At 53.0% G+C, this 57,671-nt stretch carries 55 protein-coding genes (2 of these 55 cut by a window edge); 17 read left to right on the top strand and 38 right to left on the bottom strand.

Annotated elements, in window-relative coordinates:
- On the top strand, positions 1-1,961 hold the 3' portion of the coding sequence (locus KDM89_RS10140) for a patatin-like phospholipase family protein (protein WP_212687814.1). 253 nt of this gene lie to the left of the window's left edge; 1,961 of the gene's 2,214 nt are visible here — the last part of the coding sequence; its start codon lies off the left edge, out of view; its stop codon occupies positions 1,959-1,961.
- On the opposite strand, the gene KDM89_RS10135 is transcribed toward KDM89_RS10140, so the two are convergent.
- Complete coding sequence (locus tag KDM89_RS10135; protein WP_212687813.1) at positions 1,934-2,722, bottom strand: helix-turn-helix domain-containing protein; 789 nt, start codon at positions 2,720-2,722, stop codon at positions 1,934-1,936. The genes KDM89_RS10140 and KDM89_RS10135 overlap by 28 nt on opposite strands.
- A 193-nt stretch (positions 2,723-2,915) precedes the next feature.
- Between KDM89_RS10135 and ubiA the strand changes: the two genes are divergently transcribed.
- The 4 genes from ubiA to KDM89_RS10115 all read left to right on the top strand — a co-directional run bounded on the left by ubiA (position 2,916) and on the right by KDM89_RS10115 (position 4,920).
- The gene (gene ubiA, locus KDM89_RS10130) at positions 2,916-3,776 is read left to right on the top strand and encodes a 4-hydroxybenzoate octaprenyltransferase (protein ID WP_212687812.1); all 861 of its coding nucleotides are present in this window, start codon (positions 2,916-2,918) and stop codon (positions 3,774-3,776) included.
- Positions 3,777-3,909: 133 nt separating this feature from the next.
- Complete coding sequence (locus KDM89_RS10125; protein ID WP_189357632.1) at positions 3,910-4,221, top strand: ElaB/YgaM/YqjD family protein; 312 nt, start codon at positions 3,910-3,912, stop codon at positions 4,219-4,221.
- 5 nt (positions 4,222-4,226) lie between these two features.
- Positions 4,227-4,619: a phage holin family protein gene (locus tag KDM89_RS10120; protein WP_212687811.1), complete on the top strand. Its 393-nt coding sequence runs from the start codon at positions 4,227-4,229 to the stop codon at positions 4,617-4,619.
- The gene (locus KDM89_RS10115) at positions 4,609-4,920 is read left to right on the top strand and encodes a YqjK family protein (protein ID WP_212687810.1); all 312 of its coding nucleotides are present in this window, start codon (positions 4,609-4,611) and stop codon (positions 4,918-4,920) included. The genes KDM89_RS10120 and KDM89_RS10115 overlap by 11 nt, the downstream gene beginning before the upstream one ends.
- 7 nt (positions 4,921-4,927) lie before the next feature.
- Here KDM89_RS10115 and KDM89_RS10110 read toward each other — a convergent pair whose 3' ends face one another.
- From KDM89_RS10110 to KDM89_RS10100, 3 genes are all read right to left on the bottom strand, one after another.
- Entirely contained in the window at positions 4,928-6,658 is a 1,731-nt protein-coding gene (locus tag KDM89_RS10110) for an ArnT family glycosyltransferase (protein WP_212687809.1), read from the bottom strand.
- 276 nt (positions 6,659-6,934) lie between these two features.
- A complete protein-coding gene (gene proC, locus KDM89_RS10105; protein ID WP_212687808.1) occupies positions 6,935-7,762 on the bottom strand; it encodes a pyrroline-5-carboxylate reductase in 828 nt (275 codons plus the stop codon).
- On the bottom strand, positions 7,752-8,456 hold the full coding sequence (locus tag KDM89_RS10100) for a YggS family pyridoxal phosphate-dependent enzyme (protein WP_212687807.1): 705 nt from the start codon (positions 8,454-8,456) through the stop codon (positions 7,752-7,754). Before KDM89_RS10100 ends, proC begins: the two co-directional genes overlap by 11 nt.
- 91 nt (positions 8,457-8,547) lie before the next feature.
- Between KDM89_RS10100 and KDM89_RS10095 the strand changes: the two genes are divergently transcribed.
- Genes KDM89_RS10095 through KDM89_RS10085 form a run of 3 tightly spaced genes read left to right on the top strand, consistent with a single transcriptional unit; the run spans position 8,548 to position 11,231 of the window.
- Positions 8,548-9,591 (top strand): type IV pilus twitching motility protein PilT, encoded by a 1,044-nt coding sequence (locus tag KDM89_RS10095; protein WP_212687806.1) that lies wholly within the window; start codon positions 8,548-8,550, stop codon positions 9,589-9,591.
- A gap of 15 nt (positions 9,592-9,606) precedes the next feature.
- Positions 9,607-10,743: a PilT/PilU family type 4a pilus ATPase gene (locus KDM89_RS10090; RefSeq protein WP_212687805.1), complete on the top strand. Its 1,137-nt coding sequence runs from the start codon at positions 9,607-9,609 to the stop codon at positions 10,741-10,743.
- Positions 10,743-11,231, top strand: coding sequence for a glutathione peroxidase (locus tag KDM89_RS10085; RefSeq protein ID WP_212687804.1), 489 nt, complete (start codon positions 10,743-10,745; stop codon positions 11,229-11,231). Before KDM89_RS10090 ends, KDM89_RS10085 begins: the two co-directional genes overlap by 1 nt.
- Positions 11,232-11,342: 111 nt before the next feature.
- Here the strand turns inward: KDM89_RS10085 and KDM89_RS10080 are convergent, their stop codons facing one another.
- From KDM89_RS10080 to rplM, 10 genes are all read right to left on the bottom strand, one after another.
- Positions 11,343-12,377, bottom strand: a complete 1,035-nt coding sequence (locus KDM89_RS10080) for a hypothetical protein (RefSeq protein ID WP_212687803.1) — start codon at positions 12,375-12,377, stop codon at positions 11,343-11,345.
- 253 nt (positions 12,378-12,630) lie between these two features.
- Positions 12,631-13,884, bottom strand: a complete 1,254-nt coding sequence (gene glcF, locus KDM89_RS10075; protein WP_212687802.1) for a glycolate oxidase subunit GlcF — start codon at positions 13,882-13,884, stop codon at positions 12,631-12,633.
- A gap of 3 nt (positions 13,885-13,887) precedes the next feature.
- Complete coding sequence (glcE, locus tag KDM89_RS10070) at positions 13,888-14,961, bottom strand: glycolate oxidase subunit GlcE (RefSeq protein WP_212687801.1); 1,074 nt, start codon at positions 14,959-14,961, stop codon at positions 13,888-13,890.
- 14 nt (positions 14,962-14,975) lie between these two features.
- Positions 14,976-16,463, bottom strand: coding sequence for an FAD-linked oxidase C-terminal domain-containing protein (locus KDM89_RS10065; protein ID WP_438947509.1), 1,488 nt, complete (start codon positions 16,461-16,463; stop codon positions 14,976-14,978).
- Positions 16,464-17,052: 589 nt separating this feature from the next.
- Positions 17,053-17,403, bottom strand: coding sequence for an iron-sulfur cluster insertion protein ErpA (erpA, locus tag KDM89_RS10060; RefSeq protein ID WP_189357621.1), 351 nt, complete (start codon positions 17,401-17,403; stop codon positions 17,053-17,055).
- A gap of 51 nt (positions 17,404-17,454) precedes the next feature.
- Complete coding sequence (locus tag KDM89_RS10055; RefSeq protein WP_212687800.1) at positions 17,455-17,847, bottom strand: bactofilin family protein; 393 nt, start codon at positions 17,845-17,847, stop codon at positions 17,455-17,457.
- A gap of 45 nt (positions 17,848-17,892) precedes the next feature.
- On the bottom strand, positions 17,893-18,570 hold the full coding sequence (locus tag KDM89_RS10050) for a DUF6776 family protein (protein ID WP_212687799.1): 678 nt from the start codon (positions 18,568-18,570) through the stop codon (positions 17,893-17,895).
- A 46-nt stretch (positions 18,571-18,616) separates the two neighbouring features.
- Positions 18,617-19,654 carry an N-acetyl-gamma-glutamyl-phosphate reductase gene (gene argC, locus KDM89_RS10045; protein ID WP_212687798.1) on the bottom strand — a complete coding sequence of 346 codons (1,038 nt, stop codon included), beginning with the start codon at positions 19,652-19,654 and terminating at the stop codon, positions 18,617-18,619.
- Positions 19,655-19,785: 131 nt separating this feature from the next.
- Positions 19,786-20,178, bottom strand: coding sequence for a 30S ribosomal protein S9 (gene rpsI / locus KDM89_RS10040; protein ID WP_189357617.1), 393 nt, complete (start codon positions 20,176-20,178; stop codon positions 19,786-19,788).
- A gap of 9 nt (positions 20,179-20,187) precedes the next feature.
- Complete coding sequence (gene rplM, locus KDM89_RS10035) at positions 20,188-20,616, bottom strand: 50S ribosomal protein L13 (protein WP_189357616.1); 429 nt, start codon at positions 20,614-20,616, stop codon at positions 20,188-20,190.
- A gap of 406 nt (positions 20,617-21,022) precedes the next feature.
- Here rplM and KDM89_RS10030 point away from each other — a divergent pair, with 406 nt between their 5' ends.
- Complete coding sequence (locus tag KDM89_RS10030; protein WP_212687797.1) at positions 21,023-21,478, top strand: OsmC family protein; 456 nt, start codon at positions 21,023-21,025, stop codon at positions 21,476-21,478.
- Positions 21,479-21,480: 2 nt separating this feature from the next.
- Here the strand turns inward: KDM89_RS10030 and KDM89_RS10025 are convergent, their stop codons facing one another.
- The 14 genes from KDM89_RS10025 to KDM89_RS09960 form a co-directional block, all read right to left on the bottom strand.
- Entirely contained in the window at positions 21,481-22,248 is a 768-nt protein-coding gene (locus KDM89_RS10025; protein WP_212687796.1) for a BPSS1780 family membrane protein, read from the bottom strand.
- The gene (locus KDM89_RS10020) at positions 22,245-23,213 is read right to left on the bottom strand and encodes a homoserine kinase (RefSeq protein WP_212687795.1); all 969 of its coding nucleotides are present in this window, start codon (positions 23,211-23,213) and stop codon (positions 22,245-22,247) included. The genes KDM89_RS10025 and KDM89_RS10020 overlap by 4 nt, the downstream gene beginning before the upstream one ends.
- A gap of 12 nt (positions 23,214-23,225) precedes the next feature.
- Positions 23,226-23,669 carry a hypothetical protein gene (locus KDM89_RS10015; RefSeq protein ID WP_212687794.1) on the bottom strand — a complete coding sequence of 148 codons (444 nt, stop codon included), beginning with the start codon at positions 23,667-23,669 and terminating at the stop codon, positions 23,226-23,228.
- A gap of 130 nt (positions 23,670-23,799) precedes the next feature.
- Positions 23,800-24,816, bottom strand: coding sequence for a porin (locus KDM89_RS10010; protein ID WP_212687793.1), 1,017 nt, complete (start codon positions 24,814-24,816; stop codon positions 23,800-23,802).
- Positions 24,817-25,180: 364 nt separating this feature from the next.
- Positions 25,181-26,383, bottom strand: a complete 1,203-nt coding sequence (locus tag KDM89_RS10005) for a multidrug effflux MFS transporter (protein ID WP_212687792.1) — start codon at positions 26,381-26,383, stop codon at positions 25,181-25,183.
- Positions 26,384-26,496: 113 nt separating this feature from the next.
- Positions 26,497-27,966 (bottom strand): NAD-dependent succinate-semialdehyde dehydrogenase, encoded by a 1,470-nt coding sequence (locus KDM89_RS10000; protein WP_212687791.1) that lies wholly within the window; start codon positions 27,964-27,966, stop codon positions 26,497-26,499.
- Between the two features lie 84 nt (positions 27,967-28,050).
- Positions 28,051-29,268 carry a THUMP domain-containing class I SAM-dependent RNA methyltransferase gene (locus KDM89_RS09995; protein WP_212687790.1) on the bottom strand — a complete coding sequence of 406 codons (1,218 nt, stop codon included), beginning with the start codon at positions 29,266-29,268 and terminating at the stop codon, positions 28,051-28,053.
- 111 nt (positions 29,269-29,379) lie between these two features.
- Entirely contained in the window at positions 29,380-29,808 is a 429-nt protein-coding gene (locus tag KDM89_RS09990; RefSeq protein WP_212687789.1) for a CopD family protein, read from the bottom strand.
- A 27-nt stretch (positions 29,809-29,835) separates the two neighbouring features.
- A complete protein-coding gene (locus KDM89_RS09985; protein ID WP_212687788.1) occupies positions 29,836-31,101 on the bottom strand; it encodes a glutamate-5-semialdehyde dehydrogenase in 1,266 nt (421 codons plus the stop codon).
- 84 nt (positions 31,102-31,185) lie between these two features.
- The gene (holA, locus tag KDM89_RS09980) at positions 31,186-32,205 is read right to left on the bottom strand and encodes a DNA polymerase III subunit delta (RefSeq protein WP_212687787.1); all 1,020 of its coding nucleotides are present in this window, start codon (positions 32,203-32,205) and stop codon (positions 31,186-31,188) included.
- Between the two features lies 1 nt (position 32,206).
- The gene (locus KDM89_RS09975) at positions 32,207-32,722 is read right to left on the bottom strand and encodes an LPS-assembly lipoprotein LptE (RefSeq protein WP_212687786.1); all 516 of its coding nucleotides are present in this window, start codon (positions 32,720-32,722) and stop codon (positions 32,207-32,209) included.
- 13 nt (positions 32,723-32,735) lie between these two features.
- Positions 32,736-35,363, bottom strand: a complete 2,628-nt coding sequence (gene leuS / locus KDM89_RS09970; RefSeq protein WP_212687785.1) for a leucine--tRNA ligase — start codon at positions 35,361-35,363, stop codon at positions 32,736-32,738.
- A 425-nt stretch (positions 35,364-35,788) separates the two neighbouring features.
- Positions 35,789-36,601: a 4-hydroxy-tetrahydrodipicolinate reductase gene (gene dapB / locus KDM89_RS09965; protein WP_212687784.1), complete on the bottom strand. Its 813-nt coding sequence runs from the start codon at positions 36,599-36,601 to the stop codon at positions 35,789-35,791.
- A gap of 15 nt (positions 36,602-36,616) precedes the next feature.
- On the bottom strand, positions 36,617-37,174 hold the full coding sequence (locus KDM89_RS09960; protein WP_212687783.1) for an outer membrane protein assembly factor BamE: 558 nt from the start codon (positions 37,172-37,174) through the stop codon (positions 36,617-36,619).
- A 76-nt stretch (positions 37,175-37,250) separates the two neighbouring features.
- On the opposite strand from KDM89_RS09960, the gene fur reads away from it, so the two are divergent.
- A complete protein-coding gene (fur, locus tag KDM89_RS09955) occupies positions 37,251-37,679 on the top strand; it encodes a ferric iron uptake transcriptional regulator (RefSeq protein WP_189357601.1) in 429 nt (142 codons plus the stop codon).
- Positions 37,680-37,826: 147 nt separating this feature from the next.
- Here the strand turns inward: fur and KDM89_RS09950 are convergent, their stop codons facing one another.
- From KDM89_RS09950 to KDM89_RS09940, 3 genes are read right to left on the bottom strand one after another with little or no spacing between them, the layout of a single operon-like run.
- The gene (locus tag KDM89_RS09950) at positions 37,827-38,225 is read right to left on the bottom strand and encodes a response regulator (protein ID WP_212687782.1); all 399 of its coding nucleotides are present in this window, start codon (positions 38,223-38,225) and stop codon (positions 37,827-37,829) included.
- A 7-nt stretch (positions 38,226-38,232) separates the two neighbouring features.
- Positions 38,233-39,252 carry a heat-inducible transcriptional repressor HrcA gene (hrcA, locus tag KDM89_RS09945; RefSeq protein ID WP_212687781.1) on the bottom strand — a complete coding sequence of 340 codons (1,020 nt, stop codon included), beginning with the start codon at positions 39,250-39,252 and terminating at the stop codon, positions 38,233-38,235.
- A gap of 35 nt (positions 39,253-39,287) precedes the next feature.
- On the bottom strand, positions 39,288-39,983 hold the full coding sequence (locus tag KDM89_RS09940; RefSeq protein ID WP_230427785.1) for an HAD family hydrolase: 696 nt from the start codon (positions 39,981-39,983) through the stop codon (positions 39,288-39,290).
- A 102-nt stretch (positions 39,984-40,085) separates the two neighbouring features.
- Here KDM89_RS09940 and KDM89_RS09935 point away from each other — a divergent pair, with 102 nt between their 5' ends.
- The 5 genes from KDM89_RS09935 to KDM89_RS22470 are packed head-to-tail and all read left to right on the top strand — an operon-like array spanning position 40,086 to position 45,279.
- Positions 40,086-40,979: an NAD kinase gene (locus KDM89_RS09935; RefSeq protein WP_189357597.1), complete on the top strand. Its 894-nt coding sequence runs from the start codon at positions 40,086-40,088 to the stop codon at positions 40,977-40,979.
- Between the two features lie 48 nt (positions 40,980-41,027).
- A complete protein-coding gene (gene recN, locus KDM89_RS09930; protein ID WP_212687780.1) occupies positions 41,028-42,674 on the top strand; it encodes a DNA repair protein RecN in 1,647 nt (548 codons plus the stop codon).
- A 41-nt stretch (positions 42,675-42,715) separates the two neighbouring features.
- A complete protein-coding gene (gene hemH / locus KDM89_RS09925) occupies positions 42,716-43,822 on the top strand; it encodes a ferrochelatase (RefSeq protein WP_212687779.1) in 1,107 nt (368 codons plus the stop codon).
- Positions 43,822-44,652: a symmetrical bis(5'-nucleosyl)-tetraphosphatase gene (locus KDM89_RS09920; RefSeq protein ID WP_212687778.1), complete on the top strand. Its 831-nt coding sequence runs from the start codon at positions 43,822-43,824 to the stop codon at positions 44,650-44,652. Before hemH ends, KDM89_RS09920 begins: the two co-directional genes overlap by 1 nt.
- A 24-nt stretch (positions 44,653-44,676) precedes the next feature.
- Complete coding sequence (locus tag KDM89_RS22470) at positions 44,677-45,279, top strand: acyl carrier protein phosphodiesterase (RefSeq protein ID WP_212687777.1); 603 nt, start codon at positions 44,677-44,679, stop codon at positions 45,277-45,279.
- A gap of 170 nt (positions 45,280-45,449) precedes the next feature.
- Here the strand turns inward: KDM89_RS22470 and KDM89_RS09910 are convergent, their stop codons facing one another.
- Entirely contained in the window at positions 45,450-46,196 is a 747-nt protein-coding gene (locus KDM89_RS09910; RefSeq protein WP_212687776.1) for a lysophospholipid acyltransferase family protein, read from the bottom strand.
- A 116-nt stretch (positions 46,197-46,312) separates the two neighbouring features.
- Between KDM89_RS09910 and KDM89_RS09905 the strand changes: the two genes are divergently transcribed.
- Positions 46,313-46,519, top strand: coding sequence for a hypothetical protein (locus tag KDM89_RS09905; RefSeq protein ID WP_212687775.1), 207 nt, complete (start codon positions 46,313-46,315; stop codon positions 46,517-46,519).
- A 48-nt stretch (positions 46,520-46,567) separates the two neighbouring features.
- On the opposite strand, the gene KDM89_RS09900 is transcribed toward KDM89_RS09905, so the two are convergent.
- The 5 genes from KDM89_RS09900 to KDM89_RS09880 are packed head-to-tail and all read right to left on the bottom strand — an operon-like array spanning position 46,568 to position 50,403.
- On the bottom strand, positions 46,568-47,848 hold the full coding sequence (locus KDM89_RS09900) for a dihydroorotase (RefSeq protein WP_212687890.1): 1,281 nt from the start codon (positions 47,846-47,848) through the stop codon (positions 46,568-46,570).
- Positions 47,849-47,857: 9 nt separating this feature from the next.
- Positions 47,858-48,829 carry an aspartate carbamoyltransferase catalytic subunit gene (locus tag KDM89_RS09895; RefSeq protein WP_212687774.1) on the bottom strand — a complete coding sequence of 324 codons (972 nt, stop codon included), beginning with the start codon at positions 48,827-48,829 and terminating at the stop codon, positions 47,858-47,860.
- Positions 48,822-49,331 (bottom strand): bifunctional pyr operon transcriptional regulator/uracil phosphoribosyltransferase PyrR, encoded by a 510-nt coding sequence (pyrR, locus tag KDM89_RS09890; RefSeq protein WP_212687773.1) that lies wholly within the window; start codon positions 49,329-49,331, stop codon positions 48,822-48,824. Before pyrR ends, KDM89_RS09895 begins: the two co-directional genes overlap by 8 nt.
- Positions 49,328-49,723 (bottom strand): Holliday junction resolvase RuvX, encoded by a 396-nt coding sequence (gene ruvX / locus KDM89_RS09885; protein ID WP_212687772.1) that lies wholly within the window; start codon positions 49,721-49,723, stop codon positions 49,328-49,330. The genes pyrR and ruvX overlap by 4 nt, the downstream gene beginning before the upstream one ends.
- A complete protein-coding gene (locus KDM89_RS09880) occupies positions 49,723-50,403 on the bottom strand; it encodes a YqgE/AlgH family protein (RefSeq protein WP_212687771.1) in 681 nt (226 codons plus the stop codon). The genes ruvX and KDM89_RS09880 overlap by 1 nt, the downstream gene beginning before the upstream one ends.
- Positions 50,404-50,495: 92 nt before the next feature.
- Between KDM89_RS09880 and KDM89_RS09875 the strand changes: the two genes are divergently transcribed.
- A complete protein-coding gene (locus KDM89_RS09875; RefSeq protein ID WP_212687770.1) occupies positions 50,496-51,959 on the top strand; it encodes a cryptochrome/photolyase family protein in 1,464 nt (487 codons plus the stop codon).
- Positions 51,960-52,060: 101 nt separating this feature from the next.
- On the opposite strand, the gene KDM89_RS09870 is transcribed toward KDM89_RS09875, so the two are convergent.
- Positions 52,061-57,671, bottom strand: partial view of an Hpt domain-containing protein gene (locus KDM89_RS09870; RefSeq protein ID WP_230427784.1) — the 3' portion only. It continues 1,166 nt past the right edge of the window; only the last 5,611 of its 6,777 coding nucleotides appear in the window; the start codon falls outside the window, past its right edge; its stop codon occupies positions 52,061-52,063.

The following is a 57,671-nucleotide window of genomic DNA, read 5'->3' as shown; positions in this document are numbered from 1 at the left end:
AAGAAATAGTTCGCAGCACCCGCTGGGATGAAGTCCTCGCTGATCGTCCGGCGCGAAATGAGCTGGAGTACCGCCGCAAAATCGAAGACACATTACTGCCGACCCGTATCGAAATGGCAGTCACGAAATCCGGCGTATATTTGCCAAAAGCGGCAGCCGGCAATGCCAGTCTCGAACATGCGCTTACGCGCTTACTCCCGGATGGTATGCGCGATCAGCCGGTAAATCAGTTATCACTTCCATTCACCTCGGTAGCGTCAGACCTGACGACCGGTGACCTGGTAGAACTGAACGATACACCGCTGCTCGCATCAATGAGAGCGTCGCTTGCTGTACCGGGCGTTTTCGCTCCTGTTCGTATTAAGGAGAAACTTGTCGTTGACGGTGGCCTGGTCAGTAATTTGCCTGTCGAACTGGCTCGCAGTATGGGTGCGGATATTGTGATTGCGGTCAATGTCGGAACTCCGCTTTCTCCTGAAAAAGATATTCACAGTGCATTTGATGTTGCCAACCAGATGCTGCAGATTCTGACTGAACAGAATGTTCAGCGCTCGATTAAACAATTACAAAAGCAGGATGTGCTGATCGCACCAAAACTGGATGGCATCAGTTTTCTCGACTTCTCCGCTTTTCCTCGGGCTATTAAAGCAGGAGAACAAGCTGTGGAACTGGCGCGTGAGCAACTGGTAAAACTGGCGATCCCCCGTGAGGCTTATGCAGAGCTGGAAGAATTCCGGGTTCTGAATACAAGACACGCAAAAGATACCGTAAGGGTACTCCCGATCGCCAGCCTGGATGTCAAAGGCACACAGTATGTCAATCCGGATGCTCTGATCGCGCAAACCGGACTACAGGAAGGTCAGAATCTCACTCAGGATGAAATTCGTCAGGCTGCAACACGATTGTACGGGCGAGGAGATCTGGAGGAAGTGAAAACGGTGATTGATGACAGCGGCAATGAACGTAAAGTCACCATCATGACGAGAGAATCGCAATCCAGTCGCAATCGCTTACGCCTGGGCATGGAATTGTCCAGTGACTTTAATGACGACAGTCGCTTCGCACTGAGTCTGATGCATGTTGCATCAAGTCTGAATGGATATGGTGCTGAATTACGTACGCTGGCAAAAGTCGGCAGCCAACAACAATTCAGTACTCAATTCTGGCAGCCTTTAGCACCGGCATCTGCATGGTATGTGGCACCGGGACTGGAATACAACGCCTCCGGTCTGGATTTTTATCAGGGCACAACACGCATCGCCCGTATCAACAGCAGTCAGACTGGAATGAGTTTCGCACTCGGACGTCAGCTCGGAAACTGGGGAAGTGTCGAAGCAGGTATTCAGCGCGGCTTTCAGAAAATCAATGCGATCCTGCCAAGTACGATTGAAAACGATCCGAAAGCACGCTATTTTGCGACGACACGGTTTATCCATTTTCATGCGGATACTCTGGACTCCATCAGCTTCCCGACCAGCGGATCAATGATGGATTTCGTCTGGCAAAGCTCTCCGGGAAACGACGGAAATCAACCCGGACAGGCAAGTGCTGAACTTTCCGGGATGAAAGCTTTGTCTTTCGGCGAATGGGCAGGTCATTTGTACGGCGAATGGACACGTGCGCAAAACACGACCACTCCGTCGCCTCTGGGCGGATTTCTGCGACTGACCGGTCTGCCGCGAAACTCATTGTATGGCGATACAACGCTGTTTGGCCGCCTCGTTGTCGCGCGGCGTATTGGTGCTCTGCCTTCGACAATTGGCGGCGCAGTACGCCTGGGATTCTCTATGGAACTGGGTGGCAGCTACGGCGGCAATGAGCCGTATTCGTTCGGTCGTATGAGACAGGCTGCCAGCGCCAGCTTATCGGTGGATACGCGCTTCGGCCCCGTCTATCTGGGTGCAGGTGCAACCCGTGGGGCCGGTTCAGGTGTTTACCTTTTCCTTGGTCCGATATGGTGAGTAATGGACGCCGGTTCCGGTTTAGTTTGTGGACGACGTAAAGCTGTAAATGCAGAAAATTCCCAGGACCGGAAACCGACGACCAGCGTATAGCCATCTTTCTGTTCCGGTGACAAGCGGCGCTCTTCCTGATGGAAACGCGCCAGCTCTGCAACCAGTTGCTGAATTTTCAGCACGATTTCCTGAGCGCTGCGATCCGACAAACGAGCAGGTACACAAAGTAAAGTTTCACCCTTGCCGTCAAAGCGACCGTCGAAATAATCTGCCACAACATGTTCGCGGAAATACTGCTGCACCGGGCCGTCAGAACGCCAGTGGAATGCCGGTGATACTTTCAGCCGGTATTTATTGTTAGGCCGCAGTTCAATCACATCCAGTTTATCCAGTGCAATCATATTCAGAATGCACTCTGCTTCTGTCATCTGATAAGTCTCAACGATCTGCTCCAGCGTCCAGTGACCCAGACAGGAAATAGCGACCAGCAACAATTTCGGATCCGCCATCAGCGACTTTTCCTGTTCCAGCGTCAGCGTATCGTTAGGCGGGGTCACGTCGGCGGACTGACGCAGAATATCTTCCAGCGCCACACCCGCTGCTTTACAAATTTCGGCCAGACGGGTCAGGCTCATATCCTTCTGACCAAACATCCGTTTAACACTGGACTCACTCATACCGATGCGTTCAGCAAGCATCTTATACGTCACGCCGGCCGCACGCAGCTCAGACCGCAACACTTGCAAAATCAATTCCGGGGAACTCATTTGGTCTCCTTTTCTGAACGAATGAAGTTTCAAAATTTAATACCACAATCAAATATTAACTCATTTCGAATCAAAAACCAGTACCGATTTTCCTGAAATTTTCATAAAAACAAGGTTCAGCAGTTGCTGCCGGATGCCTGTAACAGCGGAAGAGTCATATAATGCTGGCGTTCCCGCATTTCGCACGCTGACTATGCTGAAAGAAAGATTATTTCTGTATTTCCGACTGGTACGACTGGATAAGCCGGTTGGTATTATGTTACTGCTCTGGCCCACGCTGACAGCCCTCTGGCTTGCATCTGACGGGCACCCCGACTGGCGACTGGTTGTTATTTACAGTCTTGGTACGGTGTTGATGCGCTCCGCTGGCTGTGCAGTTAATGATTATGCAGATCAGGATTTTGATAAGCATGTAAAACGAACCGCTGACCGCCCGGTAACCAGCGGAAAAATCTCCGGAAAAGAAGCTTTGGTTGTCGCAGGATTACTCGCCATCATTTCGTTTTGCCTGGTCATTCCGCTCAACACACTGACCAAACAAATGTCTGTCGCCGCGCTGATCATCGCGGGGACCTATCCTTACTTCAAGCGGTTCTTTGCAATTCCGCAGGCCTATCTCGGTATCGCTTTCGGCTTCGGAATTCCGATGGCTTTTGCCAGCGTTCAGAACCAGATCCCGGTGGCGGCATGGGCGCTACTGGTAGCCAATATTTTCTGGGCCGTGGCATACGACACCGAATATGCAATGGTAGACCGCGATGATGATTTAAAAATCGGTATTCAAACGTCTGCCATTACCTTTGGTCGTTTTGATGTGCTGGCTGTGATGCTTTGCTATGCCTTCAGCTTTGCGCTGATCACACTGACCGGACTGCAATACGGGCTGGGTATTTTCTTTTTAACCGGGATGGCAGTGGCTGCTCTGTTTGCGGTCTATCACTACACATTGATACGGCATCGTGAACGTATGGCTTGTTTTGCGGCATTTCGCCACAATAACTGGTTAGGAGCGGTCATATTTGCAGGTATTTTTATCGACTACGCAATTCGCTGAACGTACTTTCCTTGCAAGGGCTATACTGAGTGCAATCGGTTTTGCGATCAGACAACACCCGCCCGGATGACTGTTCTACACTGAACCTGACGTATTGTGACGTTGTATTGCTAACACTGTGAAAGGAAAAACCATGAGCAGCACTGAACAGCAAAAAGACAAACTGATGCAGGACTTACAGCAAGTCATCCGCGATGCCGAAGATTTGTTACGGCATTCAGAGCAACAATCCGGTGAAGGCTTTCAATCTGCGAAAGCTCGCTTTGAGCACACCTTGCGCCATGCAAAAGCGGAAGTTGCCCGCATCGAAGACATGGTGGTAACACGTGCACGCGAAACCGCCAAAGCAACCGACGTCTACGTCCGTGAAAATCCCTGGCAATCTGCCGGTATCGCTGCCGGCGTCGGTTTGCTGGTTGGCTTACTGATCGGCCGCAGCCGCTGATCCCGATGGCACTGCTGGATTCGGTAGGCCGCCTTGCGGCCAGCATGACAGATATCCTGCAAACCCGGCTGGCGCTGGCCTCGCTGGAGATCGAAGAGGAGTTGCAGCGCTTTCTGCAGCTACTGCTTTGGTCGCTGGCTGCTTTTTTCTGCGCCTGCTTTGCCGTTGTGTTGCTGGCTGTAATGCTGATCGCTTTATTCTGGGACCACTACCGTCTGCCGTTAATCGGTGGAATGATTGCCGCGTTCGGCGGTGCCTCGTACTGGATGTTTGCACATATCCGCAATCAGCTGGCCAGCAAACCGCGCCTGCTGCAAGCGACCTTGGACGAACTGGAGAAAGATGCAGCACATTTACGCGGTGCTGCACCAGAGGAAAGGCAGGAAAATGCAAACTGATCCTCAACTGCAGTTACGCAAACAAGCCTTACTGTTAAAGATTCAGGCGCAACGCCAGTTATGGCATCTGCAGACTGAACAATTCCGTTCGGAACACAGATTGGCTGACATGGCACAGCGTGTAATCGGACAAGCGGGCGACACGTTTAAAAAACGTCCGCTGACAATAGGATTAGGAATACTTGCACTAGCGGTGCTGAAGCCCGGTCGTGCCCTGAGGCTGGCACAAGCCGGATTGCAGGCATGGCGTTTATGGCAGGACTTGTCTGCTTCACGTACAGATCCCCCTCCTCCACGCTGACTCCGGCTCAGCGTAAATGCTGCGGCCTGTCACCAACTGCGAGGCGATGACCCAAATGGTGATTACGAAATAACCACAAACGTTCCCGTGCATCTCCCGGGCGAGCGCCATCCCACACCAACTCCCAGTCCCGGTCTGACAACAAAGATTCCGGTGCGCTATCGGTAAGTCCGTTAACGATCAGCAAGTCGCACTCCCGATACGGTTCAGTTTCCTGCCGGTGTGTAATGATTCCTGAGAAATAGCGCAGCATCGCCCGTTCGGACTCACCGAGATTCTGACTTGCCATACAATGAAAATCACCCGGCATCACTGTTTGCATATCAGAAAAAACACTGCGGTAACTCTTTGCATAGTCCAGCCACGGTAACCACAAAGTACACAGCACCAGCCAGCACAAACTCAGCCCGGCTGTCCAGATACGCAATGGATTTCCGCGTTCATGCCGGACTTGCCACAAGCACAGGCCTGCGAGTACAAAGCAAACCGCAACAATGAAAATATGTGCGTAACTGACCGGCATAGAAAAATCTGCAGGCAAGATACGCAGCAGCCACTTCCATGCTGGCGCCTGATTAAACACCATTTGCCACCAGACATATAACAATACGCTGCAAATCGCGCCGAACATGATACCGATGACTACGCTGAAGCTGCGTTCACCAACATACCGGACAGCAGGAGCCGCCAGTACAGCGATGGGAAACAACAAGGGCAACGCATAGTTGTCGCGCGCAGAAGCGGCGGTACCCAGGACTGCCAGCATCACAATGAAAACCAGGCTGCAAACCTGAATCGCGGGATGACTCAGTATTCGTGTACGCCAGTGCCAGAGCGTCAGTAACGCCAGTGGCATCGCTGGAAAGGTGAACCAGGGTAGCGTCGTAATCCAGAAATTCTCCGTATGCGGCGCGCCGAGTCTGGCAACGGAAAAACCAAAAAAACGACCTATATTATTTTCCCAAAACCACTCCATAAATAATGGCTGGGAAGTCTGCCACAAAGCGACGGGCCAGATCAGCAGCCATGGCAAAGCCACCATGAATGCTGTCAGCAGAAATTGAAAGTAACTGCGTCTGCGCCATGCAGGGAACAAGAACGGCAGCAACACTGCGACCACAAAAAATACGCCGGGTCCGAGAATACCCTTCGCCATCATCGAGACGCCGACACCCGTTCCAAGTACAACGGCAGACTTAAGATCAGGTGATTTATTCCACATCGCAAAACCAGTGACAGACAAGGCAAACCCAGTCAGCAACGGGACATCCGTCACCATCAAATGTGCATGAAAAATAAGGCCGAGGCATCCGAATAATGCCAGCAATGCGGATGCTGCGAATTCGCGTCCCCACCAGAGCCTCGCACAAACTGCTGCGCAAACACCGGTGATACTCATCAGAATTCCACTGGTCAGACGAGCCGCATCATGCGCAGGCAAGATTCCATCGAACGTGTGTACAAGAATTGTCGCAATCCAGTAGTACAGCGGCGGTTTTTCCATAAACGGCTCACCTGCCATTGCAGGAACAACCCAGTCACCGGTTTCCGCCATATGGTGAATAATTCCGAACACATAGGTTTCATCCTGCTTCCACGGGTCATGCCCGGTCAGCCCAGGGATCAGATAAAGCAGAGAGAAGAATAATAGCCGGCCATGACGACGCATCGCCTGAATCAGGAAGCTGACGGAAGCAAATTCAGAAAACGCAGGAACAGAAAAACGTGGGCTAAGCATGGATTGAACACAAACAAAAGCGTCTATTCATCCTGCAGCAAGCTGGCGGAAGCGGCTGACTGACTGCGCGGGACATCAAAAGTAACGCATTGTATATGCAAAGCCTCGCAATGTAACACTCTGCAACAGAGAAAATTCTCTATTTTTCAAATATTTTCCCTTGAGAAACAATAAGTTATCAAAATGCGCTCACAAATAAAAAAGCCGACCTGTTACAAGGTCGGCTTTTTTTGTACGATGAGTAGCTGGAAATGCTACCTGATCAAACCGGACTGCTTAGTCCTGACTACCGAGCTCGTCACCCAGTTCACGCGCACGTGCAGCAGCAGCCTTTGCACCAATGATGATGGATGCCGCAACACCGGCCTCCTGCATCGCGGTTAACGCGGCAAACGTCGTACCACCTTTTGAGGTGACTCGTTCACGCAATACTGACACCGATTCGTCAGCATGGACTGCAAGGCTGGCAGCGCCTTCGAATGTCGCAATCGCAAAACGGGTGGCCTGTTCCGGTGTGAATCCCATGTCTCGTGCTGCCTGCTCCAGTGCTTCAATGAAATAGAACACATAGGCCGGGCCGCTGCCGGAAATGGCCGTTACGGCATCCAGCTGCGCTTCCTGCTCAAACCATGCGTACTGACCGACTGCCGATACGACTTGCTCCGCAACTGCACGCTGATCAGCGCTGACATCCGGCAAAGCATACAAACCACTGATCCCTTTTTGTACCAGCGCCGGTGTATTCGGCATGGCGCGCACGATGGCCGGATAATCACCGAGCCAGCGCGACATATCAGCAGCGCGGATACCCGCCGCCACCGAAATCAGTAACTGCTGTTTCAGCCACGGCTGAATACTGGCGATCACATCGCGCATCTGCTGCGGCTTCACCGCCAGCACAATCACGTCCGCTGTTGCCAGCGTTGCATCCGGCTGTAAAGCGGTACTGACACCCAGCTCACTTTCAAGCCGGCTGAGGGTTTGCTGGCTGACATCCACCACATGCACACTGGCTGGCGGATTGGCTGCACCAAGCAAGCCACGGATCAGGGCGACAGCCATATTGCCGCCACCGATAAATGCGATGTTCTGATTACGCTGCATAATGTCTCTTTCCAAAAATTGCGGTTCCGATTCTGACCATGGTACTGCCTTCGCTGATGGCTGCCTGCATATCTGCACTCATTCCCATCGACAAGGTATCCAGCGCGATGCCGTGACTGCGGATTTGCTCTGCCAGTACACGCAGGCTGGCAAATGCGGCATGCTGCGCGGCCGGATCTTCTGTTGCTTCCGGCACGGCCATCAGTCCGCGTAAACGCAGGCGGGGCAACGCCTTCACTGCCTGCGCCAGTGCCAGCGCCTCTTGCGGGCTGGCACCGCTCTTACTGCTTTCCCCGCTGACATTAATTTGTAAGCAAATGTTAAGCGGCGACAAATGATCCGGACGCTGCTCCGATAATCTTTGCGCAATTTTTAAGCGGTCAACGGAATGCACCCAGTCAAAATATTCAGCGACCGGGCGGGTTTTATTGCTCTGCAAAGGGCCGATAAAATGCCAGCACAGCGCCAGCTCAGGATGCTGATTCCGTATCAAAAGCAGCTTATCCTGCGCTTCCTGCAGGTAGTTTTCACCGAAATCACGTTGTCCGGCTCTGGCCGCTTCAATCACGGCATCAGCCGGAAATGTCTTGGAAACCGCGACCAGACAAACACTGCCCGGCGCGCGTCCTGCCTGCTGTTCAGCGCTGTTTATCTGCGCTCTCACTGCTTGCAAGTTGTCAGAAATTGGGGACATAATCAGTTACCTTCTTTGGCATAATCGTGAGTTCTGCGCAGTCTGCGCAAATTGGTTTGCCTGCACTTTACTTATCTTCCCGGAATTATAAATGGACATCTCTGAACTGCTCGCATTCTCGGTCAAGAACAATGCATCCGATCTGCACTTATCGTCCGGGCTGCCGCCGATGATACGTGTGCACGGCGATGTGCGCCGTATTAATCTGCCACCGCTGGAACACAAGGATGTGCACAGTCTGATCTATGACATCATGAATGATGGCCAGCGCAAAACTTACGAAGAAACACTGGAATGCGATTTCTCGTTTGCAATTCCCGGCCTCGCCCGTTTCCGTGTGAATGCATTTAATCAGGAACGTGGCCCGGCAGCGGTTATGCGTACGATTCCATCCAAAATCCTGACGCTGGAACAACTGAACACGCCAAAGATTTTTGCGGATCTGGCGCTGAAACCGCGTGGTCTGGTACTGGTGACCGGCCCTACCGGTTCCGGTAAATCCACCACACTGGCGGCGATGATCAACCACCTCAATGAAAATGAGTACGGTCACATTCTGACTGTGGAAGACCCGATCGAATTTGTGCACGAATCCAAAAAATGTCTGATTAACCAGCGTGAAGTCGGCCCGCACACGATGTCGTTCAACAATGCGCTGCGCTCTGCACTGCGTGAAGATCCTGATGCGATTCTGGTCGGTGAGTTGCGTGACCTGGAAACCATCCGTCTGGCGCTGACCGCTGCTGAAACCGGTCACTTGGTGTTCGGTACCTTGCATACTTCCTCTGCTGCAAAAACCATTGACCGTATCGTCGACGTGTTCCCGGCAGAAGAAAAAGAAATGGTACGCGCGATGTTGTCGGAATCGCTGCAAGCCGTCATTTCGCAAACCCTGATGAAAACCAAAGATGGCAGCGGCCGTGTGGCAGCGCATGAAATCATGATCGGTACACCAGCGATCCGTAACCTGATTCGTGAAGCGAAAATTGCGCAGATGTATTCTGCGATTCAGACCGGCAATAACGTTGGCATGCAGACACTGGATCAGAATCTGACCGATCTGGTACGCCGCAATGTGATCGCTGTCGGCACTGCCCGTGCCGCCGCAAAAATCCCGGAAAACTTCCCGGGTTAAGGACAGGAGTAAAACATGGAACGCGATCAGGCCACCAAATTCATGCACGACCTGCTGCGACTGATGCTGAACAAAAACGGTTCAGACTTATTCATCACAGCAGACTTCCCACCCGCCTTCAAAATCGATGGCAAAGTCACGCCGGTATCGAATCAGCCGCTGACACCGGCGCATACGATTGATCTGGCGCGTGCGATTATGAATGATAAGCAGGCCGCCGAATTTGAAGCATCCAAAGAATGTAACTTCGCGATTAATCCCGCTGGCATGGGACGTTTCCGCGTTTCTGCATTTATGCAGCAAGGCCGCGTCGGTATGGTCTTGCGGACGATTACCACTGCCATTCCGAAATTCGAAGATCTGGGTTTGCCGGAAGGTCTGAAGGACGTGGCCATGACCAAGCGCGGTCTGGTGATCATGGTCGGTGCGACCGGCTCCGGTAAATCCACCACACTGGCAGCGATGGTGGGCTTCCGTAACATGAACAGCTTTGGTCACATCATCACAATTGAAGATCCGATTGAATATGTGCACCCGCACGGCAATTGCATCGTCACTCAGCGTGAAGTCGGCATTGATACTGAAGACTGGGGCACGGCACTGAAAAACTCGCTGCGTCAGGCACCGGACGTGATTCAGATCGGTGAAATTCGCGATCGTGAAACCATGGACTTCGCGATTGCGTTTGCTGAAACCGGTCACTTGTGTCTGGCGACGCTGCATGCGAACAGCTCGAATCAGGCGCTGGACCGTATCATCAACTTCTTCCCGGAAGAACGCCGTGCGCAATTGCTGATGGACTTATCGCTGAACTTAAAAGGTGTGATTTCTCAGCGTCTGATTCCGCTGAAAGGCCGTAAAGGTCGTGTTGCCGCAGTGGAAATCATGCTCAACAGTCCGCTGATTTCCGACCTGATTTTCAAAGGTCAGGTGCATGAAATCAAAGAGATCATGAAGAAGTCGCGTGAGCTTGGCATGCAGACTTTTGACCAGGCGCTGTTCGATTTGCACGAACAGGATAAAATTACCTACGAAGACGCATTACGTAATGCGGATTCTGTTAATGAACTGCGTCTGGCAATCATGCTCAACGGTAAAGAAGCAAAATCGCGTGATCTGAGCGCCGGCACACAACATCTGGGAATTGTCTGATGCAAACGCTGGATTTCACCGTCAACGACCTGCAGGGTCGTCCGGTCGATTTAAAACAATATGCAGGAAAAGTCGTGCTGGTGGTCAATACTGCCAGCCGCTGCGGTTTTACACCGCAATACGAAGGTCTGGAACGCCTGTACCAGACTTACCGCGATCAGGGACTGGTGGTGCTGGGTTTCCCTTGCAATCAGTTCGGCCATCAGGAACCGGGCGAAGCTACAGAAATCGCCCAGTTCTGCGAACTGCGCTTCGGCGTCAGCTTTCCACTGTTTGAAAAAATTGAGGTAAACGGTAAAGCCGCTCATCCGTTTTATCAGCAATTAAAATCGGCTGCGCCGGGCTTGCTGGGAACGGAAGCGATCAAATGGAATTTCACCAAATTCCTGATCGACCGCCACGGCAAAGTCGTACGTCGCTACGCACCGCAAGCCAAACCGGAAGAACTGGAAAGCGCAGTCCGTGAATTACTCGGGCTGGGTATCTGAACCTACGTTGTCTGCGGAAAATGCTCAGTAATTAAGAAAGAGAAAGCGGCGCTCAGCCGCTTTTTTGTTTTCTCGCGCCGGGTCAGAACAGAAATGCACCATCCAAGTGATTCAGGCCGGTGGCCGGAATGCCTGCAGATCCCCGCGCCGGATGGCATCGACGATTTGTCTGGCATACATGACCGCACGCTGAAACCACTGGCCGTCTTTATCGCCGAGATCCTCCAATTCATCTTTAATCAGATCTGCCAGATTCTGATGGCAATGTGCAGCCATAATGCATGCCATTACAACGTATTCGTTGGTTGCAGAACAATCGCCGCCCAGCTCACAGGCTGCCAGGCGCCATGCTCGGAACATGATCTGCCCATCCTCTGAAGCAAAGAGGTAACTTTTTCCGTTGAGAAAAAGAATACTCTTCATATCATTCTCGATAGCGTTCCCGCGAATGCCATAGTCGCCGATCAGAATAGGATCATAGGAAGTAAATATCGCCTGCAAAATCTGATTTTTTGCTCTTAACGCCCCTTCGGGATCGTTTCTTGATGAAATGCCCGATGCGATCGTCATGATTTTGACAACAGGATCGTTTTTTTTCAGACCTTCTTCTCGCAATGACCTTCCAACACCTCTGTCGAAGTCACTTTTTGATAACCCCTGACACAGATTTTGCAGATAAGTAAATGCCTTCTGTCTGGCAGCATATGCCTCTGAAGGGAAAATCTGATCAAAGGGCAGGTTGGGAAGTGCATCGGTAAGCTGTTTGGCGTTATAGCACTTTTGCAAACCCTTCATCGCATAGGCGTAGCCGCCCTTTTCCGGATGCTGTTTTGCGTACTCGACAAAAGCCCGCATATTTCTGGTCTTGGCGAACATTTGTGCCATGCCATCTTCCGCTGGCTGCGCGGGCGAACTGACAGGTTGCGTGGCGGGATGCGCTTCAGGTAACGGCGGCGTACTACCGGTGCTGATCAGCTTTACCGGATGTCGTTCCTGTCCGTCGGTTGGGTACAAGTACGCCAGCATGCCACCAATGGCGGCTACCGCTACAAAGATCGCTATTTGTTTTACGCGCATATCGAGTTTTGGTGATGCTGGTGTTTTGCCGGAGTGCGACACTGGCATTTCTGCAGAAAAATCATCCACGCAACAGCGTCAAATCATTCCGAATGAATAACAATTCCCGATTACAACATTAACAAAATAAAAACTCAAGGATGGAGCAAACAGTAAAGTCAGCTTGCGGCTCTGCAGGACGCTGCCGGAAAGCATGAAAACCCCTGTTTTGCGGAGTTCTGCATAGCGATCCGGCGGTCGTCGGCAGAAAGTCCGGGGCTTGCAAAATGCCGGATGCGGCATTCTGCACAGTCCCCGTGGGCTGATGATGCGGAGACAGCGATCAGCCAGCGCTGGTGGCGGCAGACAGGCGGCGTTCCAGCAGGACGATCCAGTGTTCTACCGGTGTTTCCGTTCCCGATTGCAAATGGGCGATACAACCGATATTGGCGGAAACGATGCGGTCCGGCGTGGTGGCCTGCAAGGCGCTTAGTTTGCGGTCACGCAGGGTTTGCGCCAGCGAGGATTGCAGGATCGAATACGTACCGGCAGATCCGCAGCACAAATGGCTGTCGGCACACAGACTGACCTGAATGCCGTGCTGCGCCAGCAGGCGTTCGACTTTGCCACGGATCTTCTGGCCATGCTGCAGGGTACACGGCGGATGGAACAGGATTTTTTCCTGATCCGCTGCAGCAGGTGCGAGTTTGATCAGATCGTCGGCGAAACCTTCCAGCACTTCGCTGATGTCTTTGCACAGTGCCGATACCTGACGTGCTTTGGCAGCATAAGCCGGATCATCCTGCAGCATATAGCCATAATCACGCACGGTGACACCGCAACCGGACGCGGTCATCACAATCGCTTCGGCACCGGCTTCAATCAGCGGCCACCAAGCATCGATGTTATTACGCATATCCTGCAGCGCGGCTTCGGTTGCATTCAAATGATGATGAATCGCGCCGCAGCAACCGGCCTTCGGCGCGGTCACCAGTTGCACGCCGAGCTTATCCAGCAAACGCACGGCAGCGGCATTGATTTCCGGCGACATCACCGGCTGCACGCAACCATCCAGCAGCAACATGCTGCGCTGATGGGTACGCGCCGCTTGTGCGCTACCCGTTGTCTGCGTGGCGGCAGGTCGCAGTTTATTGCGCAATCCGGCTGGCAGCAGCGGGCGCAGTAACATGCCGGTGCGGTAAGCCGGACGGAACAGCCACTGGCGCGTCAGGCCGGTTTGCAGAGTTTTACGCAGCAATTGCTGCGCCGGTGAACGCCCGACACGCTGCTCGACGATATGACGGCCTATATCCAGCAAGCGGCTGTAATGCACGCCGGACGGGCAAGTGCTTTCGCAGTTGCGGCAAGTCAGGCAACGGTCCAGATGGGTTTGCGTCGCTTCGGTCGGCATTTTGCCTTCCAGCACTTGCTTGATCAGATAAATCCGGCCGCGCGGACCGTCCAGTTCATCGCCGGTAACCTGATAGGTCGGACAGGTGGCGGTACAAAAACCGCAATGCACACATTTACGCAAAATCTCGTCTGCTTCACGCCCTTCGCGGGTGGCCAGTAACGAGGCCAGCAAATTGGTTTGCATGACTCAGAGCTCCTTATACAGACGACCGGGATTCAGAATACGCTGCGGGTCCAGTGCCTGTTTCAGACGCTGGTGTACCTGCATCAGTGCGGGGGACAAAGGACTGAACACTTCATCACCGGCAGCCGCGCCACGGAATGCGGTGGCATGACCACCTGCAACTGCGCAGACTTCGCGTATTTTGCCGGCAGATTCTTCCGAACGCAGCCAGCGTTGCGCCCCGCCCCACTCCCACAGGGTTTTGCCATTCAGCGCCAGCGCCGGTGCGGTGGCTGGCAGCGATAAGCGCCACAGAATATGGTTGCTGTCTTCCTGAAAGTAGGCGTGGCTTTGATCGCGCAGCGAACGCCACCAGCTGCCCGCATCACGCAATTCTTCGCCACCGCTGTGACGCACGGCTTCGCGCACCGCTGCTTCTGCACCGGAGAAACGCACGATCAGGCGTCCCATATGCCAGCTGGCAGCACTGACCGGCAAGGCGCGTCCGCACCACTGACTGACAGTGCGCAGCGCATCGGTTTCGCTCAGCATCAGCACGCGACTTTCTTCGGCAAACGGACGCGGCAACACTTTCAGCGATGCATGAGTGATTACGCCCAGACAACCGAGCGAACCGGCCAGCACGCGCGATACATCGTAGCCAGCGACGTTTTTCATCACCTGCCCGCCGAATTCCAGCATTTGTCCCTGCCCGTCGATGATGCCTGCACCGAGCACGAAATCGCGCACCGATCCGGCATACGGACGACGCGGCCCGGCCAGTCCGGCGGCGATCGTGCCACCAACGGTACTGTGTTCAGAAAAATGCGGTGGCTCAAACGCCAGCATCTGACCATGTTCTGCCAGCAGCGCTTCAATATCGCGCAAAGGCGTACCGGCGCAGGCAGTAATCACCAGTTCAGTCGGATCATAGGCCAGTACGCCTTGCCACGGGCGCATGTCCAGTGTTTCACCATCGACGGCGCGGCCATACCAGGCTTTCGAATTCCCGCCACGAATTGCCAGTGGCTGACGGCGCGCTGCCGCATCGCGTATCTGTTCTGCCAGTGCAGAAAATTGTTGAGTGGTTTGCGTCATGTGCGGAATCATCCTCAGAAACGGGGCAGTTCAGGGAAACGCAACTGACCCTGACGGACATGCAGGCGACCGTATTCGGCGCAGCGGTGCAGGGTTGGAATCGCTTTATCCGGATTCAGCAACATGGCCGGATCAAACGCGCGTTTCACGGCAAAAAAAGTATCCAGTTCGCTGCGTGTGAACTGCACACACATGGATTGAATTTTTTCGATACCGACACCGTGTTCACCGGTAATCGTGCCGCCGACTTCCACACACAATTCCAGAATCGCCGCACCGAATTGTTCGGCGCGTTCAAACTCACCCGGCTGGTTCGCATCAAACATAATCAGCGGATGCAGATTCCCGTCGCCAGCATGGAAGACATTGGCGCAACGCAGGCCGTAGGTTTTTTCCATCGCAGCAATACCGAGCAGCACTTCGCCGAGGCGTTTGCGCGGAATCGTGCCATCCATGCAGTAATAATCCGGTGAAATCCGTCCGGCGGCCGGAAATGCATTTTTACGGCCAGACCAGAAACGCAGTCGCTCATCTTCGGTCGCGGATACCGCAATCCGGCGTGCACCGGCGTTGCGCAGCACAGCGCTCATGCGGGCGATTTCTTCTTCCACTTCCGCCGGTGTGCCATCCGATTCGCACAGCAGAATCGCTGCAGCCGCCGTGTCATAACCAGCCTGCACAAAAGGCTCCACCATTTGCGACGATGTCTGATCCATCATTTCCAGACCGGCAGGAATAATGCCGGCGGCAATCACGTCCGCCACTGCCTGCGCGCCCTGTACCACATCATCAAACGATGCCATGATCACGCGCGCCAGTTGCGGCTTCGGCACCAGTTTCACCGTGACTTCGGTGACGATGCCGAGCATGCCTTCCGAACCGATCACCAGCGGCAGCAAATCAAAACCGGGACTATCCAGCGCTTCACTGCCGACTTCCAGGACTTCGCCTTCCATCGTCAGCAAACGCACGCGCAGCACGTTATGCAGCGTCAGGCCGTATTTCAGGCAGTGCACACCGCCGGAGTTTTCGGCGACATTGCCACCGATGGTGCAGGCAATCTGGGATGAGGGATCGGGCGCGTAATACAAACCGTGTGGTGCCACCGCATCGGAAATCGCCAGATTACGCACGCCGGGCTGCACTTGTGCAGTTCTGGCATTCGCATCAATCGTCAGAATCCGGTTCAGTTTAGCGGTGGATAAGACGATGCCCTGCGCCATCGGCATCGCGCCGCCGGACAAACCCGTCCCTGCACCGCGCGGCACTACCGGTACGTTAAAGCGCCGGCAAATCTGCAATATCGCCAGAATCTGCGCTTCGTTTTCCGGCAAACAGACCAGCAGCGGCAATTGCCGGTAAGCGGTCAGCCCATCACATTCATAAGGCCGGATTTCTTCTTCGCTGTGCAACAGCGCATGGGCTGGCAAGACTTGCGCCAGCGCCCGGACCAGGGTTTTCCGGTCGGCTGTCGCGACCGGATTCATATTGTGCTCTGCCATCGTCTCCTCACACCATCGCAGAAAATCAACAGCATCACGCATCCCCGCCGGGCGCTGTCTGTGCTGTCTGGAATGAAAACAGTGTATCGGGGAATCAACAGCCTGAGATGAATTGTTTATCCGGATCGAATTGAATAGTTTTCAAGCGCAATAAACAACAACTGCGCCTGCGTCATCATGCGTACCAGCGCGGGCTGAGTGCGGTCAATGCGCTGTCCATACGTTATCAAAGCGCTCAGGCACTGTGAAAGCCCTGAAAATGCCTTTTACAGCCCTAAATGCGGTGTTCAGCACAACGATCCGGCGGTCGCCGGCAGAAAGTCCGGTTCTCCGGAAATACCAGATGCGGATACCTGCACAATAGCAGGTGCAGATCCGTTGCCGGAAGCGGACTGCGGGAAAGCTGGTTTTGCCTTTGCCTGAGCGTTGTATGGCCTGCCTCTCGTCTGCGCAATCTGGTTGCGGCCACCGACAATGCTTTGCGATTTTGCGATAAACGCCTCTTGATTGCGGCAGCAGACTTTCATTACCGCCAAAAAGCAAACAGCCCGGCGAACCGGGCTGTTGTGTGCAGCGGAAGCTGTCTGAATTACACAGAGAACGAAGAACCGCAACCGCAAGTGGTGGTTGCATTCGGGTTCTTGATCACGAACTGTGCGCCTTCCAGATCATCTTTGTAATCGATTTCTGCGCCGACCAGATACTGATAGCTCATGGAATCGATCAGCAATTGCACGCCGTTTTTGGTCATGGTGGTGTCGTCTTCATTGGTGATTTCATCGAATGTGAAACCATACTGGAAGCCGGAACAACCGCCACCCTGCACGAAAACGCGCAGTTTCAGATCAGGATTGCCTTCTTCTTCAATCAGTTGCGCTACCTTGGCTGCCGCACTTTCAGTGAAGTTAATCGGTGCCGGCATTTCTGCTACTTCGCTCATTTCAAACTCCTGTTTTCGGTGAATAACGCCATTATAGACCTGCTCACCGGACTATGCATTCGAGGCCGCCAGTTTCAGCACCGGCTCTTCTTCCTCGTCATGGGTTAAGGTACCGGAGACCAGCGCACCACTGAGCATTTCCAATGCTTTGTAATGCACATCACCGGCAATCCGCGCTTTTGGCTGCAATTCCAGCAATTCGGTGGAAATCACCGGGCCCTGAATCACGCCGTTCACAATCAGATGCGCGGCACGGACTTCACCTTCCACCACGGCCTGCTCGGAAATAATCAGCATACTAGGCTGGGAAGGATCTGCAATCACATTACCGCAGACGCGGCCATCAATACGCAGGCCACCCTGAAAATGCAGATCGCCTTCGATACGGATACCGGTGCCGATCAGGCTGTCTATCGTGTTACGTTTAGATTTGCGACTGAACATTGCTTCTCCAAAATATTGGTTAATCGGCCTGCCGGCGCATCACTGTCAGAAACTGACGGTTTGCTGCGCGCGTTGCTGGCCGCGTTCCAGAATCCGGATCTGCGCTGATTTCAGCACGCTGCCTTCGGGCAGCGGGATGCTGCCCTCAACCCGCTGGTAATGACGGAAAGTCAGTTTCAGCGGTGGCGTTTCCGGGTTTTTAGAATCGGGGAAAGTGATCGTAACAGGTTTTCCGCCCTGCACCAAATTCAGCGAAAACTGGATTTCCCCCGAGAAATCATTGTTCGCTTTTGCCCCCTGCACCACCAGCGCCCGATAGCGCAATTGCCCCGGCACCGGCGTTTCCAGCTTCACATTCGGCAGCGAAATACCATCTGCACGGGTGCCGGCTTGCGCCAGTCCTTCAAAGAACGACAAATCGTCTTTCAGCTTCTGGTTTTCAGCGGTCAGTGTGCGGATCTGCTCAGTTAGCTCTTTCTGCACCGATTTTTCGATGGTGGATTTGCTGTCGACCGTACTGGCAGCACGCTGCAGCTTATCGCGTTCCGCCAGTAACTGATCACGCTGTTCGCGCAACTCACCGACTTCCTCCAGCGCAGCGCCACCGGCTGCGTAACGCTGCCCCAGATGGTAAGTCCAGCCAGCCAGTGCCGCTGCCGCTGCAACTGCAGCAGCAACCACCGCCCATTTGACCGCCCAGTGACGCTCGTGGGTAATCGTCATTTTCGGCGCCAGATAACGCCGTTGGAGGAAGCGGCTGCGGCGCATGTTATGGCAGTACCGGTACGTGCTGCAGACCGGTTTGCTCAGGCAAACCAAACATCAGGTTCATACATTGCACTGCCTGACCTGACGCACCTTTGACCAGATTATCCTGTACCACCAGCACAATCACATTCTTGCCATTGCCAGGACGATGCAGCGCCAGACGCAGCATATTGGATGCACGGACTGAACGGGTTTCAGGATGGCTGCCGAATGGCATCACATCGATAAACTCCTCGTCTTTATACGCATCTTCAAACAATTGCTGCAGCGCTTCGTTACTGATATCCGTTTTCAGACGTGCATACAGCGTGGAATGCATGCCGCGTATCATCGGAATCAGATGCGGCGTGAATTGCAGGCTGACAGGTTCCGTCGTCAGTTTCTGCAGTTGCTCCACGGTTTCCGGTGTATGGCGGTGCGCAGACACGCCATAAGCTTTCATGGTGTCACTGGCTTCAGAGAACAGAATACCGATTTCCGCTTTTCGACCGGCACCGGACACACCGGATTTGCAGTCGGCGATCAGGCTGTCGGCTTCGATCAGACCGGCGCGCAGCAGCGGCGCATAGCCAATCTGCATGGTGGTCGGATAGCAACCCGGATTACCGATCACACGCGCATTGCGGATCGCAGCGCGGTTCAGTTCCGGCAAACCATACACGGCTTCTTCCAGTACATCGTGACAGGTATGCGGAATGCCGTACCATTTTTCAAACTGCGCAACATCTTTGAGGCGGAAATCAGCCGCCAGATCAATCACTTTCACCCCGGCGGCGAGCAATTCCTGCGCCTGCGCCATGGCCACACCATGCGGCGTCGCAAAGAATACGACATCGCATTCCGTCAGATTTGCCTTGTCCGGCGCAGAAAACGCCAGATCCACTTTGCCGCGCAGCGACGGATACATATCAGCGACTTTCACGCCGTCTTCTTTACGCGACGTAATGGCCGTCAGTTGTACTTCAGGATGCAGCGCCAGAATACGCAGCAATTCAACGCCGGTGTAACCGGTTCCACCAACAATACCAACTTTAATCATGGGTTTTCCTTGCAAGAAACAATGTGCTTTATTCTAACAGCAGTCTGTGACAGACAATCCAGCGCCGGAAAAAAGCCGATAAAAAAAGCCGCCTGAAAAGGCGGCTTTTTTGTACCACAAGCGGAAATAAATTAACGCTTGGAGAATTGTTTTGCGCGACGTGCTTTGCGCAGACCAACTTTTTTACGCTCAACTTCACGTGCATCGCGGGTGACGAAACCTGCTTTGGACAGTTCTGGTTTCAGCGCTGCATCGTAGTCGATCAGGGCACGTGTGATACCGTGACGAACGGCACCAGCTTGACCGGATTCACCACCACCGTGAACGTTAACCATGATATCGAATTTTTCGATATTGCCGGTCAGTTCCAGAGGTTGACGAATAACCATCAGACCTGTTACACGAGAAAAGTATTCATTGGCTGGTTTGCCGTTAACAACGATCTTGCCACTGCCAGCTTTCAGGAATACACGCGCTACCGCGCTCTTACGACGGCCAGTACCGTAGTTGTAGTTACCGATCATGGCTTATCCTTAGATTTCGAGAACTTTAGGTTGCTGTGCAGCATGCGGATGAGTTGCATCAGCATACACTTTCAGCTTCTTGATCATTGCGTAGCCGAGTGGGCCTTTTGGCAACATGCCTTTAACTGCTTTTTCCAGAGCACGGCCTGGGAAGCGTTGTTGCATTTTCTGGAAGCTGGTTTCATAGATACCGCCTGGGTAACCAGTGTGACGGTAGTATGTTTTGTTCTGTGCTTTAGTGCCAGTCACGCGCAGTTTAGCTGCGTTAACAACAACGATGAAATCACCGGTGTCGACGTGTGGAGTAAATTCTGGCTTGTGTTTACCACGCAGACGGAGTGCTACTTCGCTGGCAACACGTCCGAGTACTTTGTCTGTCGCGTCAATCACGAACCAGTCACGCTGAACCTCATGGCCCTTAGCGGAAAAGGTTTTCATGTTGAATCCTAATCAAATAAATAAGCCCTATTGTGGTGGTTCTGCATCACTTCCTGCAGACTCTCCCTTATATTTCCCGTTCGGGCGGATCGGGAATCGGAAATTATAGGGTTTTCAAAGACTTAGTGCAAGAACTGTTTAATTTTTAGGCAGAATATTTTGACGGGCAAATGCCGCAGGCAAAAAAAAGCCTGAAGTCTGTGCTTCAGGCCTGAATCCACCAAAGGAGTAGGTGGAGGAGACAACTGCAAAGTCAGTCACATCAGTAACTAACTCACGAGTCAATAATAGACAATCCTATTGTGCAGCGCAAGATAAAATGCGCCGCGAGAAAGGAGGACTTCCTCTAAATCCTGCGGATTAGGATATGATTGCCTGCAAACGAAATTTTATTAATGAGGTCAACATGGAAACTACAGTACGCTGGACCGGTAACGGCGGCATGTCTTTTATTGCAGAAACCGGCTCAGGCCATGCAGTTATTATGGATGGCGCTCCGGAAGGCGGCGGCAAAAATCTGGGCCCGCGCCCGATGGAAATGGTATTACTGGGAACCGGCGGCTGTACCGCCTATGACGTGGTGCTGATATTGCAGCGCGGCAAACAGGATGTGCGCGGCTGCGATGTGAAGCTGACTGCGCAACGTGCAGAAACAGAGCCGAAAGTCTTCACCAAGATTCATTTCCACTTCACGGTGCGTGGGCGCAATCTGAAAGAGGCTACGGTAGAACGTGCCGTTAAACTGTCACACGAAAAATACTGCTCTGCTTCGATCATGCTGGCAAAAACTGCCAGCATGACACACAGCTTTGAAATTATTGATGATCTGACTCTGCCATCCGCTCACGAACAACAGGGCTGATTTCAGTTTTCTGCACCGGGCTGCCCGAACAAATCGGTGTAGCTCGGGTAATAGGTCAGGTAACGGATGCAGGTGATTAAAGCAAGCAACGGTAAAATAAGGAAAGCAATCACTGCGGACTTTCCGAATATCAGCATCAGCACTTCAATCAGCATCACCGGCAACAATCCGGCAAACATCGCAAGACAGACTCCGTACACCAGAAAAGCCCGCCAGTTTCGCGAAGTCGCGTAAAAACTGAAATACATCGCCTTAATCAGAGGCAGATTTTTCCACATCACCAGTGGCGCGGCATACCAGGTCAGCATCAGCACAGGTAACATCGCCACCATTCCCCACAGCGTACCAGTCAGTAACTCCTGCTTATCCAGCAATGCCGGATCAACTTTATCCTGCGCTGTCAGGACCATTTCCCAGCCGTTTTCACCCGGCAAGGTAGCAATCCATAACGCGAACATCAGCGAAATGCCGTACATCGCGCCGAGCGTTGTCAGGCGACGCAGCGCCGGTGAATAGAATCCGGTGATCAGCGTGTGCGGCGTGACTTTTTGTCCTTTCGCTGTCTGATGTGCTGCTTCCATAAAGCCCATATTAAAGACCGGTGTCAGCAGCAAAGGTAATACCGGCCCGATATAAGGCGGAATACTCAGTACGACCATCGCCAGAATGTACAGGAAGAACAGTGAAATCAATTGCGATGGCTGCTGGCGGAAAAGCTTGATTGCTTCAGAAAACCAGTGCCAGCCTGCGCTTGCGGATAGTACTTTCATGCAGAAAAATAAGGTAAAGGTGGAACCGGTCCGGTTTCACGCAAACGCAGAATACGTTCAAAGTGACCGGGATCATGCGGCGTCAGGATTTCAGCTTCGCGCGGCATATAGAAATCATATAAACGGGATAGCCAGAACCGGAGCGCTCCCGCCCTCAGCATAGCCTGCCAGACCAGCGATTCCGGCTCGGTGAACGGACGGACAGAGTGATACGCATTCAGCAAAGCGAGTGTACGTGCCTCATCCAGCGCACCACTCTCCAGATCAATACACCAGTCGTTGACGGTCACGGCAACATCAAAAATCCAGGTATCACAACCGGCAAAATAAAAATCAAAAAAACCAGTCAGCCGTTCACCGTCAAACATGACGTTATTACGAAACAAATCGGCATGAACAGGCCCGTTCGGCAAACTTCGGTACAGCGGAGAGGCTTCCAGTGCATCCTGAAAATGCACTTCCGCTTTCAGCAAACGTTGCCTGTCTGCATCCAGAAACGGCAATACTTCAGGAACGGTCGCGTGACGCCATTCCGCTGCACGAAGATTTTTCTGACGGATAGAAAAGTCGGATGCAGCCAGATGCATTTTGGCCAACATCGCCCCCACTTCTGCGCAATGCACAGGCAGTGGTGACATCTGGGAGCTGCCTTCCAGCTTACTGACAATTGCCGCCGGTTTTCCGTGCAGCGCGGTCACCAGATCACCATGCTGATTACTCACAGGATCAGGTACCAGTACACCGCGACTGGCAAGGTGCTTCATCAGTTTCAGATAAAACGGCAGTTGCTCGAAACCCAGATTTTCGAAAATGGTCAGAACAAACTCGCCACTGTCAGTGGTAATAAAGAAATTACTGTTTTCAATTCCGGATGAAATTCCGCGAACTGCACTGACCTGCCCCACGGGAAACTGTTTGATCCATTCCTGTAAATCATCCAGCGAGACGGATGTAAATACTGCCATTCTTACCTCTGATTATTTTGTTTGCGTCTGGCTGGCAGTTGCCGGCTTGGCAGCAGGTGCAGGTGGCGCTACTTCCTTCACATCAGCAGGACGCGCAGGCTTGCCACCGAATTCGAGTATTTTCCACTGAGCAGGACGATTTCCCTGTCCCTGCACAGTTCCGGCGGGCGCATTTCCCACTTCAGGATCGGCTTTCAGTGTGTAGCTCGTGCTACCCGTTTTGACCTCAACTTCAGTGACCTTGCCAGCGTTGTTACGCTTCTCGGTTATCTTCTTATTTTCTTGCTTGCCAAAGGAAGGATTTTTCTCCGGCTTGACCGAAGGACCTTCCTCCAGTTTCTCTATACGTGGTGGTGGCGGCGCATCGGCTTTTACCGCAGATGCAGAAGTTTGTGCAATGACCTGAGTACTCAGACACAGAGTTGCAATAAAACCGGCCAGATAAACAGCTTTCATGATTTTTTCTACGTTATCAACTCAATGGTTTGATTGTAACAAACCTGCGTCAGAACATATATTTCTGACTGAAAATAAAAAAAGAGCAGCGAAACGCTGCTCTTTTTCAATCAACAGATCGGGCAACCGATTAGAAACGGTGCTGGATACCTGCTGTCAATTCGTGCACTTTCGCACCTGCTACGCCGCCAAACAGGGAGCTAACGATAGTTGCTTTGTCGTCTTGTTTGGAGTACGCGTATGCTGCGTACAGATCTGTACGTTTGGACAGACCATGTACGTAACCGATATTGAATTGTTTAACATCGCTTGCAGCAGCAGAGTCAGACAGTTTTGTGAAACCTGCCAGTACTTTACCAGTTGCAGTTACTGGAGCAGCAACTGCCAGAGTGTAGATCTTACGATCCAGACCTTTGTCATCTTTTTGTTTTTGGAAGATGAATACTGGTTTTGCAACGCCGAAGTCATAAGAAGCAGCAACGGTGTTCGCGGAAATTGCGTTACCAACAACATTGTCTTTTGCGTAGTTGTAACCAACTTCCAGTGCATCAACTTTGTAACCAGCTGTCAGACCAACAGAGCGGTTAGCAGAGTTGTCAGCAGTCACTTCACCTGCGCCGTAAGAAACGTTTGCAGTGAAGCCACTCAGATCCGGAGTGTTGTAGAAAATCGCATTGCTTACACGGCCAGTTGTATCTTGTGCTGTTTTACCAGCAACGAAGTACAGAGCACGTGTGCCGGAACCATTGTTAACCAGTGCGGATGCAAACGGGTCGTGCTTGTCGAAGAATTTCAGAGTTGTTGTTTTGTCACGACCCAGATTTACGGAACCGAAATCGCCAGACAGGCCAACCAGAGTTGTACGACCGAAAGTGCGACCACCTTGATCGGATGCACCTGTATCAATCAGAACACCTTGCTCCAGAACGAAGTTAGCTTTCAGACCGCCACCCAGATCTTCAGTACCTTTGAAACCCAGACGGGAACCGGCTTCCTGACCACTTGTGACTTTAGCAGTTTTGCCCAGGCCAGCGCTGGTGCCTTGAACGCCGATATCAGCGATACCGTAGATAGTTACGGAAGATTGAGCAAAAGCTGCGCCGGAGAATGCACCCAGCAGAGAGAGCGCGAGGATCGATTTTTTCATTTGTCTAATATCCTAAGATAAAGTTAATTTTTGTGCACAGAGGAGATCTGATTTCACAAAAAAGAAAGTTGCAGGTTCTTTTTACAGCTGTGAACCAAATTGATTCAACGTCAAACGCCACATTACCTGCTGAAAATGACTGTTTGATGAATTCAAACCGCTACTTCAACGAAGTAACCTGAATGCGTTGCAATAAGCAAACACCTTTCAGGCTTCAGTCAGCTGCAAATACAGCCCTGATCGCAACCTAAGGTGACATTATAGGCATTTTTCGCCTATGCTGCACAGCATCATGATTTGGGGACAGTCCCACTCAATTTCAAGACCCCGGCCTGATCACTGCACAAAATTCCTTTTTGCGAAATCAGTTCTTTTGCTTCGGGATATATCTTATCGCAGACCAGAGGCAAGCGCTTACGCAGCAGCAAACTAATTGGCCGAGCGCAAGATACAGTACCGAATGGCTCAATAAAGGAGACATCAGGCCCGCAATCAGTGCACTGATCAGTGTGGATGATGCAGATTGACACGATGCAACAACACCGCGAATTTCAGGAAACATGTCCAGCGCCAGCAAAGTTGCACCCGGTGCCACCAGAGACATACCAAAAGAATAGAACAGTAAAGGACTGACAGACCATGGTAACGCCGGAGGAAGAAACGCGTGGTAAAGCACATTCATCCCTGCCGCCGCGATCATAAACACAAAACCAGTTCTGACTTGTTTCCAGATATTCCATTTACCAGCAAGTCGGTTAGCTGCGAGTGCCCCTAAAAATATCCCTCCAACAGTAGGCACAAACTGCCAGGCAAACTGAGACGAGGTCAGATGAAGATGCTGAATCAAAAATACCGGCGCAGAAGAAATGTATAAAAACAGACCGCCAAAATTCAGTGCCACAGTACCTGACTTCAGATAAAAACGCCCTGACGAAAAAACTGTCCGGTAACTTTTCCACAAAAATGCGGCACTGAATTCCTGCCGTTTATGCTGGGGCAAGGTTTCCGGAAGCCAGCGATAGCAGGCCATCCACAGCAATACGGCAAATAAGCACAAAAACAAAAATATCGCGCGCCAGCTCCATATCTCAACAATCCAGCCACCCAAAACCGGAGCAATTGCGGGCGCAATCGAAAAAATCATGGTCACAAGCGAGAGCAGACGCTCTGCTTCCGGGCCATGATAAAGGTCGCGGATAATTGCTCTGCCCACTACCATCCCGGCACCCGCAGAAATGCCCTGTAAAATCCGGAACCCCCATAAGTAGTGAATGCTGACAGCTCCGGCACAACCAAAACTTGCTGCAGCAAACACGAGTAGTGCGATCAGAATAACCTTGCGACGCCCGAACGAATCGGACAAAGCGCCGTGCCATAAAGTCATGACAGCAAAAGCCAGCATATACGCACTGAGCGTTTGCTGCACTTCAAGCTCGTGGGCGAGTAAGCTTGCCTGAATAGCAGGAAAAGCCGGCAGGTACGTGTCGATGGCAAAAGGTCCAAGCATCGACAAAGCAGCCAGCAAGGTTGCCAGTGCGGGATAAGGAAGAGAAAGGTGATGACGCATAAATTTACTTAATCAAAATTTCCGGCATAACGGTTTTGCCGACTCAGCACCTGATCAGGACATAAAAAACAAAAGGCGGAAATTCCGCCTTTCATATGTCAGCATTCCGGGTTTCAGCGTATGCCACCGATGCAAAGGTATTTCATCTCGAGATACTCATCCATACCATAGGATGAACCTTCTCGACCGAGCCCTGATTGCTTGACACCGCCAAATGGGGCAACTTCATTCGACATCAGGCCGGTATTGATGCCGACCATGCCGTACTCCAGTTGTTCTCCCACTCGCCAGATCCGCGCCATATCGCGGGTAAAAAAGTAGGCTGCCAATCCGGAATCCGTATCGTTCGCGGCCACCACGGCTTGCTGTTCATCGGTAAAACGGGCGATTGCCGCCACCGGACCGAATGTTTCCTCCGACATAATCAGTGCATGTTCTGGGACATCGGCGATCACGGTTGGTTCGAAGAACAAAGTATCAGCTTGTATCCGGCGTCCACCCGCGAGCAACCGTCCCCCCTTCGCAATTGCGTCACTAACATGAGACTCAATTTTTTGCATCGCCTGCTCATCAATGACAGGTCCTTGCTGTGTTTCGGGAGCGATACCATCGCCGACACGGATACGTTTGACGGCTTCCGCAAAGCGCTCCGTAAATGCATCGTAAATACCATCCTGAACGTAAAACCGGTTCGTACAAACACAAGTCTGTCCGGCATTCCGGTATTTGGATTGCACAGCTCCCTCTACCGCTGCATCCAGATCAGCATCATCGAACACAATAAACGGCGCGTGACCACCAAGTTCCAGTGCCAGTTTTTTTACCGTAGATGCGGACTGACGCATCAGAATCTTGCCGACCGGAGTAGAACCGGTAAACGACAAATGGCGTACGACCGGACTGTCGCAAAGTACTTTGCCGATTGCAACTGAGCGCTGGCTATCTGCAGGTAACACGTTCAGGACCCCGGCAGGCAAACCTGCACGTTGTGCCAGCTCTGCAATTGCCAGAGCTGAAAGCGGTGTCTGCTCGGCGGGTTTCACTACGATCGTACAACCTGCTGCAATGGCAGGAGCCACTTTACGGGTAATCATCGCAACCGGAAAATTCCACGGTGTGATTGCAGCGCATACGCCAATCGGCTGCTTGAGTACCAGTGTACGCTTATCGCGCCATGTAGATGACATCACATCACCGCTGACGCGCTTAGCCTCTTCTGCAAACCATTCCAGAAAACTAGCCCCGTACACCACTTCAGCCCGCGCCTCTGCCAGTGGTTTACCTTGTTCGGTTGTCATGATCAGCGCCAGATCGTCCGCATTTGCAATCACAAGATCAAACCAGCGACGCAGAACAGAGGCACGCTCCTTACCTGTCATTGCAGACCACGCTGGAAATGCCTTGCTGGCCGTTGAAATGGCATGCTCCACATCCGCCTCTTGAGACTGGCTGACATGTGCGATTACATCGCCGCTGGCGGGATTTATAACCGGCGTGACTTCTGTTTTGTCATGCCACTCACCGGCAATCATCAAACCTGTTTTCAGCAAAGAAGGATCATGTAGCTTTTTCAGTAAATCCATTTCGTTATCCCCGGCACAATCACCGTATTCGTTGAGTGTTATCAGATACAACAACGGCCGGAAACATGCCGGCCGTTACGCGAATTACTCTGCCCGATCGCCGGCCGACTGTGGCTTCGCCTGTTCACGGCGATTAAAGCCCGCCACCATATCAAAGCGGAACAAACGGCACTCAAGCGCACCATTAAAAAACGGCGTTTTGCGTGATTCTTTTAAGCGCAGTAATTTAGGAACGCCAAGATCTGCGGTAAATAAAAATACCGTCCAGCCAGCGAAACGTTGTTTCAGTGTACGGCTGAATGCAGTGAAAAATGCATTGGCCATTTCATCGGAATCCAGCTGGCTGTTACCACGCACACCGATACGTTCGCCGTACGGAGGATTCGTCAGCACAACGCCCGGACCTTCAACCAGTGGTTTCACTTCCTGCGCCTCGATCTGTTTCAGCGGAACCTCAAACGGAATTCCTGCATTGCGCAGATTGTTTCTCGCCATGACCAGCATGTCGCCGGAAATATCACTGCCGAACAGTTTTGCATCTGTCACAGTATTCAGTTTCACCGCCGATTTAATTGCCTGCCATGCATTCTTATTAAACTGATTCAGTTTTTCAAATGCAAAACTACGGTTGTAACCCGGTGGAATACCGGCAATCATTTGTGCGGCTTCTACCAGTATCGTTCCGGAACCGCACATCGGATCCAGCAAAGGCACGCCCGGTTTCCAGCCCGAAGTACGGATCAGACCTGCTGCCAGATTTTCACGCAAAGGTGCATCACCTGTTTCCATACGCCAGCCACGTTTAAATAGTGGCTCACCGGACAAATCCAGATACAAGGTAAAGCTGCGCGCATCCAGAAAACCTGCAATACGAATATCCGGATTACGGGTATTCACAGACGGACGCTGGTTGTACATATCGCGGAAGCGGTCACAAACACCGTCTTTAATTTTCAGCGTAACGAATTCCAGGCTTTTCAGCGGAGACTTCACAGCAGTCACGTCGACACGAATCGTGCGATCAATACCAAACCAGTCTTCCCACTTCGTGCCAAGAACCAGATCATAAATATCATTTTCGTTGGCGTAACTTGTATTTGCCATACGCAACAGAACGCGCGAAGCAATACGTGAATATAAATTAATACGCCAGCCGTCCTCCATCGCGCCGGAACAGTGCACACCACCCGGCACCTGATTGTGGACGCTCATGGTACGACTCATTGCAGCGATTTCCTGCAGCTCTTCTGCCAGTGCAGCTTCCAGACCGCGCGGGCATGGACAAAAATAAGAATATTGCATCTCAGGGGCTCCCTTTTTCCTCAGTAAAAAACATTCCGGTCAGACACCTTGCACGACATTCGTATCAAAATGTCAGCCGGATTTCAAAATAGTCCAGCTTCAACAACACCGTTAAAACGGCTTCACCACCACCATGATTAATACAATCAGCATCATGATGACAGGTACTTCATTAAACCAGCGGAACCAGACATGGGAACGCTGATTCTGACCGGCTTCAAATTTTTTCAGCAAACTGCCGCAGGCATGGTGATAGCCGATCAGCAAAATCACACAAGTCAGTTTGGCATGCATCCAGCCGTTGCCCGGCCCGCGCCCTACACCGAAACCCAGCCACAAGGTCAGACCGAGTATCAAAGCGGGCACGGCCAGTATCGTCATAAAGCGGTACAACTTACGTGCCATCAGCAATAAGCGCTGCACCACCGCAGGTTCATGCTCCATCGCCAGATTCACAAAAATCCGCGGCAGATAAAACAGCCCTGCAAACCAGGAAATGACGAATAACAGATGAAATGTCTTAACCCATAAATACAACATGCATGCACTCCTGATGAGTATTCAAACTTACTGACGAATCTGACCGGAGCCGAACACCACGTATTTCTGTGAAGTCAGACCTTCCAGACCGACCGGGCCACGCGCATGCAATTTATCGTTCGAAATACCGATTTCCGCACCCAGCCCGTATTCAAAACCATCGGCAAAGCGCGTCGATGCATTCACCATCACCGATGAAGAATCCACTTCGCGCAGGAATTGCATGGCACGGGTGTAATCTTCCGTGATGATCGATTCCGTATGTTTGGACGAGTAGCGGTTGATATGGGCAATCGCTTCGTCCACGTCTGCGACGATTTTAACAGCCAGCACCGGTGCCAGATATTCCGTGCGCCAGTCTTCCTCGGTCGCAGTCGCCAGATACGGATACGCCTGCAGAATTGCGGCGGCTTCCGGATCACAGCGCAGCTCGACTTGTTTTTCCTGATACTGCGCAGCGACTGCAGGCAGGAAAGCCGGCGCAACCGAACGTGCCACCAGTAAGGTTTCCATCGTGTTGCAGGTGCCATAGCGATGACATTTTGCATTGAATGCAACAGGCACGGCTTTTTGCAGATCCGCTTTATCGTCGATATAAACGTGGCAAATGCCGTCCAGATGTTTAATCATCGGTACGGTGGCTTCCTGCATCAGTCTGGCAATCAGGCTTTTACCACCGCGAGGAACAATCACATCCACATATTCCGGCATGGTGATTAAGGCGCCAACCGCTGCACGGTCGGTTGTGTCCACCACCTGCACTGCGTCTGCAGGCAAACCGGCACTGCTTAAACCTTCGCGTACCAGTTTGGCCAGTGCACGGTTACAGTGAATTGCTTCGGAGCCACCACGCAGAATCGTCGCATTCCCACTCTTGATGCACAGCCCTGCGGCATCCACGGTCACGTTCGGCCGTGCTTCGTAAATGATGCCGATGACACCCAGAGGCACACGCATTTTTCCGATCTGAATACCGGAAGGCCGGAATTTCATATCGGTGATTTCACCCACCGGATCCGGCAGTTTCACCATTTGCTCCAGGCCTTCCGCCATGGTGTTAATTGCCTGCTCCGACAACGTTAAACGATCAAGCATCGCCGGTTCCAGTCCGGCTGTTCTGGCAGCAGCCAGATCCTGTTCATTGGCAGCACGCAGGATTGCCGCATCACGGCGGATAGCGTGAGCGATTGCCTGCAAAGCCTGATTTTTTGCAGCAGTACTGGCCTTCGCCATCGCCGCAGAGGCGATCCGGGCACGTTGCCCGAGAGCCTGCATATTTGCTTTGATATCCATGATTCAAATGTGGCTGGTGCGACCAGCCTTCAGTATGTGATTAACAAGGGCTGTGCACTGCGCTGCTGGTCAGAGAGACCGGATTCAGCGTGCGCGCGCCACCTTAAGACCGAGTTGCAACAAGGCATCCCAGGGATCGCCTGCAAATGCTTTCGCCCGCAGCCCTTTGACCATCTTATCGATCTGAGCTGCTTCCTGAAGCGCTTCGCGTAATACTGCCAGTTGCACCCTGCGCAGCGCAGGTTCAACCAGACGTTCGCGTGGCCCCCAGATCCGGTTTTCTTTGAGCAGTACCGGCAAGGGTTTTCCCTGTACCAGTCCGGATTTAATTCTGAGTAAGGTCCGGATTTCTTCAGCCACCGCCCACAACACCAGCGGCAAGGCTTCGCCTTCACCTTTCAGACCTTCCAGCATACGTACCAGCCTTGAGACATCTCCGCTGAGCATGGCTTCATTGAGCTTGAAAACATCGTAGCGCGCCACATTCAGCACGGCGTCATGTACCTGTTCAAAACTCAGCTTACCGGAAGGATACAGTAAGGCCAGCTTTTGTATTTCCTGATGCGCAGCCAGCAAGTTGCCTTCGACGCGGTCTGCAATAAATTCCAGACTCTGACGATCCGCCGATTGCTGTTGCATGGCCAGACGCTGCTGCAGCCAAACCGGCAACTGCGTCCTTTCCACCAAAGGAATATCGATGTAGACCGCAGCCTGCTGCAACGCAGTGACCCAGGCAGCCTTTTGCGTTGCCCAGTCCAGTTTTGGCAGACTGATCAGTGTCAGATTATCCGGCGACAGATGCGCGATGTATTCCTGCAGTGCCTGCGCACCGTCTTTACCGGGTTTACCGGAAGGAATGCGCAGCTCGATGAGTTTTCTGTCTCCGAATAAAGACTGCGACTGATTTGCCGCGAGCAAAGCGCCCCATTTGAAACTGCGCTCTACCGTCAGCACTTCGCGTTCGGAAAAACCCTGTCCGCGCGCTGCCTTACGGATTTTGTCAGCTGCCTCCATTGCCAGTAAATGCTCATCGCTGGTAATGACATACAAAGCAGATAAGCCTTTGCTAAGATGCTGATCGAGGCTGTCAGCGCGTAACTGCATATTAAGCTTCCGGTTTCAGCACGCTCAGGCGTCTGAGAACTTGCTGCACCAGATCATTCTGCATATCGCGGAATAACAGGGCTTCTTCTGCTTCTTTCGCCCTGACCTGAGCTTCGTTAAACGTCAGCGTACGTGACAGCTGAATATTCACGGTATCCATCAGCTCTTTGCCATCCGGCGTGCGGACGCGGAAACTGAATTCATAGATCAGTTTGTATTCACGTACACGGCCCTGACTGTTCAGCGACAGAATCTGCTTATCCCGTTTTTCACTGAGCACTTCCAGCACCACTTGCGCGCTTTGCTGAGCGTCACTGATCTGCGCCGGACTGGTTGCCCGGATCTGACGCTTCAGTTCCGCACCAAGCGGGGAAGTGACTGGCAGGCCGATGTAAATACTGCTGAACGGCAGGGCAACCGGTTCACGTAAATGGAAACCGCAGGCTGCCAGCACCATACTTGCGGCAGTCAGTGACAACAACAAACGCAGGCAGCGTGCAGAAATCCATTGACGCATCAGAGCTTCCTTCTCAGCCAACAACATTCACCAGTTTGCCCGGCACGACGATGACTTTCTTCGGCGCACCTTCGAGGAATTTCTGTACTGCCTCGCTGGCAACCGCTGTCGCTTCAATCGTCGCTTTATCAGCATCTTTGGCGACTTTGATGCTGCCACGCAGTTTACCGTTGACCTGCACCATCAGCTCAATTTCATCCTGTACCAGTGCGGCTTCTTCAACCTGTGGCCACGCCATGTTGATCAGCTCACCGTGCTCGGCTGCGTAACCCAGTTCCACCCACAGCACATGCGTGATGTGCGGGCACACCGGATACAGCGTGCGCAGCAGGATGCTGAAGGCTTCGCGCAGTGCTGCCGCACCACCGGCCGCTTCCGGTTTAAATGCTTCGATCGCATTCAGCAATTTCATTGCGCCGGAAACAACGGTGTTGTACTGCAGACGTTCGTAATCGGAATCGATCTGGCGCAGAGTCAGGTGGACTTCACGACGGAAGTTTTTGACATCTGCTGCCAGCTCTGGCGCTGCTTGCTGGCCCGATGCAATCACCGGTGCCAGTTTCTGCGCTGTCGCCCACAGACGACGCAGGTAGCGGTAAGCACCTTCCACACCGCTGTTGCTCCATGCTGCACTCTGATCCGGAGGACCGGCGAACATCGTGAACAGACGGGCAGTATCCGCGCCGAACTGAGAAATAATGTCTTTTGGTTCGACGACATTGTTTTTGGACTTGGACATCTTTTCGATGCCGCCCATTTGCACTGGCTGACCATCGCTCTTCAGAATCGCTGCAACAGGACGGCCTTTGTCGTCGTGCTGCACTTCGATTTCATTCGGGTAGTACCAGACTTTTTTGCCACCGTCGACTTCACGGTAGAAGGATTCATTCAGCAGCATGCCCTGTGTGAACAAGCGTTTGAATGGCTCATCGATCTTCACCAGACCCATGTCGCGCATGACTTTGGTCCAGAAACGGGCGTACAGCAAATGCAGTACCGCGTGTTCCACACCACCGATGTACTGATCCATCGCCATCCAGTAATCATTGCGACCATCAACCATGTCCGGTGCATCCGGGCAGGTATAGCGCATGAAGTACCAGCTGGAATCCACAAAGGTATCCATGGTGTCCGTTTCACGCTGCGCTGGTTTGCCGCATGTCGGGCAATCCACATTCAGGAAGTCAGCACGGGTTTTCAGTGGATTACCGGAACCGTCAGGAATGCAGTCGGTCGGCAGAACGACAGGCAGATCTTCGTAAGGAACCGGTACGGCGCCACAGCATTCGCAATGGATAATCGGGATTGGTGTACCCCAGTAACGCTGACGGGAAATACCCCAGTCACGCAGACGCCATGTCGTTTTCTTTTCGCCCAGACCTTTGGCGATCAGTTCTGTAGCCACGGCATCCACTGCCGCTTTATAGCTGAGGCCATCGAAACGGCCGGAATTTACCGTCACGGATTTTTGTTTGTCGCCATACCATTCTGCCCAGGCGTCGGCGCTGAAAGTTTCGCCTTCGACTGCCACGACCTGACGAATCGCGATACCGTATTTACGGGCAAACGCAAAATCACGTTCATCATGTGCCGGTACGCCCATCACCGCGCCGTCGCCGTAGCTCATCAGCACATAGTTACCGACCCAGACTTCGACCTGCTCACCGGTGAACGGATGTGTCACGAACAAGCCGGTTGGCATGCCTTCTTTTTCTTTGGTCGCCATTTCGGCTTCGGTGGTACCACCGGCTTTACAGACTTCCGCAAATTCTGCCAGTTTAGGATTGCTGCGTGCCGCCAGTTGCGCCAGCGGATGTTCTGCCGCGATCGCACAGAAAGTCACGCCCATGATGGTGTCAGCACGGGTGGTGAACACGTACAGTTTGCCATCCTGAATCAGCTGGCCTTGCTCGTCACGGATCTCATGCTGGAATGCGAAACGCACGCCTTCACTCTTACCGATCCAGTTACGCTGCATGGTGCGGACCTGTTCCGGCCAGCCATCCAGCGTATCGATACTGGACAGCAATTCTTCTGCGTACTGAGTAATACCGAAGTAGTAACCCGGAATTTCACGTTTTTCCACCAGTGCGCCGGAACGCCAGCCACGGCCATCAACCACCTGCTCATTCGCCAGCACCGTCTGATCGACCGGATCCCAGTTCACGATCTGGGTTTTCTTGTAGGCGATACCTTTTTCCAGCATCTTCAGGAACAGCCACTGATTCCAGCGGTAGTAGTCAGGATCGCAGGTCGCGACTTCGCGCGTCCAGTCGAAAGCCAGACCCAGCGGTTCCATCTGCGACTTCATGTCGTCGATGTTGGCGTAAGTCCATTCCGCCGGCGATTTTTTATAGGCGATTGCCGCATTTTCTGCCGGCAGACCGAATGCATCCCAGCCCATCGGCATCAGCACGTTGTAACCCTTCATACGCAGCTGACGCGCCAGCATATCGTTGATGGTGTAGTTACGGACGTGACCCATGTGCAGCTTGCCGGATGGGTAAGGCAGCATGGAGCAGGCGTAATACTTACCTTGCGGGAAACGGGGATCGTTTTCTACCGTTTTGTATGCTTCAGTATTTTTCCAGTGAGATTGCGCCGCTTGTTCGACGTCGGATGGGGAATATTTTTCTTGCATAGCGTGGGCCGGAAAGGAATGCAGTTATCAATCACAATCTTTCATTATAACCGCTAGCGCAGCAAGTTGAACCAGAACGGCACCGGTGAAGCGCAGGAAAACACGGCTGAGACGCTGTTAATGAACCGGCTGGCGCTCGTCACAACGACAAGCGCAGCGCAGGCTGCATTGTGCAAACTTCGTCATCTGCCATTTCCGGAGGCCCGGACTTTCTGCCGACAACCGCCGGATTGCTGTGCTGAACACCGCATTTGAGGCTTTTTCAGGCACTTTCGGACTCCTTCGGACACCTTTGGGCCCGTCCGTTCTCTTACAGGCTTTCCCAAGGCAGTCGCCACCCGACAGGCTGCGGAACCGCAAAACAAAAAGGCCGCGAACAGCGGCCTTTTCAGATTCTGCTATGTACAGCAAATGTCAGCGGATGCTCACAGTGCCTTCAGACCCAGCACGTCAAACATATCGAACAAACCGCTTTGTTTTTCCTGCAGGTAACGTACCGCACGCAGACTGCCGTGCGCGTAGGTCACGCGGCTGGAGGATTTGTGCGTGATTTCGACGCGCTCACCGATGCCGGCAAACAGCACGGTATGATCGCCGACGATATCGCCGCCACGGATGGTAGCAAAACCAATCGAGGACGGATCGCGCTCACCGGTCACACCTTCACGTGCAAACACACCAACTTCATTCAGATCACGGCCAATCGCATTCGCAATCACTTCACCCATTTTCAGCGCTGTGCCGGACGGTGCATCCACTTTATGACGGTGATGTGCTTCCACGATTTCGATATCGTAGCCATGAGAGAAACTGCGCGCCGCCATTTCCAGCAGCTTCAGCGTCACATTCACACCCACGCTCATATTCGGCGCAAACACCACGCCGGTTTTCTGCGCCAGTTCCGCGATGCGCGCTTTGCCAGCATCATCAAAGCCGGTCGTACCGATCACCATGCGGATACCGTGCTCTGCACAGTAAGCCAGATGGTGCAGCGTGCCTTCCGGACGGGTGAAGTCGATAAGGAATTGCGCATCTTTCAGACCGGTTGCCAGATCAGATGTGATCAGCACGCCGGTAGCTTTACCGGCAGACAAGCCTGCATCAGTACCGATAGCGACCGAAGCTGCCACATCCAGCGCACCGGCCAGTTCCATATCCTCCGAAGCCAGAATTGCTTCGATGAGCATTTTGCCCATACGGCCGGAAGCACCGGCCACTGCCACACGTAATTTACTCATAGTAATGAAAACGGATTATTTGCCTTCTTTGCGGGCCGGTTTGCCATCGATATCGTTCACGGACTCAATACGCTGTTTTGCCAGCGCAGACTCGGTCACACGTGCCAGATATTCCTGTTCATTCGGCAGATTACCGCCTTCAAATTTGGACACCAGATTATTTTTGAAATGCACCGAAACTTTACTGATGATCAGTTCGCCACTCGGTTTCATCAGGCGGAAAGGATAATCCCAGCGGTCTTCATGGAAAGGATCCGTCAGCAATGCAGTACCGAGCACGTTACGCACCTGCTCACGGTTCATGCCTTCCTTGATCTGCGCCATCATTTCCTGCGACACAAAGTTACCCTGCTGCACACTGATACGGTAAGGCGAGAAGAAGCCCAGGAACTTACGTGTCCCGGTCGGCGAATACACCTGTGTGCCGTCTTTACCGGCAACCGCTTCGGTTTTCAGATTTTCATCTGTCAGTTGCACCGAACGCGAGGCGCAGGCACCCAGACTGACAGCCGCCAGAACGACCGCAATGCGACCCAGACTGGCAGGAACAGAACCCGTGAACAACTTTCGCATACAAAACCTCAGTAAATGAGCAGTAAGCCCTAAAACCCGATATCATAAAGCAGATAGCTCTCTTTTGACGGAAAACATGACTAACAGTACGACAAATCTGAAAGCCAGCGGTCTGAAAGCCACCTTGCCGCGCCTGAAGATACTTGAAATATTTCAAAACAGTAAGGTCCGCCATCTGACTGCAGAGGATGTTTATAAAATCCTGCTGACAGAAAACATGGATGTCGGACTCGCGACAGTGTATCGCGTTTTGACCCAATTTGAACAAGCGGGGCTGCTGCACCGGAACCATTTCGAGACCGGAAAGGCAATTTTCGAGCTGAATGAAGGCTCGCATCATGACCATCTGGTTTGCCTGAATTGCGGCCGTGTGGAAGAGTTTTATGATCCGGAAATCGAGCAGCGCCAGCACCAGATTGCTCTCGAACGCGGCTTTAAAATCACCGATCATTCGCTGGCCATTTACGGTAACTGCACCAAAGAAAACTGCGAACACAAAGGCTGACCGGCCTTTTCAGCCTGCATAAAAAAACGGAACCCGCGGGTTCCGTTTTTTGTACTTTGCAAATACCGGATTTTTCAGCAATTTTCCGGTGATTTCAGGTCATTCTGAACGCCCGCAAAGCGCTCCGTCATCACCCGTTCCGCCAGACTAAGACGCATCGCCTGCAGATGTCAGTCCCGGTATCACTTTGCTGACCGCTTCCGTAATATGCCTGGCGCGGAATGGCTTCATGATAAATCCGTCAATCCCGCTGCGTGCCGCTTCGCGCAGGGTTTCATGGTCTTCGCTGCCAGTCACCAGCAAAATCCGGGTGTCCGGCAATTGTTCACGGATACGCGGCAGAATATCCAGACCACTGACCTGCGGCATCATCACATCCAGCAGAATCAGATCCGGCTTTTGCTCCAGCGCCATTTGCAAGCCCTGATCGCCGTCACCGGCTTCACCGACGATCTGGTATCCCTGACCACGCAACACCACGCGCAATACTTCGCGGGTGATATCGTTATCATCAATCAGCAGTATGCGAAGTTCTTCAGGTTTCATAGCAAGCCTATTGACTGAGCGCGTTCGACAGTAATTTTGCGGTGATATCCACAATCGGAATCACCCTTTCATATGCCATGCGAGTCGGGCCGATCACACCGAGGGTGCCGACAATTTTGCCGTTGACGCCATATGGCGCAGTCACAATACTGACTTCATCCACCGGCATCAGTTGCGACTCGCCACCGATAAAAATCTGTACGCCGTCTGCTTTGCTGGACACATCCAGCAACTGCATCAGGCCGGTTTTCTGCTCAAACAGATCGAACATTTTGCGCAGTGCGCCCATGTTCGATGACAAATCCTGTACGTTCAGCAGATTGCGCTCGCCGGAAATCACCATGCCTTCATCATCTTGCGCCAGCGCATCACTGCCCGCCTGTACGGCGACCTGCATCAGGCTGGTCATATCGCCCTGCAACTGACGGATTTCCGCGGTTAAGCGGCGACGCGCTTCTTCAAAACTGAGACCGGCAAAATTCTGATTCAGGTAATTCGCTGCCTGCGTCAGTTGCGACGGCGTGTAATCCGCCTCGGTTTGCAGCAAGCGGTTATGCACTTCGCCGGAAGGCCCCACCACGACCAGCAAAATCCTTTTTTCGGATAAACGCAAAAATTCCAGCTGATGAAATGTGGACTCGGTACGCGGTGTCATGACCACACCGGCAAACTGCGACAGCGATGACAAAATCTGTGCTGCGCTGGTAATGATTTTCTGTGCAGGCTGGGCCACGATGCCCGGTTGCAAACGGGATTCCAGTGAAACTTCGTCGATTTCCTGCACCGTCAGCAATTCATCCACAAACAGGCGGTAACCGCGCGGCGTCGGAATGCGCCCCGCCGATGTGTGCGGGCTGCAGACAAATCCCATCTCTTCCAGATCCGCCATCACATTGCGTATCGTCGCCGGTGACAGATCCAGTCCGGAAATGCGGGATAAGGCACGTGAGCCGACGGGCTGGCCGTCAGCAATGTATCGCTCTACGAGCGCTTTCAGCAAGGTCTGGGCACGGATATCGAGTTGCATAATGACATTGTATGCGAGCAATCCTCAAATGAACATCAGACGCGTGTTAATCGCTGTCTCAGATCATGTAAATCGCGAATCTGTGCCGGAATGGTCACATGCTGCCACTCCGGTTTATTTGCGCTGATGCTGTGACGGTTCATCCAGACTGCCTGCAAACCAGCTTGCGTTGCACCGTGCACATCCAGCAGCACATCATCACCGACGTACAGGGTTTCATGTGGGGCCACTTGTAAGGCGTCACAAGCAGCCAGAAAAATACGCGAGTCAGGTTTCGCACAGCCAAAACTGTGTGCCGCCAGCGAAACACGGAAATACGGCGCCAGTCCGATACTGTGTAAATCCGCAAAACCGTTGGATACTGAGCCGGTAATGAAATCCGCCTGCAATTGCTGAAGCGCCGGGATGACATCCTCATACAAACTGACCTGATTTCTGGCATGTGCGAATACCTGCATCGCGGCATCAGCATGCGCCGGATCAGCGCCCTGCTCTGCCATCACCTCCTGCAACAAGCGGTGGCGCAAACTCCACAAGTCATAAGAAAAACGCGGATCGGTTACTACCAGCGACTGACGACGCTGGCGCAAAGCCTCAATATCGTAGACTTCGGTAACCTGCGGTGTGTGTACCGCCAGCCAGTCATGCAGTGTTTGTTCCGCATGACGAATCACCGGACCAACCGGCCATAAGGTATCGTCCAGATCGAACAGGATGGCTTTAATTGTCATAATGCTGTGGGAATATCATCAATCTTGAACTAATTATGGTCTAATCTGGGCTTTTGCGTCATGCACAGATGCGGACGCAACGCCCGACAGGCTGATCTGATAATGATGACAACACCGAAAACCATCGCACTGGTTGGCAAAACCCAGGCCAGCGGCATAGAAGAATCCATTCGTGAACTGATTGTTTTTTTGCAGCAACACGGCGTCACCGTGGTGCTGGAAACTGAAACTGCGCGCACCTGCGGCATCGACAGTCTGCAGCATTTATCAGTGGCAGAAATCGGTAAGGTTGCGAATCTCGCGATTGTGCTCGGTGGTGACGGCACGATGCTTGGTGTTGCACGACAGCTTGCACCATATCCGGTGCCGCTGATCGGTATTAATCAGGGACGGCTGGGATTTATCACCGACATTCCGCGCGAACGCATGATTCCGGTGCTGACCGATATGCTGGACGGTAAATACATCGCGGAAAAACGCTCGCTGCTGCAAGCCATCGTATTACGCGACGGCAGCCAGATTTTCAGCGGCGTGGCGTTTAACGATATTGTGGTGGCGCGCGGTGCCGGTGCGGGTATGGTGGAATTGCGGGTCGAAGTCGATCAGCACTTCATGTACAACCAGCGCTCCGATGGTCTGATTATTTCCACGCCTACCGGCTCCACCGCCTACGCCTTATCCGCCGGTGGCCCGATGCTGCACCCGAGTCTGCAAGGCATTGCGATGGTGCCGATTGCACCGCATGCCTTATCGAATCGCCCTATCGTGTTGCCGGACAGCAGTGAAATCGTGATTGAGATTGCGGCTGGCCGTGACATGAGTCTGAACTTCGATATGCAGACCTTTGCCAGTCTGATGTGTCAGGACCGTATTGTGATTCGCCGCTCTGCACATACGGTGACCTTCCTGCACCCGCAGGACTGGAACTATTACCACACCCTGCGCGAAAAGCTGCACTGGAATGAATATCCTACCGTGACCGGTGCACTGAATTAATGCCAGATTGCTACAATACCGCGCTGTGACTTACTTTCCGGGTTTCCTATGCTGAGGACGCTTGCCATCCGAGATTTTGTGATTGTGGATCAGCTCGAACTTGAGTTTTCCGCAGGCTTCACCGTACTGACCGGCGAAACCGGTGCCGGTAAATCGATATTAATTGACGCCCTGAGTCTGGTGCTGGGTGGACGTGCCGACGGCAGCATGGTGCGCGAATCCGCCGCCCGTGCCGATATCAGTGCCGAATTTGCGCTGCATGATGCTGCGCGCGACTGGCTGCAGCAGCAAGACCTCAGCGATGAAGGCGATCAGCTGATACTGCGCCGTACCATTGATAACGCCGGCCGCTCCAAAGGCTGGATCAATGGCATTCCGGCCACCGTCAGCCAGTTGCGTGAACTCGGTGATTTGCTGGTCGATATCCACGGCCAGCATGCGCATCAGTCGCTGCTGCGCAGCGACGCGCAACGCGAACTGCTCGATAATCAGGGTGGTTTATCAGCACTGGCACGCGATGTCGCGCAACGCTACAGCCACTGGAATCAGTTAAGACAACAATTGCAGCGTTTTGAAAACGATGCAAAAAATCTGCTGCAGGAAAAAGAACGGCTGGAATGGCAAACCGGTGAACTGGAAAAGCTGCAACTGCGTGACGGTGAATGGGAAAGTATTCAGCAGGAACACAGCCGCCTCGCCCATGCGGCCAGTCTGATGGAAGGCGTACAGCAGGCGCTGGCGGCGATTTCGGAATCCGATCATCCGGTGCTGTCGCAACTCAACAGCCTGCAACAACGTTTATACAAGCTGGTGTCATTTGATGCGGCACTGCGTCCGGCAGCGGAAGCACTGGAAAACGCCTGCATACAATTGCAGGAAAGCAGTTATGCGCTGAACGATTACCTGCAGCGCACCGATCTGGACCCGGAACGTTTACGTGAGGTGGAATTGCGTGTGGATGCAATCCACAGTACATCGCGCCGTTTCCATGTCAGCCCTGAACAATTGCCCGGTGAGCTTGCGCGTTTGCAAAGCGAGCTGGAACAAATGAGTCTGGCCAGCGATCCGGACAGCCTGCGCAAGCAGGAACAGGCAGCACAGCAAGCCTATCTGGAACAGGCGCGCAGCCTGAGCCGGCAAAGGGTGCAGGTTGCACAGCATCTGAGCGAAGCAGTGACCGTGGCGATGCAGGATCTGAGCCTGCGTGGCGGTCAGTTTGCCATCGCGCTGCATCCCTGCGATCCGGCCTCATATGGTCTGGAGCAAGTCGAATTTCTGGTCGCAGGTCATGCCGGTGTACAACCACGTCCACTGGCGAAAGTCGCTTCGGGTGGTGAGCTGGCGCGTATCTCGCTGGCGATTTCCGTGATTGCTTCCAGTGCAACCACCACGCCGACACTGATTTTTGATGAAGTCGACAGCGGTATCGGTGGCGCCGTCGCAGAAGTAGTTGGCCGCCTGCTCAAGCGTCTGGGGCAGGAAAGACAAGTATTGTGTGTCACGCATTTACCGCAAGTGGCATCGCAGGCGAATCAGCATTTCCAGGTCAGCAAAGATCAGACCGGTGGCCGCACCAGTTCGCAGATTGCCCGACTGGACAGCAAACAGCGCGTGGAAGAAATTGCGCGTATGCTGGGCGGTCTGGAAATTACCGCCACCACACGCAAACACGCGCGTGAATTGCTGGCGCTGTAGAGAATTCTCAATATCTCAATTTACATTCATCAGGTCTGATTATGCCTTTTCTGAAAGAACCGGAATATACACACGGCAAAACCGGCAAAACCGCGATCCTGCTGATTAATCTGGGTACGCCGGATGCACCGGAACGCGGTGCGGTGAAGCGTTACTTGAAACAGTTTTTATGGGATCAGCGCGTAGTGGAAATTCCGCGCCCGGTCTGGTGGCTGATTCTGAACGGCATCATTCTGCCGTTCCGCTCCGGCCAGTCGGCAAAAAAATATGCGACGATCTGGACCAAAGACGGCTCGCCGCTGAAAATCCATACCGAAAAACAAGCGATGCTGCTCAAAGGTTATCTGGGCGAACGCGGCCATGATGTACATGTGAGCTGGGCGATGCGTTACGGCAGCCCGTCGATTCCGTCTGCGCTGCAAAAGCTGAAACAGGAAGGCTATGACCGGATTCTGATTCTGCCGGCCTATCCGCAATATTCCGCCACCACCACTGCATCGAATATGGATGCGGTCTTCAGCCATTATCAGCAGGTTCGCAATGTGCCGGAATTACGCTTTGTGCGTAACTACCATGATCATCCGGCCTACATTGAAGCACTGCGCCAGAGCGTGCTGAAACACTGGCAGCAAAACGGTCGTCCTGAAAAGCTGGTGATGAGCTTCCACGGTTTGCCGAAAGCCTTTTTGCTGCGCGGTGATCCTTATCATTGCGAATGTTATAAAACCGCACGCTTGCTGGCTGAAAAACTGGGCCTGACCAAAGATCAGTATCTGGTCACTTTCCAGTCGCGTCTGGGAAAAGCGGAATGGCTGCAACCTTACACAGAACCGAGTGTGCAGCAACTGGCCAAAGATGGCGTGAAACGCATTGATGTGATTTGCCCGGGCTTTATTGCTGATTGCCTGGAAACGCTGGAAGAGATTGCAGTCGAAGTCAAACAAGCTTTCCTGACTGCCGGTGGCAAAGAATTCCATTACATCCCTTGCCTGAACGAATCTCCGGCGTGGCTGCGTGCGATGGCGGAAATTTCGGAACAGCATCTGGCAGGCTGGGCAACCATGTTCACTGCAGGTATGCGTGATGATCAAAAACAGCAGGCGCTGATCAGCCGTGCCGAAGCAAAACGCCTGGGAGCACCGCACTGATGACGCAGGCTGTGTATGTGGTCGGTGATATTCAGGGTTGCGCCACCGAATTAAACCGTTTGCTGGCGCTGACTGAAGCCGACACACCGGGCGCCCGTTATCTGTTTGCCGGAGACCTGATTAACCGTGGCCCTGAATCGCTGCAGGCTTTGCGCACGATACGGACGCTGCAACAGGAAGGCCGCGCCGAAGCCGTGCTCGGCAATCATGATCTGCATTTTCTGGCGGTAGCGCAGGGACTGCGTCCGCCGCACCGGCAGGATACGCTGAACGACTTACTGAATGCTCCGGACTTGCCGGAACTGATGCTGTGGCTGCGTCAGCGCCCGCTGGCGTGGTCAGAAGCAGGCTGGCTGATCGTACATGCCGGTTTGTATCCGCAATGGGATGCGGCAACAACACTGGCGCTGGCGGCAGAAGTCAGCGCCATGCTGCAGGCACCGGACTGGCTGGATTTTATGGCGCAGATGTACGGCAATCAGCCGGATCGCTGGGATGACAATCTGCAAGGCCATGCACGCTGGCGCTGCATCATTAATGCGCTGACCCGTATGCGTTATTGCAGCGCCGATGGTCAGATGGATTTTGCGCTGAAAGAAGGTACGGCGAATGCACCTGAGGGTTTAATGCCGTGGTTTGCGGCAGAACGTGCCAGCACAAATGACAAGATCGCTTTCGGTCACTGGTCCACGCTGGGGCTGATTGTGCGAAACAATTTACTGAGTCTGGATACCGGTTGTGTCTGGGGCGGCAAGCTGACCGCCGTGCGTTTGCAGGATTTGCAAGTGTTTCAGATTGACTGCCCGCTGCAGCAACGCCCCGGTGCCTGACGCATTCAGAGAACAAGGAAGTCTGTGAATTTTCTCGCGCATATTGCGCTGGCCAGCCACGATGCGGATGCGATGCTCGGTGCACTGCTCGGCGACTTTGCCAGCCGCAGCGACGAAGCCCTGCTTCCGGTTAACATTCGGCGCGAAATACAACTGCACCGGCTGGTCGATACCTTCACCGATCAGCATCCCGAAGTACTCGCGATGAAAGCCGGTTTCGACAGCCCGGCGCGGCGCTACGCCGGTATTCTGCTGGATATTTACTTTGATTTGCTGCTGACCCGCCACTGGGAGCGCTGGTATCCGCAGTCACGCACGGTGATGATTTCGGACTTTTATCAGCATCTGCGATACAGAGAATCGATGCTGCCATCACGTCTGCAAAGTCTGCTGCCACGCATGGTGCAGGAAGACTGGCTGGCATCTTATGGTCACTGGCAAGGACTGGAGCGTGCGGTGCGGCGCACCGCCAGTCGTTTATCGCGTCATGGCGAACATCTGATTGCGGGATTACCGCATTTGCAGGCGAACGACAGCATACTGGAACAGGGTTTCCTGCGCTTTTATCCGGAACTGATACGCCATACGGAAGCACAGCGCCAGCGCTTGCTGCTCACAGCCTCCTGAGCTGGCTGTCAGGGCTCAGAAATCGCACAAAAATAGTGCAAAATGCGGAGTTCAACACAGAAAAAGCCAGCGCTCCGGCGGACGTCCGCGAATTCTCTGGCTTTCCAAGGGGGTGGGTTTTCAGCGAATGCGCATTTCTGCACAATCGCTGTGGTGTGACAGAGGGAAAATCAGGCAGCCTGTGTGGCTTGAATGCCCAGTGCGTCGCGCACTGCCTGTTGCGACTGGGTCGCGATATCGCGACGGTGTGCGCCGCATGTAGTAATTGCAGGCAGACGAATCAGCTCAGCGGTCATACGTGGCGCTTTCAGGATAATTTTCATGCTTTCGGCGAAACTCATATCGCCGATAAAGTCAGCGGCATGATGAAAGCGTCCCTGCTGATCAACATAACGCAGCGCGAACGGTTGCACAGGCACTTTCGCTTCAATCGCCGCTTCAAACAGGTTGGCATGGAAAGGCAGTACCGTTCCCTGCGCGGCAGTCGTGCCCTCAGGAAAGAAAGCAATGCGCTTACCAGCTTCAATCTGATGCACCAGACCTTCGTAAATACGGCGCACTTCACGCTGTTTGCCACGGGCCAGAAAAATGGTTCCGGCACGTTCACATAACCAGCCCACCAGCGGCCACGAGCGGATATCAGCCTTCGCGACAAAATGGCAGGGATGCAGGGTGTTGATGACGAAAATATCGAGCCAGGAAATATGGTTGGAAACGATCAGTGCGCGTTCAGCATGCTGGCCTTCGCTCTGATCAATAAAACGCACATCCACGGTACAAATGCCGAGCAACTGACGCGACCAGCGCTGTACCAGTTTTTCGCGGGAAATCTGCGAGCAAACAGGGAATAAAAATGCGCAAGTCATCAGCCCTGCGAGTAAATGCAGCGTTACCCGCACATAATGCCAAACGATCATACCGTATCCGCCAAACCCGATAGTGGAAAGAAAAGAATCAGAAACTGCCTGTCTGTTTACCGGTTTTCAGCGACTTGCACAGCACGCTCACAGCGTAACTGACCGGTAATACAGCGGTGAATAAAAAAGGGTTCTTATTATTTACCAGAAACAAGGCAGTGCGCCAGCAATACCGCGTGCATTGTTGCATCCGTCAACGCAAGGGCTTGCAGAATGGTGCTTTTTTGCGCAAGAGAACAACAAAAACGAAAAAAATTTTGCACGAAAAACAAAAGGCAGCCGAAGCTGCCTTCGATGCTGCCTTAGCATGCGTTAACCCGTAAAGACGAACCCACCGCCTTCCGTCTTTGCAGTCAGTCTGACAACAGAGCTTACACCGCGTACACGATGCGTCCGCCAACCATGGTCATACGCACCACACCCGGCAATTCATAACCGAGGAAAGGCGTATGCTTGCCCTGACTGCTGAGCGCCGCTGCTTCCACTTTCCAGTGGCTGTCTGCATCAAACACACACAGATCCGCTGCTGCGCCGACTGTCAGATTTCCTGCATCGATACCGGCGGTACGTGCCGCATCGCTGGTGATTTTGGCCAGTGCCTGAGACAGACTGACTTCGCCGTGGCTGTCAGCGGACCATTTCAGCGCCAGTGACAACAACAATTCCAGACCCGTTGCGCCCGGCGATGCTTCCGCGAACGGCAGCAGTTTTTCATCATCATCGACCGGTGTGTGATCGGAACAAATCGCATCAATCGTGCCGTCAGCCAGCGCAGCACGGATCGCATCGCGGTCACGCTGAGAACGGAACGGCGGTGTGACACGTGCGTTCGGATCGAAGAAACCGATGTCGTGTTCCGTCATGTGCACATGGTGTGCGCTGACGTCGCAACTGACCGGCAAGCCTTCACGTTTGGCCTGACGGATCAGTTCCAGCCCCGCCGCTGAGGATACGCGGCACAGATGCACGCGTGCACCGGTGGCACGCATCAGCTCAAACAAGGTATGCAGCGCAATGGTTTCTGCCATCACCGGCACGCCGGACAAACCCAGACGTGATGCATATGCACCGCTGTGCGCAACACCGCCCATGCCGATATACGGGTCCTGCGGACGCAGCCAGACGGTGAAGCCGAACGTCGCCGCGTAATCCAGTGCGCGCTGCAGCGTGGACGTATCGCGGATGACTTGTTCTGCTTGCGAGAAACCGATACAACCGGCTGCACTCAGCGCCGCCATTTCCGTCAGTTGTTCACCTTTCAGACCGGCAGTCAGCGCACCCAGCGGATACACATTTGCCTTGGCTTGCATGTCCGCGCGACGGCGCAACATTTCCACCAGACCGGCTTCATCCAGTACAGGATCGGTATCCGGCGGGCAAACCAGACTGGTCACGCCACCGCGTACCGCTGCCTGCAATTCCGATTCCAAAGTGGCTTTGTATTCAAAACCCGGTTCACGCAGACGCGCACTCAGATCGACCAGACCCGGCGCAACGATCTTACCGCTTGCATCCACCACCTGCGCATCACCGGCGTCCGTGCCCGTTGCGACGATGGCGGCAATCTTTCCGTTTTCGATCACCAGATCAGCGATCTGATCCAGACCGCTGGCAGGATCGACGACACGACCATTTCGTATTACTGTTTTCATCATCGCTCCTTACGCCTCACCACTGTTGCCGCCCAGAATACTCATCACCGCCATCCGCACTGCGATACCGAAAGTTACCTGCGGCAGTATCACTGCCTGCGGACCGTCCGCAACCGCAGAATCAATTTCCACGCCACGGTTCATCGGTCCCGGATGCATCACAATCGCATCCGGTTTCGCCAGTGCCAGACGTTCCGGTGTCAGGCCATAGTGTTTGAAGTATTCCTGTGCGGAAGGCAGCAGCGCACCGTTCATACGCTCATTCTGCAAACGCAGCATGATGATGACGTCCACGCCTTTCAGGCCTTCATCCATATTGTGGAAAGTGCGCACACCGAGCTGATCCAGTCCGCCCGGTAACAGCGTACGCGGACCGATCACACGGACTTCCGGCACGCCAAGCGTGGTCAGCGCATGAATATCCGAACGCGCCACACGGCTGTGCAGTACGTCGCCGACAATTGCCACGGTCAGGTTATGAAATTCTTTTTTGTAATGACGGATGGTGTACATGTCCAGCAAACCCTGGGTCGGGTGTGCATGGCGGCCGTCACCGGCATTCACCACGTGTACATGGTTCTGGCGGGTATCGTTGAGATGCTTGGCAATCAGAAACGGCGCACCGGACATCGAGTGACGCACCACAAACATATCTGCATGCATCGCTGCCAGATTGTCGATGGTATCCAGCAGCGATTCACCTTTGCTGGTACTGGATGCCGAAATATTCAGATTGATCACGTCTGCTGACAAACGCTTGGAAGCGATTTCAAACGTGGTGCGGGTACGGGTGGAGTTCTCAAAAAACAAATTGAAAACACTTTTACCGCGCAGCAAAGGCACTTTTTTCACTTCACGGTCGCCGATACTGACGAACGATGAGGCGGTATCCAGAATATGATGGATCACGGCCTTCGGCAAACCTTCGGTGGTCAGCAAATGCTGTAACTCACCGTGTTTATTGAGCTGTGGATTATGCATGGTCGATAGAGATACGGAAGGTGCCATCGTCTGCGCGTTGCAGATTGACGGACACACTGGATTCAAATGAAGAAACCTGTGCAACAAAGTCCGGCGCAACCGGCAAATGACGACCACCACGGTCGACCAGCGCAGCCAGCCAGATACGGGCAGGACGCCCGTAGTCGAATAATTCATTGATCGCCGCTCGAGTGGTGCGGCCGGTGTACAGCACATCATCGACCAGCAAAATTTGCGCGCCATCGACAGAGAACGGGATATGGCTCGGTTTGGCGCCGGAACGCAATCCCTTTTCCGCGTAATCATCACGGTAAAAAGAAACGTCGATTGAGCCAGCTGCCGTCGTCAGTTGCAGATCGCGCACCAGTCGTTCTGCAATCCACGCACCACCGGAATAAATACCGACAACCGCCAGTTGCGGGTGAGCCGCCGCCAGCGGCCGGATCTGTTCCAGCAATTGCTGATACAGGTGTTCTGCATGCAAAGTTGTGTCCGTCGTCATGGGTTTTCGTCGAAGTATTGTTGAAGAATGACGGCCGCCGACGCATCGTCGATGTATTCGCCTTTTCCGGCCTGAAAAATTGCTGAAGAATAACGTTCATCCACCTGCATCACCGGCAGGTTGTAGCGACCATTGAGCTGATTCGCAAAGCGACGGCAACGCACCGTCATTTCATGCTCGGCACCATCAGGATGACGCGGGACGCCGACGACCAGACAAAAAGGTTGCCATTCGCTGATCAGTGCAGCAATCTCAGCAAATTTACCGTCGTTGGTGGGAGCGTGAATAATTTTATGCGGACTGGCATTGCGTGTGACCGTATTACCGACGGCAACACCAATACGCTTGAGTCCGAAATCAAAAGCCAGTACGGTTCCGCCGGAGAGATTCATCAGGCATGCCCCGCTTCTGCTGCGAGCATCCACGGGTCTATCCCCAGCAGACGGATCGCCGCTTCGAACCGCTGTTCCAGCGGCAGATCAAACAGAATTTCTGTGTTCGCCTGTACGGTCAGCCAGTTGTTGGCCAGCAATTCTTTTTCCAGCTGACCAGCGCCCCAACCAGCGTAACCGACGCTGACCAGCAAACGGTCCGGGCCAGTGCCACCAGCCACCGCTTCCAGAATATCGCGCGAAGTCGTGAATGCCACATCCGTCGTGACCTTCAGGGAAGAGCTGTAATTTCCTGCAGGTTCATGCAGCACAAATCCGCGGTCTTCCTGTACTGGACCGCCGGACATTACCTGCATTTTATGCAAGGGATTCAGATCCGGATCACCGGAGACCGTCAGGTCAATTTTGTCCAGCAGAGAGGCGACCGTTATATCGGTCGGGTGATTAATCACGATACCCAGCGCACCGCGGGTATTGTGTTCACACAGATAAACCACAGAACCTTCAAACACCGAATCCTGCACCGATGGCATTGCGATCAGAAAGTGATCGGTCAGATTCAGTTCACCGGAAGAGACAGATTCAGAAGATGCCGCAGATTGATCAGAAACAGCCGGATCGGACGATGCACGCAGGTCATCGCCGGAGTCATCGGAAAAAGGGGGGATTTGCTTCGCCATAGAGCGCCATTTTAGCAGTTTTGGCGGGCTTTTTCGATGTGTGCTATCTTCCGGCAGTCCTGTCAGAAAACCGCTGATTTCCTGTCATCACCATGTCTAACCTACAATTTTCACGCTCGCTGGTCTGGTTCCGCCGCGACTTGCGCTGTCATGACCATGCTGCGCTTTACCACGCATTACGCAACAGTCAGCAAGTGTATTGCGTTTTCGTTTTCGATAAAACTATCCTGCAATCCCTGCCATCACAAGACCGGCGTCTGGCCTTCATCGATGAATCGGTAACTGAATTACAAAACAATTTACGTGACGCCGGTGGTGAACTGATCGTTTTGTTTGACCATGCGGAAAATGCGATTCCGCAACTGGCGGCTGATTTGCAAATCGATGCTGTATTTACTAACCGTGACTATGAGCCACAAGCCATCCAGCGCGATCAGCACATTGCAGATGAACTGAAGACACGTGGTCGCCGGTTCTTTGCCAGCAAAGATCAGGTGATTTTTGAGCAGGATGAAGTGTTATCGCAGGCCGGAACGCCCTTTTCTGTTTTCACTCCCTACAAAAATGCCTGGCTGAAAAAACTGGCTGCTCAAGATACCGACTTTTACAGTCGCGCCTATCCGGTACAAAAGTATGCAGGCAACCTGGCCAGCCACCTCTGGCCTGCACGCCCTACGCTGGCGGAAATGGGTTTTCAGCCAGATGCGCTTCCGGCCGGTGTGCATGGCGGCAGCAGCGCTGCTGAAAAATTACTTGCCGATTTCCTGACACGGATTCACAGCTACCATACCCGGCGTGATTTCCCTTCAGTGAAAGGCCCGTCGTATTTATCCGTGCATCTGCGTTTCGGAACAGTTTCGATACGCCATCTGGTCAGACTCGCACTGCAGGAAATCACGCTGAATAACAGTGAGGGTGCCCAAACCTGGCTGAGTGAACTGATCTGGCGTGATTTCTATTTCATGATCCTGCACCACCATCCGCGCGTTACGCACGCTTCGTTCAAGCCTGCGTATGATGCTATTCGCTGGGAAAGCGGTGCACAGGCTGATGCTGATTTCGCCGCGTGGTGCGAAGGAAAAACAGGCTATCCGCTGGTCGATGCAGCGATGCGCCAGCTCAATCAAAGCGGCTACATGCATAATCGTCTGCGCATGGTAGCCGCGTGTTTTCTGATCAAAGATCTGGGCATAGACTGGCGTCGAGGTGAAGCGTATTTCGCGCAACAACTACTGGATTTTGATCTGGCTGCAAACAATGGTGGCTGGCAGTGGGCGTCGTCATCAGGCTGTGATGCACAACCCTATTTCCGTATCTTTAATCCGGTCACACAATCGGAAAAATTTGATTCGGATGGCAAATTTATCCGGCGTTACTGTCCTGAACTGGCGAATCTGGATCACAAAACAATTCATGCGCCATGGAAAGCCGGTGCGCTTTTACTCAGCCATGCGGGCATCAGACTTGGAGCAGACTACCCTCATCCATTGGTACAGCATGAAGATGCCCGTCAGCGCACGCTGGACCGCTATGCCATCGTTAAGCAAAGCACCTGAGAACAAAAGCTGCAAACCATTTATTTCTGACAGCAACAAAAAAGCGGAGCACACGGCTCCGCTTTTTTTACCTCGCAATATTATTAATGCGCTTATTAAGATCAGACAATGATTGCATTTTCCTGACCAATAAACCGGACAATTGCCTCCAGCAAATCATCTTCACGATACGGCTTACCGAAGTACTCGTTCACGCCCAGTTCTTTCGCGTAGTTACGGTGTTTATCCGCAGTGCGTGACGTAATCATGATGATAGGAATATGCGCGGTACGGGTATCGCTGCGTACGTTTCGTGTCAGATCGAAACCATCCATACGCGGCATTTCAATATCAACCAGCATCACGTCCGGCGTAACGGACTGCAACTGCTCCAGCGCATCAATACCATCTTTTGCCAGAATGACCTGATAACCTTCGCGGGTCAGCAAGCGCTGGGTCACACGGCGTACGGTCAGCGAATCATCCACCACCATCACGGTATGTTGCTTGCGCAATCCCTGAACTGGTTCAGAAGCAACACGCAGTGCAGACTCTGGCTGTTCCAGATTCGCTACAGCGCCCTGAACTGCTTCTGCTTCATGATGCGGTAAACGTGCAAGCTGTAATTGCTCAAAACGGCCAGCCAGTGGAACCGGATTCAGAATCAGGATAATCTCACCCGAACCCAGTACGGTTGCACCTGCAATACCGGCCATACGCGCCAGTTGCGGACCGATATTTTTCACAACCACCTCGCGGTTGCCGAGAATTTCATCGACGTGCAGTGCAACGCGGTCTGTACCACTCTTCAGTATCAGTACCGGCGTGTATTGCAAAGACATTGGCACAGCATGATGGTCTGCCAGCAGCGTCGACAGGAAATACATGCCCACGCGCTGGCCCTGCCACATAACCGCGCCTTCATTGTAGACACTTGCAAGAGCATTGGCTTTCAAATGCTGTACCTGCTCTACCAGAACCGACGGAACCGCATAGGTTTTGCCACCGGCGCTCAGCAATACCACCTGCGTTACTGCCAGCGTCAATGGCAAGCGAATAGTAAATTCAGCGCCCTGACCTGCGGAAGTGGTCACTTCAACACGTCCGCCAAGCGAAGATGCTTCAGAACGAACCACGTCCATCCCGACGCCCCGCCCCGCCAGCTCAGTCACTTCCGACGCCGTTGTAAAGCCCGGCTCGAAGATCAGTGCTGCGGTTTCCGCTTCACCCGGTTGTTCATCATGCCCGATCAGACCAGACTGGCGTGCTTTGTTCAGGATCGAAGGCAGGTTCAGTCCACGTCCGTCGTCTTTGAAGCGGATAACAACTTCGTTACCTTCCTGACGAATTTCAATCAGCAATTCACCGGTTTCATTTTTTCCGGCCTGACGACGTTCTTCGCGACTTTCAATACCATGCACAATCGCATTGCGCAGCAAATGCTCAAACGGACCGACCATTTTTTCCAGAACGCCACGGTCCATTTCAACGCCTGCACCACGGATATCCAGATTCACACGCTTATCGAGCTCTTTAGCCGTCTGTCGTGTCACACGATACAAACGCTCGGACGCACTGGCGAACGGAATCATACGCACACGCATCAGATCCTGCTGCAATTCACGTGTCAGACGTGCCTGAGTCAGCAAATCACTGGATGCGCCATCGATAGTACGGTTCAAGTTCTGCTGAACTGTCGCCACGTCGCTGACGCTCTCTGCCATCATGCGGGTCAGTTCCTGCAGACGTGTAAAGCGATCGAACTCGAGCGGATCAAAATCTCGGTCGGCAGCATGTGACATTTGTGCCGCAATCTGACTTTCCGCCTGAATTTCCACTTCACGCAACTGATCACGCAAACGCGTCACGTTACCCGTCAGTTCAGACAGCGATGCACGCAATGTGGAAATTTCATTTTCCAGACGAGAACGGGAGATCGACACTTCACCAGCCTGGTTGACCAGTCGGTCAAGCACGTCGGCACGCACACGCACCAGCGGAACCGGCGCTCCCGGTTGCGACGGCGCATTCAGTGGCATTGCTGCCGGCATCGCCCTAACCTGCGCACCTGTATTCACAGGAACAACTGGGTTCAGACTGACAAGTTCCGGTACTTTAGTTTCCGGCACTGCAGACTCTGCACCTGCGATCAGTTCTTCCTGGAAACGATCCAGCTCTTGTGCTGCGGTCAGTACTTCAGGAACTTCCGGTGTTACGTAAGCCTGTGGATTCTGCAACTGGTCGAACATTTGCATGCTCAGATCGTGCCTTGCGAGCAAGTCGTCGAGCAATGGCTGCCGCACCGCACCACCGGTATTCGCCATACTCTCGATACGGCTTTCCATATCGTGAATATGCTGCCCCAGCGTCATTGCACCAGCCATCCGTGCACTACCCTTAATGGTATGCATCAGACGCGCGATGGATTGCGGAATGCCTCCGTCAGCCGGATGCTCCTGCCAGCTGCGCAGCAATTCGCCGACCATAGGCAAGAGATCCTGACCTTCTTCGATGAAGACTGGCAACAAGTCCTGGTCAATCTCATCATTCAGCTTGGCAACCGCGGGCTGACTGACTTCAGGCGGTGCTATTGCAGCCACTGTGTCTGCATGCGCAACTTCGACAAATTCCTGCATTACCGGTGCTTCCGGTATATCACCATTTTCCTGCGCCAGATGTTCAAGATCTTCGAGATTCAGTCGCTCATTTGTCGACGTAATGAATTCCTCATCCGCACCGGCATCTGAGCGGGCAATAATGCCCTGCAACAGGTGTTCGAGCGCCTGAATTTGTTCAGGCGCTGCTTCCGGCAATTCCGATGTCGCGAATTTCTGCAACATACGTTTTGCGGTATCCAGCGCTTCATCAAGTACATCAAACTCGCTTGAATGCAATACGACCGGGTGCCGCTGCAAACGTTGCAGCACCAGCTCCATACTGTGGGCCAGTTCTTGCAGCTGACGTAAGCCGACGGTTGCTGAGCTGCCAGCCAGAGAATGACTTGCATGTATTGCGTGTGTGGACACAACACGTTCCGGTTCGTGACGCCATTCAGAGAAATCCTGCGTCAGGAAACGAACGATTTCATCCGTCTCCGCCATGTAAATGCCATACAGCGGCAGACTGATCTCAAGCCCGCCGATACGTTTGACATTATCATCGAGAACAATTGCCGGTTTATTTACATCCGGGAATTCGATAATTTGTGCAGTTTCCGCCGTTTCATCACCAGACGCGATAGCTTCAGATTCAGTACCCTGAATTTCAGTTTCCGGTGTACCGGTCTCTGCAACGATTTCAACAGGATCATCCAATTCATGCGTATCCGGATTCAATTCTGCAGGCATTTCTTCGGATACAATCGGATCTGACATCTGCTCTGTCAGCAATTCATCCTGTGCTGATTCGGGAGTCTCATCTGATGCAAGTCCGGATATCACCGGTTCAGGATGCAGGCTTATCTCGGCGTCGGCATCTGAACCAACTTCCTCAACGACAATATCGGCAAGCTCGTCACTTGTTACGACATCCGGCGCAGTAACAGATTCACTTTGAACCTCGGACGATAAACCAATATCATCAGGCAATTCCAATTCTGAAATATCTTCCGAGATAATTGTTTCCGCTTCAGTTTCAACGGGCGCTCCCTGATCACACGGTGACTCAGCCAACAGACCATCGTTAAACCCGGCTTCCTGCTCAGGAGCGACCTCAATAGACCGCGTAATATGTTCTGCTGCTTCGTCAGCAACCGCCACTGACTCGTCTGATACAAACTCATCCGTAGCGACTCCCATTACTTCGGAAGCGGACAGTAATTTGTCAGGATCGTCTGCTGACAATTCGGCGGACTCGTGAAGCTCTACATGCAGATCCGATACAGCAACCGTAGCATCCTGAGCATCTGTCGTCTCAGCATCAACTAAGTCTGCTGCTTCTGTTGGTAAATGCTGTGCTGCAGATTCGTCGATTTGTATTTCCGATGTTAACGACTCTGCCTGCAATATCGGGGCGCCTTCTGCAAGAAGATCGTCTACAGCAACAGTCAATTTTTCTTCAGCCGGAATCGGCTCAGAAGATACATGGGGCTCTGTGTGGTATGCAAAATCATCTGCGGGATCTGCGGACAGCTCCACCACATCGGAAAGCGGCTCAACTACATGCTCTGTATGTACATCAGGCAACAGCGCTGTCTCTTTCTGCCCTGCAACTCCGTCTTCTTCTGCAAAAATCTCTGAATTGACAGTTTCCGAAATGTGAGAACTTTCAAAAGCGCTGCCTGCATCTTGTGCAGGACCATCGAATGGTTCAGTATCTGCTTCAGTGATTACCTGATCAGGCACTGTGGAAACGATTTCAGCTTCAGCGTTCACTGCGGGCTCAGTTTCTGCAATCAGCTCAACGGATGTATCACCTGCTTTCAACCTTTGAGCAGCAGCAACAATTGCGTGACCGTTACGGAAGGAGTTACCGGAATCACGCAGCTCTGCCACCCACAAAGTCATTTCACCTGTGACATGGTCAAGCAGCTTATACAATGCTTCAGTCCCATGGCGCGACTCAGACAGCCACAGATTCATTACCTGCTCAATACTCCAGGCTGTTTCGCCAAAGACATTCAAGCCAACCATGCGGCTACTGCCTTTGAGCGTATGGAAAGAGCGACGAAGACTTGTCAGATATTCCTGATTATCGGTGTCCTGACGTGACAGCGGTAAAGTGTCGCGCACGAACTGAAGAACTTCCTCTGCCTCCATGAGGAAAATTTCCAGCAACTCAGCATCGATTGCGTCATCAGATTCCGGCATTACTACAGGTGCTGAAACTGGTGCTTGAGGAACTGCTGCATGCACTACGAGCTGCGGCACTTCGGAGGCACCGGTTTGTGCCAGCGCTGCCATTGCAGATTTTGCCCGTTCACCGGCTTCAGTGTCATCCAGCAAGGTTGCAACAGAACGTTCCGCTTCCAGCGAATGTTTCAGCTGCTCGCGAATAGTCTCGTCATCAGGTGCTTTAGCCAGAGACTCGGCCAGACGAACACTTTCCTGCTGCTGATGTGCGAGTTCCTCTTCTGCCGTCAGTACGGTTTCTTGCGGATAAATTTCCTGCATCACCAGCTGATCAGCATTCGGAAGCAATTCCTTCTGGCTACCGCTTTCCAGCAAATGCGAGCGGAACACACCCGTGTCCGCATCGAAAGTAAATTTTTTCTTAGCTGTTTCCGGCTGACTCTGAATCGTCTCAATGAAAAAACTCAGCGCACCAATATTCTGCGCGACTTTCTGATGCAGCGTATTCTGCTCTGCTTCGCTTGCAGAGAGCAGCGCTTCATCAAATTGTCCAACAAGATGGCGCGTATGCTCAACGGCACGCATCGCATCATCCTGATCAAGAATAGCGAGAGCACCACCGATTTGATGCAGTACGCTATCAACCGGCTTCAGTAAATCTGCCTGAGAATGATCACGGAAGTATTCGTCAAGATTTTTTTCAATCTGACGCAGACTTGTTTGCATCTCGGTCACCAGCACATGCATGGTCTGACGCTGCTGAGCCTCGCGGGAGATCTCTCCCATCCATGCAGCCTGAGATGTCAGCTCATCGCCGGATACCGCAGACAATAAGCGTGATGTAATTTCCTCTGCACGATCCTGAAAATGTGCTGGCAGCCGGGTAATCTGATCAAGAGCATTCTCAACAAACAATAGGCTTGTCGCAAGCTCAAGACCGAAC

Origin of the sequence: Cognatundibacterium luofuense (genome assembly GCF_018139685.1) — a bacterium.
Lineage (GTDB): Bacteria > Pseudomonadota > Gammaproteobacteria > Burkholderiales > Burkholderiaceae_D > Undibacterium > Undibacterium luofuense.
This window is presented reverse-complemented; position numbering and strand designations above follow the sequence as displayed.

Coding starts and splice junctions, on each gene's coding strand:
- KDM89_RS10135 (WP_212687813.1), bottom strand. CDS start 2,722: ATGAGTTCCCCGGAATTGATTTTGCAAGTGTTGCGGTCTGAGCTGCGT.
- ubiA (WP_212687812.1), top strand. CDS start 2,916: ATGCTGAAAGAAAGATTATTTCTGTATTTCCGACTGGTACGACTGGAT.
- KDM89_RS10125 (WP_189357632.1), top strand. CDS start 3,910: ATGAGCAGCACTGAACAGCAAAAAGACAAACTGATGCAGGACTTACAG.
- KDM89_RS10120 (WP_212687811.1), top strand. CDS start 4,227: ATGGCACTGCTGGATTCGGTAGGCCGCCTTGCGGCCAGCATGACAGAT.
- KDM89_RS10115 (WP_212687810.1), top strand. CDS start 4,609: ATGCAAACTGATCCTCAACTGCAGTTACGCAAACAAGCCTTACTGTTA.
- KDM89_RS10110 (WP_212687809.1), bottom strand. CDS start 6,658: ATGCTTAGCCCACGTTTTTCTGTTCCTGCGTTTTCTGAATTTGCTTCC.
- proC (WP_212687808.1), bottom strand. CDS start 7,762: ATGCAGCGTAATCAGAACATCGCATTTATCGGTGGCGGCAATATGGCT.
- KDM89_RS10100 (WP_212687807.1), bottom strand. CDS start 8,456: ATGTCCCCAATTTCTGACAACTTGCAAGCAGTGAGAGCGCAGATAAAC.
- KDM89_RS10095 (WP_212687806.1), top strand. CDS start 8,548: ATGGACATCTCTGAACTGCTCGCATTCTCGGTCAAGAACAATGCATCC.
- KDM89_RS10090 (WP_212687805.1), top strand. CDS start 9,607: ATGGAACGCGATCAGGCCACCAAATTCATGCACGACCTGCTGCGACTG.
- KDM89_RS10085 (WP_212687804.1), top strand. CDS start 10,743: ATGCAAACGCTGGATTTCACCGTCAACGACCTGCAGGGTCGTCCGGTC.
- glcF (WP_212687802.1), bottom strand. CDS start 13,884: ATGCAAACCAATTTGCTGGCCTCGTTACTGGCCACCCGCGAAGGGCGT.
- glcE (WP_212687801.1), bottom strand. CDS start 14,961: ATGACGCAAACCACTCAACAATTTTCTGCACTGGCAGAACAGATACGC.
- KDM89_RS10065 (WP_438947509.1), bottom strand. CDS start 16,463: ATGGCAGAGCACAATATGAATCCGGTCGCGACAGCCGACCGGAAAACC.
- erpA (WP_189357621.1), bottom strand. CDS start 17,403: ATGAGCGAAGTAGCAGAAATGCCGGCACCGATTAACTTCACTGAAAGT.
- KDM89_RS10055 (WP_212687800.1), bottom strand. CDS start 17,847: ATGTTCAGTCGCAAATCTAAACGTAACACGATAGACAGCCTGATCGGC.
- KDM89_RS10050 (WP_212687799.1), bottom strand. CDS start 18,570: ATGACGATTACCCACGAGCGTCACTGGGCGGTCAAATGGGCGGTGGTT.
- argC (WP_212687798.1), bottom strand. CDS start 19,654: ATGATTAAAGTTGGTATTGTTGGTGGAACCGGTTACACCGGCGTTGAA.
- rpsI (WP_189357617.1), bottom strand. CDS start 20,178: ATGATCGGTAACTACAACTACGGTACTGGCCGTCGTAAGAGCGCGGTA.
- rplM (WP_189357616.1), bottom strand. CDS start 20,616: ATGAAAACCTTTTCCGCTAAGGGCCATGAGGTTCAGCGTGACTGGTTC.
- KDM89_RS10030 (WP_212687797.1), top strand. CDS start 21,023: ATGGAAACTACAGTACGCTGGACCGGTAACGGCGGCATGTCTTTTATT.
- KDM89_RS10025 (WP_212687796.1), bottom strand. CDS start 22,248: ATGAAAGTACTATCCGCAAGCGCAGGCTGGCACTGGTTTTCTGAAGCA.
- KDM89_RS10020 (WP_212687795.1), bottom strand. CDS start 23,213: ATGGCAGTATTTACATCCGTCTCGCTGGATGATTTACAGGAATGGATC.
- KDM89_RS10015 (WP_212687794.1), bottom strand. CDS start 23,669: ATGAAAGCTGTTTATCTGGCCGGTTTTATTGCAACTCTGTGTCTGAGT.
- KDM89_RS10010 (WP_212687793.1), bottom strand. CDS start 24,816: ATGAAAAAATCGATCCTCGCGCTCTCTCTGCTGGGTGCATTCTCCGGC.
- KDM89_RS10005 (WP_212687792.1), bottom strand. CDS start 26,383: ATGCGTCATCACCTTTCTCTTCCTTATCCCGCACTGGCAACCTTGCTG.
- KDM89_RS10000 (WP_212687791.1), bottom strand. CDS start 27,966: ATGGATTTACTGAAAAAGCTACATGATCCTTCTTTGCTGAAAACAGGT.
- KDM89_RS09995 (WP_212687790.1), bottom strand. CDS start 29,268: ATGCAATATTCTTATTTTTGTCCATGCCCGCGCGGTCTGGAAGCTGCA.
- KDM89_RS09990 (WP_212687789.1), bottom strand. CDS start 29,808: ATGTTGTATTTATGGGTTAAGACATTTCATCTGTTATTCGTCATTTCC.
- KDM89_RS09985 (WP_212687788.1), bottom strand. CDS start 31,101: ATGGATATCAAAGCAAATATGCAGGCTCTCGGGCAACGTGCCCGGATC.
- holA (WP_212687787.1), bottom strand. CDS start 32,205: ATGCAGTTACGCGCTGACAGCCTCGATCAGCATCTTAGCAAAGGCTTA.
- KDM89_RS09975 (WP_212687786.1), bottom strand. CDS start 32,722: ATGCGTCAATGGATTTCTGCACGCTGCCTGCGTTTGTTGTTGTCACTG.
- leuS (WP_212687785.1), bottom strand. CDS start 35,363: ATGCAAGAAAAATATTCCCCATCCGACGTCGAACAAGCGGCGCAATCT.
- dapB (WP_212687784.1), bottom strand. CDS start 36,601: ATGAGTAAATTACGTGTGGCAGTGGCCGGTGCTTCCGGCCGTATGGGC.
- KDM89_RS09960 (WP_212687783.1), bottom strand. CDS start 37,174: ATGCGAAAGTTGTTCACGGGTTCTGTTCCTGCCAGTCTGGGTCGCATT.
- fur (WP_189357601.1), top strand. CDS start 37,251: ATGACTAACAGTACGACAAATCTGAAAGCCAGCGGTCTGAAAGCCACC.
- KDM89_RS09950 (WP_212687782.1), bottom strand. CDS start 38,225: ATGAAACCTGAAGAACTTCGCATACTGCTGATTGATGATAACGATATC.
- hrcA (WP_212687781.1), bottom strand. CDS start 39,252: ATGCAACTCGATATCCGTGCCCAGACCTTGCTGAAAGCGCTCGTAGAG.
- KDM89_RS09940 (WP_230427785.1), bottom strand. CDS start 39,983: ATGACAATTAAAGCCATCCTGTTCGATCTGGACGATACCTTATGGCCG.
- KDM89_RS09935 (WP_189357597.1), top strand. CDS start 40,086: ATGATGACAACACCGAAAACCATCGCACTGGTTGGCAAAACCCAGGCC.
- recN (WP_212687780.1), top strand. CDS start 41,028: ATGCTGAGGACGCTTGCCATCCGAGATTTTGTGATTGTGGATCAGCTC.
- hemH (WP_212687779.1), top strand. CDS start 42,716: ATGCCTTTTCTGAAAGAACCGGAATATACACACGGCAAAACCGGCAAA.
- KDM89_RS09920 (WP_212687778.1), top strand. CDS start 43,822: ATGACGCAGGCTGTGTATGTGGTCGGTGATATTCAGGGTTGCGCCACC.
- KDM89_RS09910 (WP_212687776.1), bottom strand. CDS start 46,196: ATGATCGTTTGGCATTATGTGCGGGTAACGCTGCATTTACTCGCAGGG.
- KDM89_RS09900 (WP_212687890.1), bottom strand. CDS start 47,848: ATGAAAACAGTAATACGAAATGGTCGTGTCGTCGATCCTGCCAGCGGT.
- KDM89_RS09895 (WP_212687774.1), bottom strand. CDS start 48,829: ATGCATAATCCACAGCTCAATAAACACGGTGAGTTACAGCATTTGCTG.
- pyrR (WP_212687773.1), bottom strand. CDS start 49,331: ATGACGACGGACACAACTTTGCATGCAGAACACCTGTATCAGCAATTG.
- ruvX (WP_212687772.1), bottom strand. CDS start 49,723: ATGAATCTCTCCGGCGGAACCGTACTGGCTTTTGATTTCGGACTCAAG.
- KDM89_RS09880 (WP_212687771.1), bottom strand. CDS start 50,403: ATGGCGAAGCAAATCCCCCCTTTTTCCGATGACTCCGGCGATGACCTG.
- KDM89_RS09875 (WP_212687770.1), top strand. CDS start 50,496: ATGTCTAACCTACAATTTTCACGCTCGCTGGTCTGGTTCCGCCGCGAC.